This is a genomic window from uncultured Pseudomonas sp. (assembly GCF_913774235.1).
Lineage (GTDB): Bacteria > Pseudomonadota > Gammaproteobacteria > Pseudomonadales > Pseudomonadaceae > Chryseomonas.
Genome location: NZ_CAJYDW010000012.1, coordinates 284459 through 342129, shown reverse-complemented (window position 1 = coordinate 342129; position 57671 = coordinate 284459). Strand labels below are relative to the sequence as shown.

Below are 57671 nucleotides of genomic sequence, written 5' to 3'. Positions count from 1 at the left end.
GGTACGACCAGGCGTTCGCCGCCCTGGCGATAGGCGATCCGCCAGCCGGGTGCGGCGCCCTCTCCGAGCAACGACAGGCGGCCATTGCCCGGCAATTCCAGGGTTTCCTGCCCCCCGACCAGTGCCAGGGGAAGCGGCTCCATCTGCCAGGTGTCGGGCACCCACCAGATCCGGCCTGCGCCACGTCGCACGCTGCCGCCTTCCAGGCGCCAGAACGGATCGCTCGCCTCGCCGCCCTCCCGCAGTGCCTGCCAGCCGGCCCAGTGGGCGCTGTCAGGCTGACGGGTCAGGGGAGCGAGCCAGGCCCGCAGGGCGTTGCGCTGGCGCACCTCGCTCAGGCCTTGCAAGGGTGCCAGCGCCAGGCTAGGCAAAGGGATCCAGGCGAACGCCCGCTCGCCGACCTGGGCCTGCCGCAGATCGAGGCAGGCCAGTTCGCTCAGCAACTCCTCGGCCTCGGCCAGGTGCCGGGCACTGCGGGCCATGACCCGATCGACGCCGGGCCAGCGACTCCGTAGCCGCGGCAACACCTCGTGTCTGAGGTAGTTACGATCCAACTGGGTATCGGCGTTGCTGGGATCTTCGATCCAGCCCAGCCCTTCGGCCTTCGCGTAAGCCAGCAACTCGGCCCGTGGCTCGTCCAGCAAGGGACGCCAGAGGCGGCCCTCGGCCAGTCGGCGGCTCTCCGGCATGCCGGCCAGGCCCTTCACCCCGGCGCCGCGCACCAGGCGCTGAAGCAACGTTTCCAACTGGTCGTCGCGATGCTGCCCCAGCAGCAGGCAGCCGCCGGCCGGCAGGACCTCAGCGAAGGCGGCGTAGCGCGCTTCACGGGCGGCGCGTTCGAGGCTGGCAGCCTTATCGGTGCGGACGTAGCGAATATCGAGGGGGACTTCGAACGCCTGACAGACCTGGGCACAGTGCTCGACCCAGGCGTCCGCCACAGGCTGCAAACCATGGTGGACGTGCACCGCCTGCACTTCACCCGACAGACCTCGCTCGCGCAGCCGGGCGAAGAGATGCAGCAGGACGGTGGAGTCGAGTCCGCCGGAGAAGCCCACCCGCCAGTGACGGGTAGCCGGCTGCCGCTCCAGGCGGGCGTGCAACCGGTCCAGCAGGCTCATCGTGGCGGGATCAGGAGATGCCGTAGCTCATCAGGCGCTCGTAGCGACGCTCCAGCAATGCCGGCACGTCATAGCCCTTGAGTTCGTCGAGTTGTTGCAGCAGCGCGGTGCGCAGGCTGGCGGCCATGGCCTCGGGATCGCGGTGGGCACCACCCAGGGGCTCGTCGATCACCTGGTCGACGATGTTCAGGCTCTTCAGCCGCTCGGCGGTGATACCCATGGCCTCGGCGGCCTCGGGCGCCTTCTCGGCGGTCTTCCAGAGAATGGAGGCACAACCTTCCGGCGAGATCACCGAGTAGGTGGAGTGCTGCAGCATGTTGAGCTGGTCGCAGACGCCGATGGCCAGGGCGCCACCGGAACCACCCTCACCGATCACGGTGGCGATGATGGGGGTCTTCAGCCGCGCCATGACCCGCAGGTTCCAGGCGATGGCTTCGCTCTGGCCACGCTCCTCGGCATCGATGCCCGGATAGGCACCGGGGGTGTCGATGAAGGTCAGGATCGGCATCTTGAAGCGCTCGGCCATCTCCATCAGGCGGCAGGCCTTGCGATAGCCTTCCGGACGCGGCATGCCGAAGTTGCGCCGCACCTTCTCGCGCACTTCACGGCCCTTCTGGTGGCCGATGACCATCACCGGGCGACCGTCCAGGCGGGCGATGCCACCGACGATGGCCGGATCGTCGGCGAAGTGGCGATCGCCGTGCAGCTCTTCGAAATCACTGAAGAGGTAGCCGATGTAGTCGAGGGTGTAGGGACGCAGCGGATGACGCGCCAGACGAGCCACCTGCCAGCTGGACAGGTCGCTGAAGATGTTCTTGGTGAGCGCCTGGCTCTTCTCCTGCAACCGGGCGATCTCGTCACTGATGTTCAGCGCATTGTCGTTACCGACCAGTCGAAGTTCTTCGATCTTGGCCTGGAGATCGGCGATGGGCTGTTCGAAATCGAGATAGTTCGGGTTCATGGGCATCCGTTTTGCGTTCTGCAAGCTAAAGGGAGAGCCAGGGGCCGGGGCGCATACCTTAAGGGATAGCGCGCAACAGGTCGAGACTGCGGCCGTACGAGACGGCCAGCCGACTCCTGACGGAAACGGGCAAGGAGCGCGCGGGGCGCTCCGCATCAACGATAGTTGAGAAAGACGTTCTCCCTGCCGAACTGGTCACGCAGGGTTTGAATCAGGCCGTCGGCCGGGTCGATACGATAGTTCTCGCCGAACTGCAGCAACGCCCGCGCGGTGGGCCCCTGGTAGTCGATGGTGACCGGACAGGCGCCGCGATGACGACCGCACAGCTCGCCCAGCCAGCGCAGTCGATCACCGGCCAGGGCTTCGCTGCGCACCGCGATCCTCAGGCTTTCCGCCAGGGCGGTGCGGGCCTCTTCCAGCCCGAGCACTCGCTTGGCACGCAGGCGCAGGCCGCCGGAGAAGTCGTCCTGGCTGACCTCGCCCTCGACGATCACCAGGGCGTCAGTCTGTAGCAGCGCCTGGGCGGCATTGAAGGCCTCGGCGAACAGCGAGGCTTCGATGCGCCCGGAGCGGTCGTCCAGGGTGACGAAGCCCATTTTGTCGCCGCGCTTGTTCTTCATCACCCGCAGGTTGACGATCAGCCCGGCCACGGTCTGGGTCTCGCGCGACGGCTTGAGGTCGACGATGCGCTGGCGCGCCAGGCGGCGCACCTCGCCTTCGTATTCTTCGATGGGGTGCCCGGTCAGGTAGAGCCCCAGGGTCTCCTTCTCACCGCGCAGACGCTCCTTGAGGTTGAGCTCGCGGGCCCGGCGGTGATTGGCATAGACGTCGGCCTCCGGCTCGGCGAAGACACCGCCGAAAAGATCGACGTGACCGCTATCATGGCTGCGCGCGGTCTGCTCCGCGGAGGCGATGGCCTCTTCCATGGCAGCCAGCAGCACGGCGCGATTCTGGTCGATGGTAGCCTGATAGGCCTTGATCTCGTCGTGGTAGTGCGGCCCGAGCCGGTCGAGGGCACCGGAGCGGATCAGGGCTTCCAGGGTGCGCTTGTTGATGCGCTTGAGGTCGACCCGGGCGCAGAAGTCGAAGAGATCCTTGAACGGTCCCTCGGCACGCGCCTCGACGATGGCCTCCACCGGCCCCTCACCGACGCCCTTGATGGCGCCGAGGCCATAGACGATGCGCCCCCCGTCGTTCACGGTGAACTTGAACTCGGAAATGTTCACGTCCGGCGTGTCGATGCGCAGCTTCATGTGGCGGCATTCCTCGATGAGGATCACCACCTTGTCGGTGTTGTGCATGTCCGCCGACAGCACCGCTGCCATGAAGGGCGCCGGATAGTGGGTCTTCAGCCAGGCGGTCTGGTAGGACACTAGGCCATAGGCGGCGGAGTGCGACTTGTTGAAGCCGTAGCCGGCGAACTTTTCCACCAGATCGAAGATGTTCCCCGCCAGATCCGCATCGATGCCGTTGTTGGCGCAACCCTCGATGAAGCCGCCGCGCTGCTTGGCCATCTCCTCGGGCTTCTTCTTGCCCATGGCCCGGCGCAGCATGTCCGCCTGGCCCAGGGTGTAGCCGCCCATGACCTGGGCGATCTGCATCACCTGTTCCTGGTAGAGGATGATGCCATAGGTCGGCGCCAGCACCGGCTTGAGGCCTTCGTACTGGTAGTCCGGGTGCGGATAGGCCAGCTCGGCGCGACCGTGCTTGCGGTTGATGAAGTCGTCCACCATGCCCGACTGCAACGGGCCCGGACGGAACAGCGCCACCAGGGCGATGAGGTCTTCCAGGCAGTCCGGCTTGAGCTTCTTGATCAGCTCCTTCATGCCGCGGGATTCGAGCTGGAATACGGCGGTGGTCTCGGCCTTCTGCAGCAGGGCGTAGGTCGGCTTGTCGTCCAGCGGGATGAAATCGATGTTGAGCGGTTCGCGCCCTTCCGCCACTTCGGTGCGGTTGATGGTCTCCAGCGCCCACTTGATGATGGTCAGGGTGCGCAGGCCGAGGAAGTCGAACTTGACCAGGCCGGCCTGCTCGACGTCGTCCTTGTCGAACTGGGTCACCAGGCCGTTGCCGTCCTCGTCGCAGGCGATGGGCGAGAAGTCGGTCAGCTTGGTCGGCGCGATCACCACGCCCCCGGCGTGCTTGCCGGTGCCCCGGGTGATGCCCTCGAGCTTGAGCGCCATGTCCCAGATTTCCTTGGCGTCCTCGTCGGTCGCCAGGAAGTCGCGCAGTGGCTCCTCCTGCTCGAAGGCCTTCTGCAAGGTCATGCCCACTTCGAAGGGGATCATCTTCGACAGGCGATCGGCCAGGCCGTAGGACTTGCCCTGCACCCGCGCCACGTCGCGCACCACCGCCTTGGCCGCCATGGTGCCGAAGGTGATGATCTGGCTTACCGCCTCGCGGCCGTACATGTCGGCCACGTAGTCGATCACCCGGTCGCGACCGTCCATGCAGAAGTCGACGTCGAAGTCGGGCATGGAGATCCGTTCGGGATTCAAGAAGCGCTCGAACAGCAGATCGTAGGCCAGTGGATCGAGGTCGGTGATCTTCAGGACATAGGCCACCAGGGAGCCGGCACCCGAGCCCCGGCCGGGGCCGACCGGCACGCCGTTGTTCTTCGCCCACTTGATGAAGTCCATCACGATGAGGAAGTAACCGGGGAAGCCCATCTGGATGATGATGTCGAGCTCGAAGTTGAGCCGGTCGACGTACTCCTGGCGCTTCTCCTCGTAGTTCGGCGTGGTCTCCCGCGGCCAGAGCACGGCCAGGCGCTCTTCCAGGCCCTCGAAGGAGACGTGGCGCAGGTAGTCGTTGATGGTCATCCCGTTGGGAATCGGGAAGTTGGGCAGGAAGTACTTGCCCAGCTGGATCTCGATGTTGCAGCGCTTGGCGATCTCGACGGTGTTCTCCAGCGCCTCCGGCAGGTCGCTGAACAACTCGGCCATCTCGGCCGCCGACTTCAGATACTGCTGGTCGCTGTACTTGCGCTCGCGGCGGGGGTCGTCCAGCGGGCGACCTTCACCGATACAGACGCGGGTCTCGTGAGCCTCGAAATCCTCGGGCTTGAGGAAGCGCACGTCGTTGGTCGCCACCAGGGCGCCGCCACAACGGTCGGCCAAGGCCACCGCGGCATGCAGATGCTCCTCGTCACCAGCTCTTTCGGTGCGCTGCACCTCCAGATAGAAGCGATCCTGGAAGACCTGCTGCCATTCCGCGAACAGCCGATCGGCCAGGGCCAGATCGCCCTCCAGCAGCGCCAGGCCGATCTCCCCCTCCTTGGCCCCGGACAGGGCAATCAAGCCTTCGTTCGCCTCTTTCACCCAGTCACGCTGGATGATGATCTGACCTTCGCGCTGGCCTTCCTGAAAACCGCGCGACAGCAATTCGGTGAGGTTGCGATAGCCCTTGGCGTTCATCACCAGGAGGGACATGCGGGTCAGGGGCGCATCGCCGTCCAGGCCGGCGAGCCAGATGTCCGCACCGGCGATGGGCTTTATACCCGCGCCCATGGCGCTCTTGTAGAACTTGACCAGCGAACAGAGGTTGCCCTGGTCGGTCACGGCAACCGCTGGCATGCCGGCCGCTTCGGCGGCCTTGACCAATCCCTTCACCCGCACGATCCCGTCGACCAGGGAGTATTCCGTGTGCAGACGGAGATGGACGAAGGATGCGGACATGGCAGAGACCCCTTGATGCTTGAGGCGCGAGATTGTACCGGATAGTGGCAGCGGGGTCAGACCGCCACGACGGCTGCCAGCGAAAACCGTCAGTAGGTCGCGACGATCTGGGTCGAGGCCTGGGTCTCGAGCGCCAGCCAGGCGTCCCGCACAGGCGCGAAGGAACGGCGGTGGATGGGCGTCGGCCCCAGGCGCCGGAGGGCGTCCAGATGCTCGGCGGTGGGATAGCCCTTGTGGCCGGCCAGACCGTAGCCCGGATAGAGCGCATCCAGCACCTGCATTTCGCGGTCGCGGCTCACCTTGGCTAGGATCGAGGCGGCAGCGATGGCCGGCACCTGGCTGTCGCCCTTCACCACCGGCGAACTGGGCACGGCCAGCTTGGGGCAGCGATTGCCGTCGATCAGTGCCAAGCGTGGCTGAACCGCCAGGCCTTCCACGGCGCGCTGCATGGCCAGCATGGTGGCATGCAGAATATTGAGCCTATCGATCTCGGCGACCTCGGCCCGGGCGACGCACCAGGCCAGGGCCTTTTCCTGGATTTCGTCGAACAGGGCCTCACGGCGAGCCAGCGACAGCTTCTTCGAATCGTTCAGCCCAAGAATGGGCTTACCCGGATCGAGGATGACCGCGGCCGTCACCACGGCGCCGCACAGCGGGCCGCGACCCACTTCATCGACCCCGGCGACCAGCGCCTCGACCAGATTGAAGTCCAGACCCAGCTGCATCAGCCGCGCTCCCGTAAGAGATCCAGCACGGCGCTGGCGGCCTGCACCGAGGCATCGCGCCTGAGGCTGTGGTGAATGGCAGCGAAACTGTCGGTCTGTTGCTCCGGCTGCGCCAGCAATGGCAGCAGCTCGGCCACCAGTTGCTCCGGCGTCGCCTCATGCTGGATCAATTCGGGCACCAGCTTGCGCCCGGCCAGCAGGTTGGGCAGCGAGATATAGGGACTCTTCACCAGTTGCTTGAGGATCAGATAGGTCAGGGGTGCCACCCGATAGGCCACCACCATGGGTCGCTTGAATAGCAAGGCTTCCAGGGTCGCGGTGCCCGAGGCGATCAGCACGCCATCGCAGGCGGCCAGCACCTCGTGGGAGCGTCCATCGGTCAACAGCAGCGGCAACGGCGGTCGCCCCTCCAGCAGCTGCTCCACCTGCGCCCGCCGCGCGGCATTGGCACAGGGCAGCACGAAGCGCACCCCGGGTCGCGCGGTCAGCAACTGGGCGGCAGCGTCGAGGAACAGCGCACCCAGGCGCCCGACCTCGCCACCGCGACTACCAGGCAGCAGGGCGATAACCTGCCCCTCTTCCGGCAGGCCCAGGGACTGCCTGGCCGCCAGGCGGTCGCTGTCGAGGGGAATGGTGTCGGCGAGCGGATGGCCAACGAAGCGCACCGGCACCTGTTGTTCTTCGTAGAAGCGGGCTTCGAAGGGGAACAGGGTCAGCATCAGGTCGCAGCCGTCACGGATCTTCAGCACCCGCTTCTGTCGCCAAGCCCAGACCGAAGGACTGACGTAGTGCACCGCGGGTATCCCGGCACGATGCAACTGGGCCTCGATCTCCAGGACGAAATCCGGCGCATCGATGCCAATGAAAACGTCCGGTCGAGCAGCGAGCAACTGGGCGATGAGCGTCTTGCGGCGACCGAGCAGCTCTCGCAGCCGGCCAAGCACCTCGACCAGCCCCATGACCGCCAGACGCTCCATGGGAAACTCGGACGCCAAGCCCTCGGCTTCCATCCGCGGTCCGCCGACGCCCATGAATTCGATGTGCGGATGCTGCGCGCGCAGGGCCTGCATGAGACCGGCACCCAGCAGATCACCCGACGCCTCTCCTGCCACCAGCGCCACCCGCAGGGGACGCTGGGCGAACTCAGCGGGTGATGCCACGCGTGGCACTCAGGATGGAGTCGCGGAACACCGCCACTTCGGGAAATTGCTGGGCCACTGGCTCCAGCTCACGCAGCGCTTCGTCGACGGTCAGACCCTGGCGGTAGACCACCTTGTAGCAGCGCCGTAGGGCCTGGATGGCCTCGGTCGAGAAACCACGCCGCCGCATGCCTTCGAAGTTCATGCTGCGCGCTTCGGCCGGGTTGCCGAACACCGTCACGTAGGCCGGTACGTCCTTGCCGATGGCGGTACCCATGCCCGAGAAGCTGTGGGCACCGATGCGGCAGAACTGGTGCACCAGGGTATAGCCGGACAGGATCGCCCAGTCGTCCACGTGCACGTGGCCGGCAAGGGCAGTGTTGTTGACCAGGATGCAGTGGTTGCCGATCACGCTGTCGTGACCGATGTGCACATAGGCCATCAGCAGATTGTGATCGCCTATGGTGGTCTCTTCGCGATCCTGCACCGTCCCGCGATGAATGGTCACCCCTTCGCGGATGACGTTGTGATCGCCGATGCGCAGGCGCGTCGGTTCGCCCTTGTACTTGAGATCGGGCGTATCCTCGCCAATCGACGAGAACTGGAAGATGCGGTTGTGACACCCGATGACGGTCGGCCCCTTGAGAATGACGTGTGGACCTATCACGGTCCCCTCGCCTATCTCGACGTCCGGCCCGATGATCGACCAGGGGCCGACCTGGACATCGGCGGCGAGCCGTGCCTGGGGGTCGACGATAGCCCTGGAGTCGATCAACGTCATAGCTTGCGTTCCGCGCAGATGATTTCGGCCGAGCAGACGGGCTTGTCGTCCACGCTGGCCTGACATTCGAATTTCCAGATGCCACGCTTAGTGCTGAGGAAGCGGGCTTCGAGGATCAGCTGGTCGCCCGGCGTCACCGGCTGACGAAAGCGCAGCTTATCCGATCCGACGAAGTAGTACAGGGTGCCATCGGCGGGCGAGGAATTCATCATCTTGAAGCCCAGTACGCCAGCGGCCTGGGCCATCGCCTCGACGATGAGCACGCCCGGCATGATCGGGTGCTGCGGGAAATGGCCGGTGAAGAACGGCTCGTTGATGCTGACGTTCTTGTAGGCGCGAATGCGCTTGGCTTCGATATCCAGCTCCGTCACGCGATCCACTAACAAAAAGGGATAGCGGTGCGGGAGATATTCACGGATCTCGTTGATGTCCATCATGGTCGGGGAAGGCCTGTTCAAAAAGGGGAAACATCCGATGCGCAATCAAGCATCAGAAGCAGCGTCATCCCGCGAGGTCACGGTAGCAACGATTTTTTCCAGATGTTGCAGACGGCGAGCCATGTCGTCGAGGTGGCGAATGCGCGCTGCGCTCTTCTTCCACTCCCCCGCCGGCTGCATGGCCGTGCCGGAGGAATAGGCGCCTGGCTCGGTAATGGAGCGCGTCACCATGGTCATGCCGGTGACGAAGACGTTGTCGCACACCTCGATATGGCCGACCATGCCCACGCCACCGGCGATGGTGCAGTGCTTGCCGATCTTGGTGCTGCCGGAAATGCCCACGCAGGCGGCCATGGCGGTGTGCTCACCGACCTGGACGTTGTGCGCGATCATGATCTGGTTATCCAGCTTCACGCCGTCGCTGATGACGGTGTTGGCCAGGGCACCACGATCGATGGTGGTATTGGCACCGATCTCGACATCATCGCCGATCAACACGCCACCCAACTGGGCGATCTTCTGCCACTGGCCACGCTCGTTGGCGAAACCGAAGCCTTCAGCCCCGATCACGGCCCCGGACTGCACCACGGCGCGCTCGCCGATGATCACGTCGTGATAGAGGGTGACGCGCGGCGCCAGCCAGCTGTCGGCGCCGATGACGCTCCGTGCACCCACCACGCAGTGAGCGCCCAGGCTGACACCGGCAGCGATCCGCGCCTGTGCTTCGATCACCACATAGGGCCCGATGGCGGCAGTGGGATCGACGACGGCATCCACCGCGACCACGGCCGTGGGATGGATGCCCGCCGCGCTACGCGGCTTGCGATCGAACAGATGGGACAACCGCGCGTAGGCGAGATAGGGATTGGCCAGGATCAGGGCGTCGCCGGCATAGCCGTCGGCGTCCTTTTCCGACAACAACACCGCACCGGCCCGGGTATCGGTCAGGTAGCGGCGGTATTGCGGATTGGCGAGAAAACTCAACTGGTCGGGACCGGCTTCCGGCAGGGTAGCCAGGCCGGTCACGACGCGCTCGGGCGATCCGCGCAACTCCGCGGTCAACTGGCGGCTTTCCAGCCACTGCGCCAGTTCGCCCAGCGTGAAGGTCGTATGGCTCATCAACGACCTGCGTTCATCCGCTCGATCACCTGGCGGGTGATGTCGTACTGCGGCTTCACATCGACCACGGCGCCACGCTCGAGCACCAGATCGTAATCGCCCTTCTTCAGCACCTCTTCCACAGCCTTGTCCAGGCGCGGCTTGAGCAGCTTGAGCATGTCACGATCGGAGGCAGCCTTGGCGTCGTTGAGTTCCTTGGACTGGAATTGGAAGTCACGCGCCTTCTGGCGGAAGTCGTTCTCCAGGCGGGTACGCTCGGCCTCGGCCATCTTGTCGCCGCCCTTGTTCAGCCGGTCCTGGATGTCCTTGGCGGAGCTTTCCAGGGTCTTGAGCTTGTTCAGCTGCGGACCGAACTTCTTCTCGGAATCCACCGCGTATTTCTTGGCGGCGTCCGACTCCAGCAGGGCCATCTGGTAGTTGAGGACCGCGATCTTGGTGTCGGCGAACACCGGAGCAGCGACGAGAACGGCAGCGAACAGAGCGTAACGGGTGTACTTGTGCACAGTTGACTCCTGCGTGAAGCGCAAAGGTGTAGCCTGGGTCAGAACGTCTGACCCAGCGAGAACTGGAAGACCTGCGGATCGGAATTGCCCGGCTTCTTGACCGGCACGCCGAGGCTGAAGCTCAGCGGCCCCAGGGCGGTGACCCAGGTCAGACCGACGCCGACCGAGCTCGCCATGTTCGAGAAGCTGACATCGCCGCAATTCTGCGTGGTGTTCAGATAGCACTTGGTGCTGAACACGTTACCCACGTCCCAGAACAGCACGGTACGCAGCGACTTCTGATCCTTCACGAAGGGCAGCGGGAAGAGGTATTCCACGCCGCCGGTGATGAGCACGTTGCCACCGAAGGCTTCGGACTTGTCGCGATCGCGGTAGCCCTGGCCCTGGGCGCCGTACTTCGTGCCCTTGGTTGGATCATTAGGATCTACAAGGGCTGGCGGAGTCGTACGCGGCCCCAGGCTGCTGTCTTCGAAGCCCCGCACCGAGTTGAAACCACCGGCGTAGTAGTTCTCGTAGAACGGCAGGCCATCGGTGCTGCCATAGCCGTCGCCGTAGCCCAGCTCGGTGTGGAAGCGCAGCGCGGTGTTATCGGTCAGCGGCGTGAACAGCTGGCCGCGGTAGTCGAGCTTGTAGAAGCTCAGGTCGCTACCGGGGATGGTGATCTGGCCGGTCAGGCTCTGGGAGGCACCACGGGTCGGCAAGACACCACGGTTGAGCGTGGAGCTCGACCAGCCGATGCTGGCCTTGAAGTTGGTGAAGTCCTTCCCTTCTCGCTCGACGAAGTCGTAGATCTCGTCGGCACTGTAGGTACCGGGGTTGATCTCGTCGTTCTGCACGCTCAGCCCGTAGGTCAGACGCGAGGTCTCGCTGATCGGATAGCCCAGGGTCACACCGGTACCCAGGCTGTTGATCGAGTAGTAGGAGACGTCACTGTCGTACAGTTTGCTGTAGTCGGTGCTGCGATAGAAGATGTTGTAGCCCAGGCTCACGCCATCGGGCGTGAAGTAGGGATCGGTGAAGCTGAAGTTGTAGCGGCTCTGGTACTGGGAGCGGGTCAGACCGATGCTGACCTGGTTACCGGTACCCAGGAAGTTGTTCTGGCTGATGGAACCACCGAGGATCAGACCGGCGCTCTGGGCGAAACCGATGCTGGCGGTGATGGAGCCGGAAGGTTGTTCCTCGACGTTGTAGTTCACGTCGACCATGTCGTCGGTGCCAGGCACCTGAGGCGTCTCGACCTTGACTTCCTTGAAGTAGCCCAGGCGCTCGAGGCGAGTCTTGGACTGGTCGATGAGGTAGGTGGAAGCCCAACCACCTTCCATCTGGCGCATCTCGCGACGCAGCACCTCGTCCTCGGTCTTGGTGTTGCCGCGGAAGTTGATGCGATTGACGTAGGAGCGCTTGCCCGGATCGACCACGTAGGTCAGGGACACGCTGTGATCGTCGTCGTGGGGCTCGGGTAGGCCGTTGACGTTGGCGAAGGTGTAACCCTCGTTGCCCAGGCGGCGCGTGATCAGGTCCGAGGTGGTGGTCATCACCTTGCGCGAGAAGACCTGGCCCGGCTGGACCAGCATCAGCTTGCGCAGCTCTTCTTCCGGCACCTTGAGGTCACCGGACAGCTTCACGTCACGAACGGTGTACTTCTGCCCTTCGTTGACGTTGACCGTGATGTAGACGTGCTTCTTGTCGGGCGTGATGGACACCTGGGTCGAGGTGATGTCCATGTTGATGTAGCCGCGGTCGAGGTAGTAGGAGCGCAGTCGCTCCAGGTCACCCGACAGCTTCTCCCGGGAATACTTGTCGTCGTTCTTGAAGAACGACAGCCAGTTGCTCGGCTTGAGTTCGAACAACGAGGTCAGATCGTCCTCGGGGAAGACCGTGTTGCCCACCACGTTGACGTGGGAGATGGTCGCCACCTCGCCCTCGTTGATGGTGATCTTCAGCTGTACGCGGTTGCGCGGCTGGGGCACCACCTCGGTGTCGATGCTGGCGGAATAACGCCCCTGGGCCACGTACTGGCGCAGCAGCTCGTTGCGGACACCTTCGAGCGTGGCGCGCTGGAAGATCTCGCCCTCGGCGAGACCGGCCTGCTTGAGCCCCTTCATCAGGTCATCGGTGGAGATCGCCTTGTTGCCTTCCAGGGTGATGCTGGAAATGGATGGACGCTCGACGACGTTGACTACCAGGACGTTGCCGTCACGGCCCAACTGGATGTCCTGGAAGAAACCGGTGCGGAACAGCGACCGGGAGGCCTCGGCCAGCTTGTTGTCGTCGACGGCTTCGCCGACGTTCAGTGGCAGGGCCCCGAAAACGCTGCCGGACGATACACGTTGCAGTCCGTTGACGCGGATATCGGAGATGGTGAAGGACTCGGCGTGTACCTCGCCGATCATCAGCGCGGCTATTACCGCAGGTAGCAGCAGGCGTTTCATGAGTCCCTTTTATTCCAACTGGCAAATAAAGAATCTGCCGCACTGGGCGGCAGATTCGGCAATCAGCAGAGTGTCAGAGGCGACCGAGGTCATTGACCAAGGCCAGCAGCATCACACCCACGACGAGGCTAATACCGATCTGCATGCCCCAGGTCTGCACGCGCTCGGACAAGGGCCGCCCGCGAATCCACTCGACGAAGTAGAACACCAGGTGACCACCGTCGAGCACGGGGATCGGCAACAGATTCAGAACCCCCAGGCTTATGCTCAAGTACGCCAGGAAATTGAGAAAATCCCCCAGGCCCGACTGAGCGGAAGCGCCCGCCACTTTAGCAATGGTTATCGGCCCGCTCAAGTTTTTTACCGACAGCTCTCCCAAGAGCATCTTCTTCAGGGAAACCAGCGTCAGCACGCTCATCTGCCAGGTACGGGCAACGCCCTCGCCCACGGCTGCCACGGGTCCGTAGCTGATTTCGCGAACCATTTCCGCTGGCCACTTGACCGGGGCCACACCGGCGCCTAGGTAGCCTGCCTCGGCAGTCTCGACCCGCCGCGCGCCCAGCCGCAGGGAGACATCGTGCTGCTGACCCTGGCGCTCGTAGGTCAGTTTGATCTGACGATTGGGATGAGCCCTCACCCAGTCCACGGCCTGCTGCCAATCGTCGATGGCCACGCCGTCCAGAGCGATCAGGCGGTCGCCGGTCTGCAAACCGGCCGCCTGGGCAGGACCCGCCGGATCGAGCTCGGCGAAGACAGCCGGCACACGGGGCCGCCAGGGTCGCAGCCCCAGGGCCTGGATCGGGTCCGGATCCTCGGCGCCGCGCAGCCAGGACTGCAGCTCGATGACGCTACTCTGCTCCGCCGTGGTACCCGGAACGATGTAGCTCAGCCGCAGCGGCCCGCTCTCGCCCAGCCGATCGACCAGTCGCAGGTTGACCGCCGACCAGCTGTCCACCGGCTCATCGTCGACTGCGGTCAATTCGGCGCCCACCGGGATACTGGCCTGGGCCGCCGGCGTGCCGGCAACGACCGCGCCCACCACCGGGCGCGGCTGCTGGGAGCCCAGCATGGCCAGCAACCAGAAGAACAGGATCGCCAGCAGGAAGTTGGCGATCGGGCCAGCGGCGACGATGGCGATACGCTGGCGAACGGTCTTACGATTGAAGGCGGCATGCTGTTCTTCGGGTGCGACCGGCGCCTCGCGCTCGTCCAGCATCTTGACGTAACCACCCAGGGGAATGGCCGCGACCACGAATTCGGTACCGTGACGATCGTGCCAGCGCAGCAGGGGCTGGCCGAAGCCTACCGAGAAACGCAGCACCTTGACGCCGCAACGCCGCGCCGTCCAGAAATGGCCATACTCATGGATGGTCACCAGGACGCCGAGGGCGATCAGGGTTCCCAGAATCGTGTACAGGATGGACATTGGCTGCCTCCGCTACCTCAGTGTGCAGATTCTGCTGACTCGCGGACCGGGTGTCGAGGCGCCGGATCAGCGACTCGACAGCCAGGCCTGCGCCAACCGCCGAGCGGTGGCGTCGGCCGCGAAGACCGCCTCGAGATTGTCCGCCGGGCACGGGGCCGTGCCTTGGAGCACCGACTCGATCAGCCGCGGAATTTCGGTGAAGCCCAACCGCCCCGCGAGGAAGGCCTCGACGGCGACTTCGTTGGCCGCATTGAGCGTCGCCGGCAGACAACCGCCCGCCTGGGCCGCTTCCCGCGCCAGGCGCAGGCAGGGAAAACGCGTTTCATCGGGCCGCTCGAACTCGAGTCGACCGATCTCGAACAGATCGAGCGCCGCGACGCCGGAGGCTATGCGCTCCGGCCAGGCCAGGGCATGGGCGATGGGCGTGCGCATATCGGGATTGCCCAACTGGGCCAGCACCGAGCCGTCCACGTAGTCCACCAGGGAGTGGATGACACTCTGGGGATGGATGACCACTTCGACCTGCGCCGGGGTGGCATCGAACAACCAGCAGGCCTCGATCAGTTCGAGCCCCTTGTTCATCAGGGTCGCGGAATCCACCGAGATCTTGCGCCCCATGGACCACTTGGGATGGGCGCAGGCCTGGTCGGGCGTGACATCCCGCAACAGCTCGGCAGGCGTCTGGCGGAAGGGACCACCCGAGGCGGTCAACAGGATGCGACGCACTCCCTTGGCGGCTAGACCCGGAGTGGCGGGATCGGCCAGGCATTGGAAGATGGCATTGTGTTCGCTGTCGATCGGCAGCAGCGTCGCACCACTGGCGCGCACCGCCTCGATGAACAGCGCGCCACTCATGACCAGTGCTTCCTTGTTGGCGAGCAGTACCCGTTTGCCGGCCTTGACCGCCGCCAGCGTGGGCTTGAGGCCCGCCGCACCGACGATCGCCGCCATGACGGTATCGACCTGCGGATGAGCGGCGATGGTCTCCAGCCCGGACTCGCCAATGAGGATGTCGGGCGAGGCGTCGGCCGCCTGGAGCAGTGCCTGCAAGCGCTCGGCGGAAGCCTCATCCGGTACCGCGACACAACGTGGGCGGAAGCGCTGGCAGAGTTCGGCCAGTTCCTTCAAACGACGATGGCCACTGAGGGCGAAGATTTCGTACCGTCCCGGATGCTGCGCCACCACATCCAGGGTACTGGCGCCGATGGAACCGGTGGCGCCAAGGACGCACAGACGCTGGAGGCTCACTGCACACCCCAGCCAGCCCACCAGAGCAGTAGCGCGAACAGCGGCACCGCGGCCGTCAGGCTGTCGATGCGATCCAGCACCCCGCCATGTCCCGGCAGCAGCTGGCTGCTGTCCTTGAGTCCGGCCTGGCGCTTGAACATGCTTTCGGTGAGATCACCGACGACGGAAATGAGCACCACGCAGGCGGCCCCGATGAGTGCCTGCAGCAGATCGCCCAAGCCCCAACCCCTTACCAGGCCGAGCACCAGGGTCGCGATCAGCGCGGCGGCCAGACCACCGTAGAGGCCTTCCCAGCTCTTGCCGGGGCTCACGGCCGGCGCCAGCTTGCGCTTGCCAAAGGCTCGTCCGGAGAAATAGGCGAAGATGTCGGCCAGCCAGACCAGCATCATCACTTCGAGAATCAGCAGATTGCCGCCCGGTGCCGCCTTGAGCAGCATCAGGCCCTGCCAGGCCGGGACCAGTACCACCAGCCCGATGAGCAGTCGCCGCCAGGGCGCCTGCCAGGCGCGTGCGCTATCGGGATAGGTCAGCACCAGCACGGTCGCGTACAGCCACCAGGCGAGGCTGATGAACAGCAATCCGTGAGCACCCGCAGGAAGCCTCCAGCACAACAACAGCGCCAGCGCGACGATGGCGGCGTAGGCACAGCGCAGGGGCTGCGCCTCGAGACCGGCCAGGCGAGCCCATTCCCAGGCCCCCAGCACCACCACCGCACCGATGAACAGCGCGAACGGCGCCCCTTCCAGCCAGAAAAATCCAGCCAGGGCGATGGGCAACAGCACCATCGCCGTGATAACTCGCTGTTTCAGCATTAGGCGCGCAGCTCCGCTTCCACCTGTTCGCAGGTCCGGCCGAAACGCCGTTGGCGAGTGGCGAAGTCGGCCAGGGCCGCCTGCATGGCTTCGTGCTTGAAGTCCGGCCAGAAAAGGTCGGAAAAATACAGCTCGGCATAGGCGATCTGCCAGAGCAGGAAGTTGCTGACCCGCCGCTCGCCACCGGTACGGATGCACAGGTCGGGCAATGGCAGGTCTGCGGTCGCAAGACAGCCCTGGAGCAACTCCGGCGTGATGTCCGCCGGCTGCAGGCTACCCTGCTGGACCTGCGACGCCAGTTGCTGAGCGGCTTGGGTGATGTCCCACTGGCCGCCGTAGTTGGCGGCGATCTGCAACACGAAGCGGGTGTGATGGGCCGTGAGCGCCTCGACCTCCGCCATGGCGGCCTGCAGTTCCGGATGGAACAGCGAGCGGTCGCCGATGATGCGCAGGCGGATGCCGTTCTGATGCAGCTTCTTGGCTTCCCGCCGCAGGGCGGAGAGGAACAGCTCCATCAGGGCGCCGACCTCGTCGGCCGGGCGCCGCCAGTTCTCGCTGGAAAAGGCGAACAGCGTCAGTACCTCGACGCCCGCGTCGCCGCAGACCTCGATGACCGCTCGCACGGCGTCGACCCCGGCCTTGTGACCGGCGACGCCAGGCAGCAATCGACGACGCGCCCAGCGATTGTTCCCATCCATGATGATCGCCACGTGACGCGGCACCACCTTGCCTGGCTTGCTCATGCCCATGCTACGTCCCAATCGTTGTCAAACGGCCATCAGGTCGGCTTCTTTGGCCTCCAGAGCCTTGTCCACCTCGGCGACGTACTTGTCCGTCAGCTTCTGGACTTCGTCCTGCGCACGGCGATCTTCGTCCTCGCTGATTTCCTTTTCCTTGAGGAGATCCTTGAGCTGGGCCAGGGCATCGCGACGGATGTTGCGCACCGACACCCGCGCCTGCTCGGCCTCGGCACGTGCCTGCTTGGTGAAGCCCTTACGGGTTTCTTCAGTCAGCGCCGGCATCGGCACCCGAATGGTGGTGCCTGCGGTAGCCGGGTTCAGGCCCAGGTCGGAGGTCATGATGGCCTTCTCGACCGCCTGGATCATGCTCTTGTCGAACACGCTCAGCGCCAGGGTCCGCGAATCCTCGACGGTGACGTTGGCCACCTGACGCAGTGGGGTGTCGCTGCCGTAGTAGGACACCATGACGCTATCCAGAATGCTCGGATGAGCGCGCCCGGTACGGATCTTGGCAAAGGCGTGGCCCAGGGCTTCCAGGGTCTTGGTCATGCGCGCCTGCGCATCCTTCTTGATCTCGTCGATCATGCTGCTCCCTCCTCGATCAGGGTACCCTCGCCACCACCCACCACGATGTTGAGCAGGGCGCCGGGCTTGTTCATGTTGAAGACCCGCAAGGGCATGCTGTGGTCACGGCAGAGACAGATGGCCGTGAGATCCATGACGCCCAGCTTGCGGTCGAGCACCTCGTCGTAGGTGAGACGCTCGAATTTTTCGGCATTGGGATCCTTGAAGGGATCGGCCGTATATACACCATCCACCTTGGTGGCCTTGAGTACCAGGTCGGCTTCCACCTCGATCGCCCGCAGACAGGCGGCGGAATCGGTGGTGAAGAAGGGGTTGCCGGTACCCGCGGAGAAGATGACGACCTCGCCATCCTTTAACTGGCGCAGCGCCTTGCGGCGGTCGTACTGGTCGGTCACACCGACCATGGAGATCGCGGACATCACCGTCGCAGGAATGTTGGAGCGCTCCAGGGCATCACGCATGGCCAGGGCATTCATCACCGTGGCCAGCATGCCCATGTGGTCGCCGGTGACACGATCCATACCGGCTGCGGACAGGGCCGCGCCGCGGAACAGGTTGCCACCGCCAATCACCAGGCCGACCTGGACACCGATACCGACCAGTTGCCCGATCTCCAGCGACATGCGGTCCAGCACCTTCGGGTCGATCCCGAAGTCTTCACTTCCCATCAGGGCTTCGCCACTGAGCTTCAGCAGAATACGCTTGTAACGGGGTTGGCGACCACTCATCTGCTGTGCCATTCACTCTCTCCTGTGGCGATGAACATGTGCGGGGGATTTTGATCCAGCGATAGGAAAGCGCAACCGCAGTTGCGTTCACTCCAATCGGCAAAAAACTCCTTGGGAGGCGAGAAACTAGACGTGCCTTCCAATTTGACAAAGAGGCCGCGCGCTCGAAGCGGGCGGCCTCCTGGTCATCAGCGGATGCCGATCTTACTGCTTGCTGGCAGCCAGCTGGGCAGCGACTTCGGCAGCGAAGTCGACTTCGGCCTTCTCGATGCCTTCACCCACTTCGTAGCGCACGAAGGAGACGATCTCGGCACCGGCTTTCTTGGCCAGCTCGCCGACCTTGACTTCCGGGTCCTTGATGAAAGGCTGCTCGACCAGGCTGGCTTCGGCCAGGAACTTGTTGATGCGGCCCTTGACCATGTTCTCCACGATGTTTTCCGGCTTGCCGGCGATCTTGTCGGCGTTCAGCGCCAGGAAAATTTCCTTTTCCTTGGCGATGGCGTCTTCGGAAACCTGGGAGGGGTTCAGGAACTGGGGATTGCTCGCCGCGACGTGCATGGCGATTTCCTTGGCCAGTTCGGCGGTGCCGCCCTGCAGGGTGACGACCACACCGATGCGGTGACCGTGCAGGTAGGCGCCAACCACATCGCCTTCCACGCGGGTCAGGCGACGGATGTTGACGTTCTCGCCGCACTTGGCGACCAGGGCTTCACGAGCACCTTCCTGAGCGGCGATCAGCGGAGCGGCATCGCTCATCTTCTCGGCGAAGGCCTTGTCCAGGCTGGCGGCGACGAAGCCTTTGAAGTCGTCCTGCAGAGCCAGGAAATCGGTCTGGGAGTTGACTTCGATGATGACGGCAGCCTTGTGGTCATCGGCGACCTTGACCGCGATGGAGCCTTCAGCAGCCACGTTACCGGCTTTCTTGGCGGCCTTGATGGCGCCAGCGGCACGCATGTCGTCGATGGCCTTCTCGATGTCGCCACCGGCAGCGGCTAGGGCCTTCTTGCAATCCATCATGCCTTGGCCGGTACGCTCGCGCAGTTCTTTGACCAGGGCTGCAGTGATTTCTGCCATGTTTGAAATCCTCTTGAAACGGTTTCGAGGTCACTCCGCACGATGACGGAGCCAATGAAACGCTAGTAGGCAAAAAGGGGGCTAGGCCCCCTTCTCGCGCGTCGAACCACTCGACCCGGAGGGTCGTTTCGCTTAGCCCTCGACGGCTTCGGCAGCGGCTTCTTCGACGAAAGCTTCACCCGCGCCGGCATTGCTGCCGCCACGGATCACAGCGTCAGCGACGCTGCTCAGGTACAGCTGAACGGCGCGGAAGGCGTCGTCGTTACCGGGAATGACGTAGTCCACGCCTTCCGGGCTGCTGTTGGTATCGACGACGCCGATGACCGGGATGCCCAGCTTGTTGGCTTCGGTGATGGCGATGCGCTCGTGGTCGACGTCGACGACGAACAGCGCGTCCGGCAGGCCGCCCATGTCCTTGATACCACCCAGGCTGCGCTCGAGCTTCTCGAGGTCACGGGTACGCATCAGGGCTTCTTTCTTGGTCAGCTTGTCGAAAGTACCGTCCTGGGACTGGACTTCCAGATCGCGCAGACGCTTGATCGAGGCGCGGATGGTCTTGTAGTTGGTCAGCATGCCGCCCAACCAGCGATGGTCGACGAAGGGCTGACCGCAACGAGCAGCTTCTTCGCGAACGATCTTGCCGGCGGAACGCTTGGTGCCGACGAACAGGATCTTGTTCTTGCCGGAAGCCAGGCGCTCAACGAAGGTCAGAGCCTCGTTGAACATCGGCAGGGTCTTTTCGAGGTTGATGATGTGGATCTTGTTGCGCGCGCCGAAGATGTACTTGCCCATCTTCGGGTTCCAGTAACGGGTTTGGTGGCCGAAATGCACGCCGGCTTTCAGCATGTCACGCATGGAGACTTGAGACATTAGATGTTCCTCGTAGTCGGGTTGGGCCTCCACGCATCCCAATGACCAACTTCCCATCGGGAAGCACCCAGGTCATCGTGTCGATGCGTGTGTGGGGTTAGGAGCGCATGAAGGGGCTTGGCCCCGAAAAAGCGCGCGACTTTATATCATGCCTCTCGGCATACCACCAGCGGCGATTGCCGACTGCCGGGCGCAACCGATGCCGGGGCAGCCCCAGCGCGGTCGCCAGACCTGATAGAATAGCGGATCGAAAGCTAACGCCCGGCGTGATACCTAGAGATTTCCGATGACCGTCATCCTGAAGACCCCTGAAGACATCGCCAAGATGCGCGTCGCCGGCCAGCTGGCCGCCGAGGTGCTGGAAATGCTGGACGCGCATGTGCGTCCCGGCATCACCACCGAAGAACTGGATCGCCTGGCCCACGACTATATCGTCAACGTGCAGCAGGCCATCCCCGCCCCGCTGAACTACAAGGGCTATCCGAAATCCATCTGCACCTCGCTGAATCACGTGGTCTGCCACGGCATTCCAAATGACAAGCCACTCAAGAGCGGCGACATCATGAACGTGGATATCACCGTCATCAAAGACGGCTACCACGGCGACACCAGCAAGATGTACCTGGTGGGCGACGTGCCCGAGTGGGCGGATCGGCTGTGCCAGGTCACCCAGGAATGCCTCTATAAGGGTATCTCCCTGGTCCGTCCGGGCGCGCGTCTGGGCGACATCGGCGAGATCATCCAGAAGCACGCCGAGAAGAATGGTTTCTCGGTGGTACGCGAATACTGTGGCCACGGCATCGGCAAGGGCTTTCACGAGGAGCCGCAGGTGGTGCACTACGGGCGCGCCGGCACGGGGCTGGAACTGCAGGCCGGGATGATCTTCACCATCGAGCCGATGATCAACCAGGGCCGCTACGAGACCCGCCTGCTAGGCGATGGCTGGACCGCCATCACCAAGGACCGCAAGCTGTCCGCGCAGTGGGAGCACACGGTGCTGGTCACCGAAGAGGGTTACGAGATCCTGACCCTGAGAAAGGACGAAACCTTTCCCCGCGTTTCTGCGTGAGTGAGCGCCCATGCCCCAGGTCGATTCGGAGTTGTTCGACGCCGGCCAGTTTCAGGCTGAGCTTTCGCTGAAAGCCAGCCCCATCGCGGCCTTCAAGAAATTCATCCGTTCCGCGAACGCCACGCTTGACGAGCGCTTCCTGGCAGGCCGCAGCGTACGGCGACTGGTCGAGGATCGTGCCTGGTTCATCGACCAGATGCTCACTGCGGCCTGGAATCGCTTCGACTGGCCGGGCGACGGCATCGCCCTGCTCGCAGTCGGCGGTTATGGGCGAGGTGAATTGCATCCACATTCCGACATCGACCTGCTGATCCTGCTGGCCGAAGAGGAGCAGGAGCGCTTCCGCAACTCCATCGAAGGCTTCCTGACCCTGCTATGGGACGTCGGCCTGGCCGTCGGGCAGAGCGTGAGATCCTTACGCGAATGCGCGATCGAGGCCATGGCCGACCTCACGGTGATCACCAACCTGATGGAAAGCCGCACCCTGGCCGGACCCGAGCACTTGCGCCAGGCGATGCTGGCGGCCACCAGCGTTGAGCATCTCTGGCCGGGCCGCGCTTTCTACCTGGCCAAGCGCGCCGAGCAGAGCGCGCGCCATGCCAAGTACAACGACACCGAATACAACCTCGAACCCAACGTGAAGGGCTCGCCCGGCGGCCTGCGCGACATCCAGACGATACTGTGGATCGCCCGGCGGCAATTCGGCACCCTCAATCTACAGGCCCTGGTAGGCCAGGGTTTCCTGACCGAAAGCGAATGCAGCCTGCTGACCTCCGCGCAGGAATATCTGTGGAAGGTGCGCTATGCCCTGCACATGCTGGCGGGGCGGCCCGAGGATCGACTGCTGTTCGATCACCAGCGACGGATTGCCAACCTGCTCGGCTACGAGGACAACGATGCCAAGCTGGCGGTGGAGCGCTTCATGCAGAAGTACTACCGCGTGGTGATGGACGTCTCCCAGCTGAGCGACGTGGTGATGCAGCACTTCGAGGAAGTGAACCTGCGCGACGAGCAAGCACCCAACGCGGTGACCCCGCTCAATAACAGATTCCAGGTGCGTAACGGCTACCTCGAAGTGGTGCACCCGCAGGTGTTCCTGCGCACGCCGTTCGCCCTGATGGAACTGTTCGTCCTGCTGGCGCAGAACCCCGAGATCAAGGGGCCCAGCGCCGGCACCATCCGCCTGCTGCGCGACAGCCGCCACCTGATCGACGACGCCTTCCGCCAGGACATCCGCAACACCAGCCTGTTCATCGAGCTGCTCAAGAGCGAATCCGGTATCCATCGCAATCTGCGGCGGATGAATCGTTATGGACTTCTGGGACTCTACCTGCCGGAATTCGGCCAGATCGTCGGGCAGATGCAGCACGACCTCTTCCACATCTACACGGTCGATGCCCACACCCTGAATCTCATCAAGCACCTGCGCAAGATGAGTTACGACGTACTGGCGGAAAAATATCCGCTGGCCACCCGGGTGATCCACAAGCTGCCCAAGCCCGAGCTGATCTACATCGCCGGGCTCTATCACGATATCGCCAAGGGTCGTGGCGGCGATCACTCGGAACTCGGTGCCGAGGACGTGGAAGCCTTCGGTCGTCGCCATCAGTTGCCCGACTGGGACACTCGGCTGGTCAGTTGGCTGGTGCGTAACCACCTGGTGATGTCGACCACCGCCCAGCGCAAGGACCTGTCCGATCCCCAGGTGATCCACGACTTCGCGCTTACCGTTGGCGATCACACCCATCTGGACTATCTATACGTCCTGACCGTAGCCGACATCACCGCGACCAATCCCTCGCTGTGGAACTCCTGGCGTGCGACCCTGCTGCGCCAGCTCTATACCGAGACCAAACGCGCCCTGCGCCGGGGCCTGGAGAATCCGGTCAATCGCGAAGAGCAGATTCGCAGCACCCAGCAGTCGGCCCTGGACACCCTGATGCGCCGCGGCATCGATGCGGATGACGCCGAACAGCTGTGGTCGCAGTTGGGCGATGCCTATTTCCTGCGCCATACCGCCCTGGACGTCGCCTGGCACACCGAAGCCATCCTCGGCCATGGCGACGTCGCCGAGCCCCTGGTACTGATCCGCGAGACCACCCAGCGCGACTCCGAAGGCGGCACCCAGATCTTCATCTATGCCGCCGACCAGCATGACTTCTTCGCGGTGACCGTGGCGGTGATGGACCAGCTCAACCTGAACATTCAGGACGCGCGCATCATTACCTCCACCAGCCAGTTCACCCTGGACACCTACATCGTGCTGGACACCGATGGCGGTTCCATCGGCAACAATCCGGCGCGTATCGCCCAGATTCGCGCGGGCTTGATCGAGGCGCTGAAGCATCCCGAGGAATACCCGAGCATCATCAACCGGCGCGTCACGCGCCAGCTCAAGCATTTCGCCTTCGCCCCCCAGGTGAACATCTATACCGAGACCGCCCGCTCGGTCAGCCTGATCGAGCTGACGGCGCCGGACCGACCCGGCCTGCTGGCCCGGGTCGGACGCATCTTCCTGGATTTCGACCTCTCGGTGCTCAACGCCAAGATCGCCACCCTCGGCGAGCGCGTGGAGGACGTCTTCTACGTCACCGACGCGGACGGCCGACCGCTGTCGGACCCGCAGCTCTGCACCGCCCTGCAACAGGCACTGATCAAGCAGCTGGGCGAGCCGGACAGTCAGGCACCGCTTTCCCGCATCAGTATCTAGCGCCTCGAACGAAGGACCACCCGACGATGAATCCAACCCTCGACCTGCTGCACCCCTACCCGTTCGAGAAGCTGCGTGCCCTGCTCGCCGGCGTCACCCCCCCGGCCTCGATCAGACCCATCCCGCTGTCGATCGGTGAGCCCAAGCATCCGGCGCCTGCCTTCGTCGCCGAAGCGCTGACGGCAAATCTGGACCAGTTGGCGGTCTACCCCACCACCCTGGGCATCGCCGACCTGCGCGAGGCCATCGCCGCCTGGGCCAGCCAGCGTTTCGCCGTTCCGGCGGACTGGCTGGACCCGGCGCGCCATGTGCTGCCGGTGACCGGCACCCGGGAAGCGCTGTTCTCCTTTACCCAGGCGGTGGTAGATCGCAGCAAGGACGGCCTGGTCCTGAGCCCCAATCCCTTCTACCAGATCTACGAAGGGGCCGCCCTGCTGGCCGGCGCCGAGCCCTATTACCTGCCCTGCCTGGCGGACAACGGCTTCAACCCCGATTTCGACAGCGTGCCGGACGACGTCTGGCAGCGCTGCCAGCTGCTGTTCCTCTGCTCCCCTGGCAATCCCACCGGCGCCCTGCTGCCCCTGGAGACCCAGAAGAAGCTCATCGCCCTGGCCGATCGCCACGACTTCGTCATCGCCGCCGACGAGTGCTACAGCGAGCTCTATTTCGACGAAGGCAATCCGCCGCCCGGACTGCTGACCGCCTGCGCCGAACTGGGTCGTAGCGACTTCGCCCGCTGCGTGGTCTTCCACAGCCTGTCCAAGCGCTCCAACCTGCCAGGCATGAGATCCGGCTTCGTCGCGGGCGATGCCGCCATCCTCAAGCGCTTCCTGCTCTATCGCACCTATCACGGTTGTGCCATGCCGGTACAGGTGCAGAAGGCCAGCGCCGTGGCCTGGCGCGATGAAGCCCATGTACGCGAGAACCGCGAGCTCTATCGGCAGAAGTTCGCCGCCGTGCTGGATGTCCTGCAGGGCAGCCTGGAGGTGTCCCTTCCCGACGGCGGTTTCTATCTCTGGGCACGGACCCCGGGAGATGACGAAGCCTTCGCCCGCGAGCTGTTCGCTACCGAACATGTCACGGTGGTTCCGGGGTCTTACCTGTCCCGCGAGGTCGCCGGAACCAATCCCGGCGCAGGCCGGGTACGGATGGCGCTGGTCGCACCCCTGGCCGAATGCGTGGAAGCGGCAGAGCGTATCCGCCGCTTCTGCCGCCGCTAGCGGTTGCCCTGATCGCGCATCAGCGCGGTCTCCTGGATGTCCAGCTCGCGCAGGAATTCGTTGACCACCAGATCGTCGATCACCCCGGCGATACGCAGTCGATAGAGTTCGCGACGCTGGGCACGGATGGCGAGCAGACGCAGCTCGCCATCCAACGTATCCCTCAGCCGCGCCAGTGAGCGCGCATCCTCGCTGTCATCGGCCGAACTCAGCTCGTCGCGGAATTCCGCGATGATACCGGCCTTGATCTCGGCCTGCAGTGCGGCTCGCGCCGGCTCATCAGCTTCGCTGGACTCCACGCCCTCCAGCGCGGTAATGGCCGCCCGGGCGGCGTTGATCCGCACCTCGCAACGCTCCCGCTCCAGCAGGTCGTTGGACTGCTCCGGCAGATACGCCAGCAACAGCGGAATACCGATGCTCGCCACCACCAGCGATAGCAGGATCACGCCCGCAGCGATGAACACCAGCACGTCGCGCAACGGGAAGGGCGTGCCGTCCGACAGCACTAACGGCAGGGACAGCACGCCGGCCAGGGTCACCGCCCCGCGCACGCCACTGAGCGAGGCGATGGCGGCGATGAGACGGGGATCCCCAACAAGGGTCATTGGGCCCTCGCTGGGCTGGGTCAGGTGCCAATAGCCGAGGATGACCGCGAAGCGAATGGCCATGATCACCCCATAGGCGCCCAGTACATAGAGCACCAGCCAGCCCGCCGAGGGCCAGAGCGCCTGGGATGCCGGCAGCGCCGCCGCCAGGATATCGGGCAGTTGCAGGCCGAGAATGAGGAAGACCAGGCCGTTGAAGGCGAACTCCACCAGCCCCCAAACGCTGTGGTTGAGCAGGCGGGTGGCGGTCTGTCGAGGGAGCAGGTCGACCCGACTCTGCATCATGCCGGCGGCCACCGCCGAGAGGATGCCCGAGACGCCCAGGCGCTCCGCCAGGACGTAGGCGGCGAAGGGCAGCAGCAGCATGAAGACCACATGGGGCGCGGCATCGCTCCAGCCGTGCCGCACCACCATCCAGATCCGCGCCCGCCCGACCAACCAGCTGAGCACCGCGCCAACCAGAGCGCCGCCCACAGCGACGACGACGAAGTTAAGGCTGGCCTCGCCCAGGGAGAACACCCCGGTCAGGGCCGCCGCCACGGCGAACTTGAAGGTCACCAGGCCGGAGGCATCGTTAAGTAGCGCCTCGCCCTGGATGACGTGCAGTAACGAGCTGGGCAGCCGTCCGCGGACGATGCTGGACACCGCCACGGCGTCGGTGGGCGACAGCACCGCTGCCAGGGCGAAGGCCACCGCCCAGGGCAGCTTGAGCATCCAGTGCAGGAACCAGCCGGCGCCCAGGACGGTGAGGAACACCAGGCCGAAGGCGAGGATGAAGATAGGTCGCCGTAGCCGCCAGAATTCACGCTTGGGCATGCGCCAGCCATCGGAGAACAGCAGCGCCGGAATGAACAGCAGCAGGAACAGCTCGGGGTCCAGGGCGACATGCAGCCCCAGGGTAGGCCAGGCGAGCAAGGCGCCGACCACCACCTGAATCAGGGGCAGCGGAATGGGAATGAGGTGGGCGCTGAGGCGGGTGGCACCCACCATCAGCAGCAGGATCAAGGCGGTATAAAGAATCTGCACGGCTGTCTCGCGGTCAGGGCACCGGTGGCGGTACCTAATACAGGAGATGCGCCCCAGGGTCGCGGGGACACGTCGACCTCGAGTGGTTGGGACTGACGTCCGCGAATTTGGTTTTACCGAAACTTTACCCGAGTCGACCTAGGCGACTCGCCGCCGTTGCGGTCTGATAGACATACCCGGTTTCATTACCCCGGGTCGCAGGAGAATGATCATGCTACGTCGCATCACTCAAGTCGTGGTGCTTGCCAGTTGCCTCGCCATCGCCGGCCAGGCGTCCGCCCATGGCCGTGGCGCGGGCCCTGCCTTTCTCGGTGCGGTGGTGGGCGCCGTGGTAGGCGGTGCCATCGTTTCCAATTCCTATGCCCGCGAGCCGGTGTACGTGCAGGGACCGCCCCCGCCACCCCCGCCGCGCGTGGTCTACTACGAACCGGCGCCAGTATACGAGTATCGCGTGGTTGAACCGCGTCCCGTGTACTACGGCCCGCCACCGCCTCCCGGCGGCTACTACTACGGCCCGCCACCGCGCTGGTAGGCTCAATAAAAAACCCGCCTTTCGGCGGGTTTTTTATTGAGCGGTGCTTTAGATCACCTGGCGCTGACGCAGAGCATCGAGAATCTGCTGGACGCCCTCCTCCACTGACAACTGCTCGGTATCGATCACCAGATCGGCGTCTTCCGGCGCATCGTAGGCGAAGGAGATGCCCGGGATGTTGTCGCCGCCAGCGGCGTAGAGCCCTTGCGGATCCCGTTCGGCGCACGTCTTGGGCGATGCCTTGACGTGTACCGTCAACAGCCGCTCCGCCCCGATCAGCGCCTGAGCCTGGGCACGACCCTCGGCATCGGGCGCGACGAAGGCGGCCAGGGCGATCAGGCCCGCCTCGTTGAACTGTCGGGCCACCTGAGCAGCGCGCAACCAGTTCTCACGACGACCGGCACGATCCTGCGGCAGCCCCTTGTTCAGGTCATGGCGCAGATTCTGGCCGTCCAGCACGAAGACCGCGCGACCGGCATCGAACAGCCGGCGTTCCAGGGCATAGGCCAGGGTCGTCTTGCCGGCACCGGAGAGCCCGGTGAAGAGCACGGTGCTGGGCTGCTGACCGAAGCGCGCGGCCCGCTCGTTGGTGCCGACGTGCAGCTGGTGCGCACTCTGACCGTGACCACCCGTGCCCACCGGATCGGCGATGATCATGCCGGCACCGACGGTGCCATTGGTGAGGCGATCGATGACGATGAAGGCACCGGTGGTGCGGTTGACGCCATAGCCATCGAGGGCAATGGACGCATCCAGGGCCACCTTGACCCGGGCGATTTCGTTGAGCTTCAGCTCACTGGCAGCGCCGTGTTCCAAGGTATTGACGTCCACCGTATGGACGATGCTCGGCAGCGAGCCGGGCACGTAGCTGGTAGCGCGCTTGATGTCGTATTTCTTGCCCGGGCGCATGGGCTCCTCGGCCATCCACACCAGCATGGCGTCGAAGCTGTCGGTGACCTGGGGACGATTATCGGCATGCACCAGGACATCGCCGCGGGAGATGTCGATCTCGTCTTCCAGCGTCAGGGTCACCGCCTGGCCGGGGCCGGCCTGCTCCAGTTCGCCGTCGTAGGTAACGATGGACTTGACCCGGCTGCCCTTGCCCGAGGGCAGGACCACCACCGCATCGCCCTTGGTGACTACGCCCGAGGCCAGGGTGCCGGCAAAACCGCGGAAGTTGAGGTTGGGCCGATTGACGTACTGCACCGGGAAGCGCAGGTCGTCCAGGTTGCGATCCGCGGCGATTTCCACGGTCTCGAGGATTTCCATCAGCGACTTGCCGCTGTACCAGGGCGTCTGCTCGCTGCGATTCACCACGTTGTCGCCCTTGAGCGCCGACATGGGTACGAAGTGGATGTCCTTGGCGTTCAGGTCGATGCGCTGGGCGAACGCCAGGTAGTCGTCCTTGATGCGCTCAAACACGGCTTCGTCGAAGCCGAGCAGGTCCATCTTGTTGATGGCGACCACGATGTGCTTGATGCCCAGCAACGAGGCGATGTAGCTGTGGCGGCGGGTCTGGGTCTGGATGCCGTAGCGGGCATCCACCAGGATGATCGCCAGGTCGCAGGTGGACGCCCCGGTGGCCATGTTGCGGGTGTACTGCTCATGGCCGGGGGTATCGGCGATGATGAACTTGCGCTTGGCGGTGGAGAAGTAGCGGTAGGCCACGTCGATGGTGATGCCCTGCTCGCGCTCGGCCTGCAGGCCGTCCACCAGCAATGCCAGGTCGACTTCCTCGCCGGTGGTGCCCACCTTCTTGGAATCGCGGGTGATGGCTTCCAGGTGATCCTCGTAGATCATCTTGGAGTCGTGCAGCAGGCGCCCGATCAGGGTGCTCTTGCCGTCGTCGACGTTGCCGCAGGTGAGGAAGCGCAGCAGCTCCTTGCGTTCGTGCTGCGCGAGGTAGGCCAGGATGTCCTGGCCGATCAGATCGGATTGGTGCGACATCTTAGAAATACCCCTGACGTTTCTTCTCTTCCATGGACCCGGCGCCATCGTGGTCGATGACCCGGCCCTGGCGTTCGGAGGTGCGGGTGAGCAGCATCTCCTGGATGATGTCCGTCAGCGTGGTCGCCTGGGACTCCACCGCGCCGGTCAGGGGGTAGCAGCCGAGGGTACGGAAACGCACCTGGCGCTTATGGATGCGCGCCTTCTCTTCGGGCGAGAGGTGCTCGAGGATGCGGTCGTCGTCGATCATGAGCAGGGTGCCGTTCTTCTCGATCACTTCGCGCTCGGCGGCGAAGTACAGCGGCACGATCGGGATGCCTTCGAGGTAGATGTACTGCCAGATGTCCAGCTCGGTCCAGTTGGACAGCGGGAAGACCCGGATCGACTCGCCCTTGTTGGTCTTGCCGTTGTAGATGTTCCACAGCTCGGGACGCTGGTTCTTCGGATCCCAGCGGTGCTTGCTGTCGCGGAAGGAGTAGACGCGCTCCTTGGCCCGGGACTTCTCCTCGTCGCGGCGGGCGCCGCCGAAAGCGGCGTCGAAGCCGTACTTGTCCAGCGCCTGCTTGAGGCCCTGGGTCTTCATGATGTCGGTGTGCTTGGCGCTGCCATGGGTGAAGGGATTGATGCCCTGGGCGACCCCTTCCGGATTCTTGTGCACCAGCAGGTCGAGCCCCATGTCGGCGACCATGCGGTCACGGAATTCGTACATGGCCTGGAATTTCCAACCGGTGTCCACGTGGAGTACCGGGAACGGCAGCTTGCCGGGAAAGAAGGCCTTGCGGGCCAGGTGCAGCATCACGGCCGAGTCTTTGCCGATGGAGTACAGCATGACCGGATTGTCGAACTCGGCGGCCACTTCACGGATGATGTGGATGCTTTCCGCCTCAAGTTGTTTGAGGTGCGTCTGTTTGTCGAGCATGGCTACTCACGATTGCAGAAAGGTGGCCTGAAGAGGTGTCCGTTACGGCATCCAGTCGCCTGGACGCCCCGGACGGAGCGGGCCGTGGACGAATGTAAACCTTACCATAGGCTACGGTTATGGCCCGACCATCGAATTAGAACCAGAAGTTCTATGCTTATGACGCTCAGGCGGGATTATCGCAATCGATGAAGCGATGCTCGATTCCCAGCTGTGCGGCCAGGTAATCCCCCAGCGCCTGTACGCCATAGCGTTCGGTAGCGTGGTGACCGGCGGCGAAGAAGCTCACGCCGTTCTCCTGGGCGCTGTGCACCGTTTGCTCGGACACCTCCCCGGTCAGATAGGCATCCACGCCCGCGGCGATGGCCTGGTCGATGTAGCCCTGGGCACCGCCCGTGCACCAGGCAATCCGCTTGATCGATTGTCCCCCATCGACCACCAGGGGTTCGCGTTGCAGGACATTGGCGACGTGGCGGGCAAAGACCTCGGCGGACAGGGGCTGGGCTAGCTCGCCCTGCCAGATCAGGTTCTTGGCGTCGCCCGGCAGCGGCGCGATGTTCTGCAGCCCCAGACGCCGCCCCAGTTGCACGTTATTGCCTACCTCGGGATGGACGTCCAGCGGTAGATGGTAGGCCAGCAGGCTGATGTCGTGGCTGAGCAGCGTCTTGATCCGCCGATGCTTCATGCCGATCAGCCGGGCATCCTCGTTTTTCCAGAAATAGCCATGATGCACCAGGATGGCATCGGCACCGGCGGCCACGGCGGCGTCCAACAACTGCTGGGACGCGGTAACGCCGCTGACCAGCAGCCGCACCTGAGCACGACCCTGGACCTGCAGGCCATTGGGGCAGTAATCCTGGAGGCGGGCGCTCTCCAGGTAGCGATCGGCAGTCATCACCAGTTCATCAAGGGACAGGGTCACGCGCGGATACCTCCTCGTCGAGGGCGCCGCCGGGTTCCCAGGGCCGCGCCGCTCCTTATAATGCCCGCCAGCTTATCCGCCATGTCCCGGGCGGACAAATTCAAGGATGTGACCGATGTACAAGGCTTTGCGGTATCTCGGCTGGCCCGTGGTGTGCGGCGTGCTGGTGGCGGTCCTGATCATCCAGCGCTATCCGCAGTGGTTGGGCCTGCCCGCCAGCCAGCCGCGGCTCGAATCGGCCCAGACCTCCCCCAGCACGCGCCAGCAGGGGCCGGTCTCCTATGCCGATGCGGCCAGTCGCGCGGCGCCCGCCGTGGTCTCCCTGCGCTCGACCAAGGCCGTCAAACGCAGCCAATCCGACACGGCGAAGCCCGAGCATCCTGGTTCGACCAAGCCCGCCGAAGAACTCAGCCTCGGCTCGGCCGTGCTGATGAGCCACGACGGCTACCTGCTGACCAACAACCATGTAACGCTCGACGCCGAGTCCATCGTGGTGGCACTGGCCGACGGCCGCCAGACCCTGGCCAAGCTGATCGGCAACGACCCAGCCACGGACCTGGCGGTACTCAAGATCGACCTGCCCAATCTGCCGGCCATCTCGGTGGGTGACTCCACCGCCATCCGCATCGGCGACGTGGTGCTCGCCATCGGCAACCCCTTCGGCGTCGGCCAGACCGTGACCATGGGCATCATCAGCGCCACCGGGCGTAATCAGCTGGGCCTCAATACCTACGAGGATTTCATCCAGACCGACGCGGCGATCAACCTCGGCAACTCGGGCGGCGCCCTGGTGGACGCCAACGGCAACCTGATCGGCATCAACACCGCCATCCTCTCCGGTGGCTCCCAGGGCATCGGCTTCGCCATCCCGATCAAGCTGGCGCTGGAGGTCATGCAGTCGATCATCCAGCACGGCCAGGTCATCCGCGGCTGGCTGGGCGTGGCGGTGGAGGTCATCACACCCGAGCTGGTGAAGACCTATGGGCTCAAGGTCGACCAGGGCATCGTGGTGACGGACATCGATCCGGACGGACCGGCGCACAAGGCCGGCCTGCGTTCGGGTGATGTGTTATTGCGGCTGGCGGGCCAGCCGGTGAAGGATGGCCGCCTGGCGATGAACCAGATCGCCCGCAAGCAACCGGGCGACAGCATCGCCATCGAGGTACTGCGCCAGGACAAGACCCTGCAACTCAAGGCCGGTGTCGGCCTGCGCCCCCTCATGGAGAAGGCGCGCTAGCGAGAGCCTGTTCAAAGGATCGCGAGCTAGAGACAAACAAGGCGAAAATGGCTGAGGAAGCGGAGTTTACAAGTAGTAAATGAGCATTCCGAAGCCATTTTCAACGACGTTTGGCCGACGCGCAGCAGCCTTTGAATAGACTCTCAGAGAGTATCGAGGGCCGCGATCAACGCCTGGTTCTGCGCCGGGGTGCCGATGGTGATGCGCAGGAAGTCGGCGATGCGCTCCGGGCGGCTGAAGTGGCGAACGATGACGCCGTGTTCGCGCAGCCCCGCCGCCAGAGCCGCCCCACCCTTCTGCACATGGCGGGCGAAGATGAAGTTGGCAGCCGAGGGCAACACCTCGAAACCGCGCTCCAGCAGCGCGCTCACCAGTCCCTCCCGACTTTCAACCACCTGCCGGCAGGTCTCGTCGAAATAGGCGCGATCCTCGAAGGCGGCCACCGCCCCGGCCAGGGCGAGGCGATCCAGGGGGTAGGAGTTGAAGCTGTTCTTGATCCGCTCCAGGGCTTCCATCAGTGGGGCCTGCCCCATGGCCAGACCCACCCGCAGCCCGGCCAGGGAACGCGACTTGGACAGTGTCTGGGTCACTACCAGATTGGGATAGCGACTGATCAGAGCGACCGCCGATTCGGCACCGAAGTCGACATAGGCCTCGTCCACCACCACCACGGAGCTGGGATTGCCGGCGAGGATGCGTTCGATGGCGTCCAGCGCCAGGGCGCTACCGGTGGGCGCATTGGGATTGGGGAAGATGATGCCGCCATTGGGCCGCAGATAGTCTTCCGGGACGATCTGGAAATCCTCGTCCAGCGCCGGCGTCTCGAAGGCGATGTCGTAGAGGCCGCAATACACCGGATAGAAGCTGTAGCTGATATCCGGGAAGAGGATCGGCCGGCCGTGGCCGAACAGACCCAGGAAGATGTGCGCCAGGACTTCGTCCGAACCATTGCCGACGAAGACCTGGTCGCTCTGGATGCCGTAATAGCGAGCGACCGCGTCCTTGAGCGCCTGACCGTTGGGATCGGGATAGAGGCGCAGATCGTCGGTGGCCGCGGCGCGAATGGCCTCCAGCGCCCGTGGCGACGGACCGTAGGGATTCTCGTTGGTGTTGAGCTTGACCAGGTTGGTCAGCTTGGGCTGCTCGCCCGGCACATAGGGCACCAGGTTCTTGACGAAGGGACTCCAGAGTTCGCTCATGCCTACTGCTCCTCTTGAATGCGGTATTCGGCGCTACGGGCGTGAGCGGTCAGGGACTCGCCACGTGCCAGTACCGAGGCGACCCGACCCAACGCCGAGGCGCCGCTGGCCGAGCAATGGATGATCGACGAGCGCTTCTGAAAGTCGTATACGCCCAGGGGCGAAGAGAAGCGTGCGGTGCCCGAGGTCGGCAGTACGTGGTTCGGACCGGCGCAGTAGTCGCCCAGGGCCTCGGCGGTATAGCGACCCATGAAGATGGCACCGGCATGGCGGATCTTGGGCAGCCACTGCTCGGGCTCGGCGACGGACAGCTCCAGATGTTCGGGGGCGATGCGGTTGGCCACTTCTATGGCCTGGGTCATGTCGGCGACCTGGATCAGGGCACCGCGGCCTTCCAGGGAGGCGCGGATGATGTCGGCGCGCTCCATCTCCGGCAGCAGCCGGGCGATGCTGGCCGCCACGGCATCGAGGAAGGCGGCGTCCGGACTGACCAGGATGGCCTGGGCGTCTTCGTCGTGCTCGGCCTGGGAGAACAGGTCCATGGCGATCCAGTCGGGATCGGTCTGGCCATCGCAGACCACCAGGATCTCGGACGGGCCGGCGATCATGTCGATGCCGACCTTGCCGAACACATGACGCTTGGCAGTGGCGACATAGATGTTGCCGGGGCCGACGATCTTGTCCACCGGCGGCACGCTCTCGGTGCCATAGGCCAGGGCGGCCACGGCCTGGGCGCCGCCGATGGTGAAGACGCGGTCGACACCGGCCAGGGCCGCGGCGGCCAGCACCAGTTCGTTGACCTCGCCGCGGGGCGTTGGTACCACCATGACCACCTCGGGTACGCCAGCGACCTTGGCGGGAATGGCGTTCATCAGCACCGAGGAGGGATAGGAGGCCTTGCCCCCCGGCACATAGAGACCGGCACGATCCAGCGGGGTGACCTGCTGGCCGAGCACGGTACCGTCGACTTCCTGGTACTGCCAGGAATCCTGGCGCTGCTTTTCGTGATAACGCCGGACGCGCTCGGCAGCGGCTTCCAGCGCGGTGCGCTGCTCCGCTGTGATACGGGTCAGGGCTTCTTCCAGGCGCGCACGCGGCAGGATGAGGTCGCTCATGGACGTCGCCTCGACACCATCGAAGCGGCGGGTGTATTCGAGCAGCGCGGCGTCGCCCTGGTGGCGCACGTCGGCGATGATCGCCAGGACCCGCTGGTTGATGTCGGCGTCGGACACCCCTTCCCAGCTCAGCAGATGATCCAGATGCTCGGCGAAATCCGGAGCGGCGGCGGCGAGTCGGCGGATGGCGAGCGGAGCGTTCATGACGGGTCCTCTTCAGGATGAGCGAAAGGGGCGCCCGAGAGTAACAGCCGGCTCCGTGTGGGCGCCCGACAATTTGGCTATGGCACGGATAGGCGAGATTGGAGGGGTGGAATCAGCGCTGGCCGGCCTTCAGGATGCCGGCCAGACACTCAGGCGCCGCGCGCCTCGACGGCGTGGCGCAGGGTCTCGATGAGGGCCTGGATGCGACCATGCTGCATCTTCATCGACGCCTTGTTGACGATCAAGCGCGAGCTGATGTGGGCGATCAGCTCCTGGGGCTCCAGACCATTGGCCTTGAGGGTGTTACCGGTATCGACCACGTCGATGATCTTGTCGGCCAGCCCTACCAGCGGTGCCAGCTCCATGGAGCCGTACAGCTTGATGATGTCGACCTGGCGACCCTGCTCGGCATAGTAGCGCTTGGCGACGTTGACGAACTTGGTCGCCACCCGCAGCCGGCCACGTGGCACCGGAGCGCCCACGGCGCCCGCGGTCATCAGCTTGCAACGGGCGATGCGCAGGTCCAGCGGCTCATAGAGACCATCGCCGCCGTACTCCATCAGCACGTCCTTGCCGGCCACGCCCAGGTCCGCGGCGCCATGCTCCACGTAGGTGGGCACGTCGGTGGCGCGGACGATGAGCAGGCGCACATCGTCCTGGGTGGTCGGGATGATGAGCTTGCGGCTCTTGTCCGGATTCTCGGTCGGCGCTATTCCCGCCGCCGCCAGCAGCGGCAGGGTGTCGTCGAGGATACGGCCCTTGGACAGGGCGATGGTCAGCATCGGAGGTCCTTACTTGGGCGTGCGACGGATCTTGGCGCCGAGCAGCTGGAATTTCTCCTCGATGCATTCGTAGCCGCGGTCGATGTGGTAGATGCGATCGATCAGGGTATCGCCTTCGGCCACCAGGGCGGCGATGACCAGGCTCGCCGAGGCGCGCAGGTCGGTCGCCATGACCGGGGCAGCCTTGAGGCTGGGCACGCCGGTGACGATGGCGGCATTGCCTTCGATGGCGATATTGGCACCCATGCGCACCATCTCGTGAACGTGCATGAAGCGGTTCTCGAAGATGGTCTCGACCACGGTACCGGTGCCTTCGGCGACGGCGTTCATGGAGATGAACTGCGCCTGCATGTCGGTGGGGAACGCCGGGTACGGCGCCGTGCGGATGTTCACCGCGCGGGGGCGATTGCCCTTCATGTCCAGCTCGATCCAGTTGCTGCCGGTGGAGAGGTGGGCACCCGCCTCTTCCAGCTTGGCCAGCACGGCTTCGAGGATGGTCGGATCGGTATCCTTGAGCTTGACGCGACCGCGGGTGGCGGCGGCCGCAACCAGGTAGCTACCGGTCTCGATACGGTCGGGCAGCACCGAGTAGGTAGCGCCACCCAGGCGCTCGACGCCTTCCACGGTGATGGTGTCGGTACCGGCGCCCTTGATGTTGGCACCCATGGCGATCAGGCAGTTGGCCAGATCCACCACTTCGGGCTCACGGGCGGCGTTCTGGATGACGCTGCGACCCTTGGCCAGGGTGGCGGCCATCAGCACGTTCTCGGTACCGGTCACGCTAACGGTATCGAAATAGTAGTGGGCACCGCGCAGACCGCCGGCCGGAGCCTTGGCCTTGATGTAGCCACCCTCGACGGTGATCTTGGCGCCCATGGCTTCCAGACCGCGCAGGTGCAGGTCGACCGGACGCGAGCCGATGGCGCAACCGCCCGGCAGGGCGACTTCCGCTTCGCCAAAGCGAGCGACCATGGGACCCAGCACCAGGATGGAAGCGCGCATGGTCTTGACCAGCTCGTAGGGCGCGACCAGCGTCTTGATGCTGGAGGCATCGACCTCGACGTTGAGCTTCTCACCGATGATGGGCTGCACGCCCATGCGGCCGAACAGCTCGATCATGGTGGTGATGTCGTGCAGGTGCGGCAGGTTGGCGATGGTCACCGGGGTATCGGCGAGCAGGGTCGCAGCCAGGATCGGCAGGGCGGAATTCTTGGCCCCGGAAATGCGAATTTCACCGTTCAGGCTATTGCCGCCGGTAATGATCAGTTTGTCCATAGCGAGTTCTCGGCGCTGCGAATCAGGCGCGTTCGGCCCAGGCAGCGCGGGTGAAGAATTTCATGGTGACAGCGTGGATGCTGCCATCGGCGATCTGCGGCTGGAGATGGGAGTAGACCTGTTGCTGACGCTTGACCGGGCTGAGGGCCTGGAGCTCGTCGCTGATCAGGTAGAGCTGGAAGTTGCAGCCCTCGCCTTCCACTTCGACCTGGGTATCGGCCAGTTTTGCCTCCAGGAGGCTTTTGACTTCTTGGGCCTGCATGGCGGCACCTCGGCAATCTAGTACAGCCGGCGATCATACAAAAAAACCGGCTGTACGGCGACTGCGATGACCGTCAGGTGTAAGGCTGGTCTGCGAGGGGCAACAGCTCCAGCGCATCCGAGACATCGGCGATCTGCCGCAGCTCGGAAGGCAGGTTGGCGATGGAGAGCGCGCGACCCGCGGTCTGGGCATCACGTAGCCAGGCCAACAGCAGCGCCAGGCCGGCGCTATTGGAGTGCTCGACACTGGCGCAGTCCAGCACCAGCGGACCGCTGCCTTGGGCGATCAGTGCCCGCCCCTGCTCGCGCAAGGTGGGCACAGTGGCGTGGTCGAGGACACCCGACAACTGCAGTCGGGCGCCATCGCCGGTAATGGCGGCGCGGCTCACGAACCGACCTTGGCCTTCTGGGCCTCGGGAGAATCCTTGGCCTTGGCCACGGTGCCCGCCCAGTTGTCGATGGTCTTGTTCAGATCGCCGTTGTTGTCCTGCATCGCCTGGGCGAACTGGTCACGGAACAGCTTGCCGAGGTTCAGGCCGTTGATGATGACATTGCGCACCTTCCAGTCGTCACCCTGCTTGACCATGCTGTACTGCACCGGATACACGGCGCCGTTGTTGCCCTTGACTTCCATGCCGACGCTGGTGCGGTCGGGACCGTCGGCCGGACCTTCCGGCAGCACGCGGATACCCTGGTTGTTGTACTCCAGCAGGGCGTTGCCATAGAACTGCATCAGGCTGCGCTTGAAGTTCTCCTGGAAGCGCGCCATTTGCTCCGGGGTGGCGCTGCGGCTATAGCGCACGGTCATGATGCTGCGCGAAATGCCCTCGGCGTCCACCACCGGACCGAGGATGCTGTTGAGCGACTCGTAGAAGGCTTCCGGGTTGCTGCGATACTTGTCGCGATTGGCCTGGAGGTCCGACAGCAGGGTATTGGTGGTCTGCTGGATCACGTCGTGGGCCGAGGGCGCCGCCTGGGAAACCAGGGGCAGCAGGGCCAGGATCGCGATGACTCCGTGACGAATTAGCTTGAGCATGGAAAAGTCTCTCATCATTTATTGGCGGAAGAGTCTTTATTGACCGAATTGAGCAGGAATTTGCCGATCAGATCCTCGAGAACCAGCGACGATTGTGTATCGCGAATGGTCGAGCCCTCCTTGAGTACCTGCTCGTCGCCGCCCACGCTGATGCCGATGTACTTCTCGCCGAGCAGCCCGGCGGTCAGGATGGAGGCGATGGAATCGGTCGGCAGGTTGTCCACCTGCTTGTCGATCTGCATGGTGACCCGGGCCCGGTAGCTGTTGCGATCGAGATCGATGGCGGTGACCTTGCCGATGGTCACGCCCGACATCGTTACCCGCGATCTCACGGTCAGACCGGCGATATTGTCGAAGTAGGCATAGACCTTGTAGGTATCGCGATGGTCGCTCATCGTCAGACCGCTTACCCGCAGCGCCAGCAACAGCAGTGCGAGCACGCCGGCCAGCAGGAAGAGTCCGACACCGATTTCCTGGGTGCGGGTTTGCATCAGAGATCTCCAAACATCAGGGCGGTAAGAATGAAGTCGAGGCCGAGCACGGCGAGCGACGCATAGACGACGGTACGGGTGGTGGCGCGGCCGATGCCTTCGGAGGTCGGCTCGCAGTCATACCCTTGGAAAACAGCGACCCAGGTCACCACGAAGGCGAACACCAGGCTCTTGATCACGCCATTGAGCACATCGCTGAGCATCACGCTGTTCTGCATGGTGGCCCAGAAGGAGCCGTCGTAGACGCCCAGCCAGTCGATGGCGACCATGGCCGCACCCCAGATGCCCACCACACTGAACATGGCGGCCAGCAGCGGCATGGAAATGAAGCCAGCCCAGAACCGCGGCGCGACGATGTACTTGAGCGGATCCACGCCGATCATTTCCAGGCTGGACAGTTGCTCGGTGGATTTCATGTTGCCGATCTCGGCGGTCAGGGCAGAGCCCGCCCGGCCGGCGAACAGCAGCGCGGTTACCACCGGCCCGAGTTCACGCAGCAGGGTCAGGGCGACCATCTGCCCCACCGCCTGTTCCGAGCCGTACTTGACCAGGATGTTGTAGCCCTGCAGGGCGATCACCATGCCAATGAAGAAGCCCGAGACGACGATGATCGGCAGCGACAGCACGCCCACCGAATAGAGTTGCTTGCCGAGCAGTTGCAGGCCGCTGCCCACCCCGCCGCGACCGAACACGGCCAGCAGCAGCACGATCACCGAGCGACCGATGGCCGCCACGACATCCAGCCCGGCCCGGCCGAGCCGACGAATCCGCTCCACGGCGGAGACCTTACGCATCAGTGTTTCCCCAGCAAGGCATCGCGCAGTTCCGGCGCGGCGAAGTGGAAGGGTACCGGACCATCGGGGATACCCTGCATGAACTGGCGAACCCGCGGATCCGGCGACTCGCGCAATTCCTTGGGCGTGCCCTGCCCCAGCACCTTGGTATCGCCCACCACATAGAGGTAGTCGGCGATGCTGGCGGTCTCGGCGAGGTCGTGGGACACCACGATGCTGGTCAAGCCCAGGGCCTGGTTGAGCAGCCGGATCAGGCGGACCAGCACGCCCATGGCAATGGGGTCCTGGCCGACGAAGGGCTCGTCGTACATGAGGATCTGCGGGTCCAGGGCGATGGCGCGCGCCAGGGCGACCCGGCGCTTCATGCCGCCGGAGAGTTCGTCCGGCATCAAGTCGACGGCGCCACGCAGCCCCACGGCCTGCAACTTGAGCAGGACGATGTCGCGGATCATTTCCTCGGGCAGCTTGGTGTGCACGCGCAAGGGAAAGGCCACGTTCTCGAAGACGTCGAGATCAGTGAACAGGGCGCCGCTCTGGAACAGCACGCCCATCTGCCGACGCATCTCGAACAGTTCGCCGCGGGACAGCTGCGGCAGGTTGGCGCCATTGACCCAGATCTCGCCGGCGCTCGGCCGCAACTGGGCGGCGATCAACCGCAACAAGGTGGTCTTGCCACTGCCGGACGGCCCCATGATCCCGGTGACCTTGCCCCGCGGGATGCGGATATCGACCCGGTCGTAGATGAGACGCGTGCCGCGCTTGAAGGAAACGCCCTTCAACTCCACGGCGTACGGGCTATCGACGGTCATCGAAACTCCTAAGGTTCAACTCTGTGCAAGGAGACGTCGCTCCGCTGCGTCAGGGCACGCATGACCTGCTGGCGACGGCCCGTGAAAAAAGGCGGCACTATAGCATTCGTCTGTCGATACCCTCGACCTGAGACGACGTTGCTGCCGGTCGCGGCTTTGCGCATATAATTTCCGATTGTTCCGTCACCTGCCTTCTGACCCATGTCCGACTCAATAGATTTCATCGCGTCCGCCAAGCGCACCATCGAGGTAGAGCGAGCGGCGGTAGCCGCCCTTGGCGAACGCGTCGACGCGAGCTTCTCCCAGGCCTGTCGCCTGCTGCTGGAATGCCGCGGGCGCATCGTCGTGCTGGGCATGGGCAAGTCCGGTCATGTCGGCAACAAGATCGCCGCCACCCTGGCCAGCACCGGCAGCCCGGCCTTCTTCGTCCACCCGGCCGAAGCCAGCCATGGCGACATGGGCATGATTACCCGTGACGACGTCATCATCGCCATCTCCCAGTCGGGCACCTCGAGCGAGATCCTCACCCTGCTGCCGCTGATCAAACGGCTGGGCGTGCCCCTGATCAGTTTCGCCGGCAACGCCGCCTCACCGCTGGCCAAGGCCGCCGACGTCAATCTGGACACCAGCGTCGCCACCGAGGCCTGCCCGCTCAATCTGGCGCCCACCTCCTCCACCACCGTCGCCCTGGTCCTGGGCGATGCCCTGGCCATCGCCCTGCTCGAAGCCCGCGGCTTCACCGCCGAGGATTTCGCCTTCTCCCATCCGGGCGGCGCCCTGGGTCGGCGACTACTGCTCAAGGTCGAGAACGTCATGCACGCCGGCGCCGACCTGCCGCGGGTGAGCGAGGACACCCTGGTGTCCGATGCGTTGCTGGAGATGTCACGCAAGGGCTTGGGCATGACCAGCGTGATCGGCGCCGATGGCCGGCTGGCCGGCATCTTCACCGATGGCGACCTGCGTCGGGCGCTGGATCGCGGCATCGACGTGCGCACCACCCCCATCGCAACCGTCATGACCCGCGGTGGTCGAACGGCCAGGGCGCAGATGCTCGCCGCCGAAGCGCTCAAGATCATGGAAGAGCACAAGATCAACGCCCTGGTGGTGGTCGACGATGACCGCCAACCGATCGGCGCCCTCAACATGGGTGACCTGCTACGCGCCGGGGTGCTGTAGGCCGGGTTATACTGGACGACTGCTGTGCTCGAAAAACGTGTTCAACCGCCGCCACCTTGCGCGGCCCACTACAGGTAGCCTCATGTTTGGCAGTTTGCGCCGCCCCGTGCTGTTGGTCCTGATCGCCGCCGCGCTCATCGCGATCGGCTACTGGAACATCCTGCCGCAGCGCTTCGTCGACGCCCCGGCCTCGACGACCCCGCAAGACAGCGCCATCGATGGCTACGCCTTGAATACGCGGACGATTCAGTATCGCCTGGACGGCAAGGTCCAGTACGAACTCAAGGCCGAGCGCAGCGAACACGTCGCCGCCACCGACATCACCCTGGTGACCCGTCCCGATATGCTGGCCTTCCGCGGTACCGATTTTCCCTGGCACATCCGCAGTGCCCGGGCCGAAGTGGCGCCCGGCGGCAGCCAGGCAGAGCTGATCGACGACGTGCGCGTGGAGCGGACCGACGCGAGAGGCCGCCCGGTAGTGCTGACCACCACTCGTATGACGGTCTTTCCCGACAAACAATATGCGCAGACCGAGCAAGCCGTTAGAATCGACGCCGCCAATGGGGTGACCACGGCCAACGGCATGAAAGCGTATCTAGAAGACGGCAGAATGCTCCTGCTGTCCAACGTAAGAGGCCAGTATGAGGTTCGTTAAAACCCTCCCCTTTCTGTTCACCCTCGGCGCCACCCTGGGCAGTGCCGCGGCTTGGGCCCTGCCGACCGATCGCAACCAGCCGATTCGCGTGCAGGCCGACAGCGCCGAGCTCGATGACAAGCAGGGCGTGGCCGTGTATCGCGGTGACGTGGTCATCACCCAGGGCAGCATGAAGATCACCGGCAACACCGTGACCTTGACCCAGGATAACCAGGGCAACATCAAGGTCGCGACCGCGGTGGGCAAGCCGGCCTACTACGAGCAGAAACCCTCGCCGGACAAGGACATCGTCAAGGCCTATGGTCTGACGATCCAATACTTCGCTCAGGAAAACCGCATCATCCTGATCGACCAGGCCAAGGTGGTTCAGCAGGGCAATACCTTCGAAGGCGAGAAGATCGTCTACGACACCCAGCGCCAGATCGTGAATGCCGGCCGCGCCAACGGCAGCAAGGTCACCACGCCGCGGCCGCGTATCGACATGGTCATCCAGCCCAAGGACCAGCAGCCGGGGCAGGGACAATGACGGTAACGCTCAAAGCCCAGCATCTGGCCAAGAGCTACAAGGGTCGTCAGGTCGTCCGCGACGTCAGCCTCAGCATCGACAGCGGCCAGATCGTCGGCCTGCTCGGCCCCAACGGCGCCGGCAAGACCACCTGCTTCTACATGATCGTCGGCCTGGTCAAGGCCGATCAGGGCCGGGTGCTGATCGACGACCAAGACGTCACCGCCCTGCCCATGCATGGTCGGGCCCGCGCCGGTATCGGTTATCTGCCGCAGGAAGCCTCGATCTTTCGCAAGCTGACCGTGGCCGACAACATCCTCGGCATCCTGGAAACCCGCAAGGACCTGGACAAGGCCGGGCGGCTGCGCGAGCTGGAAAGCCTGCTGCAGGAATTCCATATCACCCACATCCGCGACAACCGCGGCATGAGCCTGTCCGGTGGCGAACGCCGCCGCGTCGAGATCGCCCGCGCGCTGGCCACGGCACCCAAATTCATCCTGCTGGACGAACCCTTCGCCGGTGTGGACCCCATCTCGGTGGGCGACATCAAGCAGATCATCCGCCACCTCAAGGCCAAGGGCATCGGCGTCCTCATCACCGACCACAACGTGCGGGAAACCCTGACCATCTGCGAGACGGCCTACATCGTCAACGACGGCCAGCTCATCGCCGAAGGCACCGCCGAGGAAGTCCTCGCCAACGAACTGGTGAAGGAAGTCTACCTGGGCCACGAATTCCGCCTCTAGGCAAAGACGGCAAAACAAGGCATATAATTTGCTAACGCTCGCAGGTTTCGCGAGGTTCGGTGGCGCTGTTCGCGTCGGTAGACAAGGTGTAATTCCGCAGCCATGAAACCATCGCTAGTCCTCAAGATGGGCCAGCAGCTGACGATGACGCCGCAGCTGCAACAAGCCATACGTTTGCTCCAGCTCTCCACGCTCGATCTGCAGCAGGAAATCCAGGAAGCCCTGGAATCCAATCCTATGCTCGAGCGCCAGGAGGAAGGTGAAGACTTCGACCAGAGCGAACCCCTGAGCGAAAGCGATGAGCTGGCCAACCCCGGCAGCGCCGAGATCAACTTCAAGGAGACGTCGGTCGCCACCAACGAGATGGCCGACGACCCTTCCGACTGGAGCGAGCGCATTCCCAGCGAGTTGCCGGTCGATACGGCCTGGGAAGACATCTACCAGACCAGCGCCAGCAGCCTGCCCAGCAACGACGACGACGAGTGGGACTTCACCACCCGCACCTCGGCCGGCGAGAGTCTGCAGACGCATCTGCTGTGGCAGCTCAACCTGGCGCCCATGTCCGACCTGGATCGCCTGATCGCCCTCGCCATCATCGATGGCATCGACACCGACGGCTATCTGCAGGAAAGCCTGGAAGACATCCACGCCTCCCTCGACCCGGAATTGGAGGTCGACCTCGACGAGGTCGAGGTGGTCCTGCGCCGCGTCCAGCAATTCGAGCCTGCCGGGGTTGCCGCGCGCAACCTGCGCGAATGCCTGCTGATCCAGCTGGCCCAACTGCCGGCCACCCTGCCCCTGCTGGGCGAGGCCAAGCGCCTGGTCGGCGATTACCTGGATCTGCTCGGCAGCCGTGACTACGCGCAGCTGATGCGCCGCATGAAGATCAAGGAAGAGGAACTCAAGCCGGTCATCGAGCTGATCCAGACTCTGCATCCGCGACCGGGCTCGCAGATCGAGTCCGGCGAGGCCGAATACGTGGTACCAGACGTCATCGTCCGCAAGCACAACGAGCGCTGGCTGGTGGAACTCAACCAGGAAGCGGTACCGCGTCTTCGGGTGAATCCCCAGTACGCCGGCTTCGTCAAGCGCGCCGACAGCAGCGCCGACAACACCTATATGCGCAACCAGCTGCAGGAAGCCCGTTGGTTCATCAAGAGTCTGCAGAGTCGCAACGAGACGCTGATGAAGGTGGCGACCCAGATCGTCGAGCACCAGCGCGGTTTCCTCGAATACGGCGAAGAGGCCATGAAGCCGCTCGTCCTGCACGACATCGCCGAAGCGGTGGGAATGCACGAGTCGACCATTTCGCGGGTCACCACCCAGAAATTCATGCACACCCCGCGTGGCATCTACGAACTCAAGTACTTCTTCTCCAGCCACGTCAGCACCGCCGAGGGGGGCGAATGCTCCTCCACCGCTATCCGCGCGATCATCAAGAAACTGGTGGCGGCGGAAAACGCGAAAAAGCCGTTGAGTGACAGCAAGATCGCTGGTTTACTGGAATCGCAAGGTATCCAAGTCGCTCGTCGCACGGTGGCTAAGTACCGGGAATCCTTGGGTATCGCTCCCTCCAGCGAACGCAAGCGTCTGATCTGACGTCTCCTGGTCGCGACCGTAGCCGAGCGCCCCTTGTCCTGTCGGCGAGCAGCTTCGCCGACACAGCCCGGCAATAAGGAGAAGCGGTATGCAAGTCAACATCAGTGGCCATCAGCTTGAAGTGACCGACGCCCTGCGTGACTACATCGGCGAGAAACTCGCCCGCCTCGAAAGACACTTCGACCGGATCACCAACGTTCAGGTCATTCTCGAAGTGGACAAGCTCAAACACAAAGCCGAAGCCACTCTCCACGTCGCCGGCGCCGCGGTGGTCGCCAATGCCGAGCACGACGACATGTATGCCGCCATCGATCTCCTGGCCGACAAGCTCGACCGCCAACTGATTAAACACAAGGAAAAATCGATCGAACGTCAGCAGGGTGTAGGCATCCGCTGAGGCTCGACCGCCGCTTTATGATCAGACTCGAAAACATCCTGACCCCCGGCCGCACCCAGACGGGTGCGCCGGGAGGCAGCAAAGCCGCCGTACTGGAACGCATCGCCGAACTGGCCGCGCAGGAACTGCCCGGCCACGACGCCCAGCACATCTATGATTGCCTGATGGCCCGCGAGCGCCTGGGTTCCACCGGCTTCGGCAACGGCATTGCCATCCCCCACTGCCGCCTGGCCGGCCTACAGCAACCCCTGTGCGTGCTGTTCCACCTGCAACACCCGGTGGATTTCGATTCCCTGGATGGCGCCCCCGTGGACTTGGTGTTCGTCCTGCTGGTACCCGAGGCCGCCACCGAACAACATCTCACCCTGCTGCGCCAGATCGCCGGCATCCTGGATCGCGCGGATATCCGCGACCGGCTGCGCAAGGCCAAGGACAGCCAGGCGCTCTATCAGATCGTCGTCGAGGCCCAGAGCGGACACTGACATGCACCTCATCATCGTGAGCGGACGTTCCGGATCGGGCAAGAGTACGGCGCTCAACGTGCTTGAGGACAATGGCTTCTACTGCATCGACAACCTGCCGGCGAGCCTGCTGCCCGATCTCGCCCAGCATGCCCTGACTGACATGGAGCGACCGCAACCCAAGGTCGCCCTGTCCATCGATGCCCGCAATCTCCCGAGCCAGCTGCAGCGTTTTCCCGAATTGCTCGAACAGGTGCGCAGCCGCAACATCCGCTGCGACATCCTCTATCTGGATGCCGATGACCAGACGCTGCTCAAGCGCTTCTCCGAGACGCGCCGTCGGCATCCCCTGTCCAACCAGGAAAGATCCCTGGCGGAAGCCATCCACGACGAACAGGTGCTGTTGTCGCCCATCGCCGACCTCTCCGACCTGAAGATCGACACCACCCACCTGAATCTCTATCAGCTGCGCGATATCCTCAAGCTGCGCCTGCTGAATGCGCCGGAGCCCGGCACCGCCTACCTGGTGGAGTCCTTCGGCTTCAAACGGGGCCTGCCGGTGGATGCGGACATGGTGTTCGACGTGCGCTTCCTGCCCAATCCCTACTGGAAACCGGAACTGCGCGACTTTTCCGGCCTGGACACCCAGGTGCGGGAATATCTCGAGCAACAGCCCGAGGTAGAGACCTTGTACAATGACATCCGCGATTATCTGGTGAAGTGGTTGCCGCGTTTCGCGGCCAACAACAGGTCCTATGTGACCGTCGCCATTGGCTGTACCGGTGGCCATCACCGCTCGGTCTATTTGGCCGACCGCCTGGGTCGCGAACTCAAAGACCTGCTCAAGAACGTCCAGATCCGTCACCGCGATCTCTGACGCCCGTTTTTCGCTTCGACAAGGACAGACTCAATGCCTGCCCAACAGATCACCATCATCAACAAACTGGGCCTCCATGCCCGGGCGGCCGCCAAGTTCGTCGGCGTGGCCGGACGCTTTCCCGCCAGCGTGCGGGTAGGCCGCAGCGGCGAGCCGCCGGTCGATGGCAAGAGCATCATGGCGGTCATGATGCTGGCCGCCGGCAAGGGTACGGTGCTGCAGCTGGAAACGGAGGGCGAGCAGAGCGACGAAGCCATGCGTGCCCTGGTCGAGCTGATCAACAACTACTTCGACGAGGGTGAATGACCGGTATCCGTAACCAGGTCCTGTCGCTCACTCCATGAAAAAAGCCGCCCTAGGGCGGCTTTTTCTATTGCGCGTCGACTCAGGCGTTCAGCGCCGCTTCATAGCGACGGGACACTTCCGGCCAGTTGATGACGTTGAAGAAGGCACCGATGTACTCGGGACGACGGTTCTGGTAGCGCAGGTAGTAGGCGTGCTCCCAAACGTCCAGGCCGAGGATCGGGGTGTTGCCGGTCATCAGCGGGCTGTCCTGGTTACCGGTGCTTTCCACCACCAGCTTCTTGGCGGGGGTGACGCTCAGCCAGGCCCAGCCGCTGCCGAAACGGGTCAGGGCAGCCTTGGTGAAGGCTTCCTTGAAGGCGTCGAAGCCGCCCAGCTGGGATTCGATGGCCTCGGCCAGGGCGCCCTCGGGCTTGCCACCGGCGTTGGGGGCCATCACGGTCCAGAACAGGCTGTGGTTGGCATGGCCGCCACCGTTGTTCTGCACGGCGCCGCGCTTGTCCTGGGGCAGCTTGTCCAGCTGACGAACGACATCCTCGGCCGGCAGGTTGGCGAACTCGGTGCCTTCCAGCGCAGCGTTCAGGTTGTTGATGTAGGTCTGGTGGTGCTTGGTGTGGTGGATTTCCATGGTCTGGGCATCGACGTGCGGTTCCAGCGCGTCGTAGGCGTAGGGCAGCTGAGGCAGAGTGTGCGACATACGGATTGTCTCCATGGTGGCTTTGGTATGGACCCGCCGCGGCGAGGCGACGGGAAGTACGGCTGGTGCGCAGTAGCGCCCCGACTGACCGCAGGCCCGTTCGGTCGAAGGATCCGACCGCGCGGGCTATGTCCTAGTGCATTGCTAGGATACTAACGAGTAACGGGGTGAGCTGTCTCGAATTCGACCGGATTTTCTCGCGGCAACTCCCCGGATGTCGTTTTCAGCTCCCGGCCAGGGTCATGCCTTCGATCAGTACCGAGCCGGTCCGCAGGCTGCCGCGACGCTCCACGTCGCTGCCAACGGCAACGATCTGGCGGAACATGTCCCCGAGCCGGCCGGCGATGGTGACCTCCTGGACCGGGAACTGGATCTCGCCGTTCTCGATCCAGAAGCCACCCGCACCGCGGGAATAATCGCCGGTGACCAGGTTGGTGCCCTGCCCCATCATTTCCGTGACCAGGAAGCCGGTGCCCATCTGGCGGATCAGCTCGGCCTGGTCGGCCGCGCCATGGCTGACATGCAGGTTGTGCACACCGCCAGCGTTGGCGGTGCTCTGCATGCCCAGCTTGCGCGCCGAATAGCTGCCGAGCACATAGGACACCAGCTGACCGTTCTCGACGAAAGGCTTGGCATAGGTGGCCAGACCCTCGCCATCGAAGGCGGCACTGCCCAGGGCACGCGGCAGGTGGGGTCTTTCGTCCAGAGTCAGCCAGTCGGGAAACAGCTGTTGCCCCAGGGCGCCTTCGAGGAAGGACGACTTGCGATAGAGGTTGCCACCGGAAATGGCGGCAAGGAAGGTACCGAACAGCCCGGCAGCCATTTCCGGGGAAAACAGCACCGGCACCTTGGCGGTGGGCACCGGCCGTGCACCCAGGCGGCTCACGGCGCGTTCGGCGGCGCGACGACCGATCTCTTCCGCACTCATCAGCTCGCGACCGACGCGATTGACGTCATAGTAGTAGTCGCGCTGCATGGCCTCGCCACTGCCGGCGATCATCACGCAGCTCAGGCTGTGGCGGGTGCTGGCATAGCCGCCGACGAAGCCGTGGCTGTTGCCGTACACCCGGCAGCCCTGGTGGGTGTTGAGGGTGGTGCCGTCGGCGTTGCCGATGCGGCTGTCGGCAGCATAGGCCGCGGCTTCGCAGGCCAGCGCCTGTTCGATGGCCTGCTCCGGGGTAATGTCCCAGGGATGGTAGAGGTCGAGATCGGGCAGTTCGCCGCGCGCCATCAGCTCGGCGTCGGCCAGGCCCGCGCAAGGATCCTCGGAGGTGTGCTTGGCGATGGCCAGGGCTGCCGCCACCGTCTCGCGGATCGCCTCCGGACCGGTGGCGGAGGTGCTGGCCGAGCCCTTGCGCTGGCCGACATAGAGGGTGATGCCGAAGCCCTGGTCGCGATTGAATTCGACCGTTTCCACCTCACCCTTGCGTACGGAAGTGGATAGGCCCTGGTCGACCGAGACGGCCACTTCGCCGGCGCTGGCGCCCTGGCGGCGGGCTTCGGCGAGGATGGCCTCGACCTGGTCGCGCAATTCGGGAAGCGCGGCGGGACCCACGGCAGCGTTGCGATTCATGACGTTCTCCTTACGGACGGCGCCGGCCAGGCCGGACAACCGTGCGGCAACTCGTTATGATGGCGCCCATTCTTAGCTGGACCCCATAGTTCATGGTTGATTCTTACGACGACGACGCGCCGCTGGGCGAAAAGAGCAAGACGCAGGTCAAGCGCGAGCTGCATGCGCTGCAGGACCTCGGCGAACGCCTGGCCGGCCTGCCGGCCGAGCAGCTGGACCGCCTGCCGCTGACCGATCCACTGCGCAAGGCCCTGGCCGAAGCGCCCAAGCACAAGACGCACATCGCGCGCAAAAGGCATGTCCAGTACCTGGGCAAGCTGATGCGCGACCAGGACCTGGAAGCCATCCTGGTGCTGGTCGACCAGATGGACAGCTCTACCCGGCAGTACAACGAGCGTTTCCACGCCCTGGAACGCTGGCGCGACCGGCTGATCGCCGAGGGTGACGCGGCGCTGGAGGCCTTCGTGGCGCTGTACCCGGAGACCGACCGCCAGCACCTGCGCGGCCTGGTACGCCATGCCCAGCACGAGGCCGCGCACAACAAGCCGCCCGCGGCGGCACGCAAGGTCTTCAAGTACATCCGCACCCTCGACGAAACCCAGCGCGGTCTGCGCTAGGTTTTCGTTGGCCCTGGCCACGGCCGGCATCGGCATCAGGCGCCGGTGCCGCCCACGGTGATGGCGTCGATCTTCAGCGTCGGCTGACCCACGCCCACCGGCAACGACTGGCCGTCCTTGCCGCAGGTCCCTACTCCCGCATCCAACGCCAGGTCGTTGCCGACCATGGATACCCGGTTCATGACCTCGGGACCATTGCCGATCAGGGTGGCGCCCTTCACCGGGCGACCCAGCTTGCCGTTCTCGATCAGGTAGGCCTCGTTGGTGGTGAAGACGAACTTGCCACTGGTGATGTCCACCTGGCCGCCACCCAGACTGGCGCAATAGATGCCCTTTTCCACCGAGGCGATGATCTCGGCCGGATCGCTCTGGCCGGCGAGCATGTAGGTGTTGGTCATGCGCGGCATGGGCAGGTGGGCGTAGGATTCGCGCCGGCCATTGCCGGTGGGCGCCACACCCATCAGCCGGGCGTTTAGCTTGTCCTGCATGTAACCCTTGAGGATGCCGTTCTCGATCAGCACGTTGTAGCCGCTGGGGGTGCCCTCGTCGTCGATGGACAGCGAACCTCGGCGATCCGGCAGAGTGCCGTCGTCGACGATGGTGCACAGCGACGAGGCCACCTGGCGCCCGAGCTGGCCGCTGTAGTTGGAGCTGCCCTTGCGGTTGAAGTCGCCTTCCAGGCCGTGGCCGACGGCCTCGTGCAGCAGTACGCCGGACCAGCCGGCGCCCAGCACCACCGGCAAGGTACCCGCCGGCGCCGCGGTGGCTTCCAGATTGACCAGTGCCTGGCGCACGGCTTCGCGGGCATAGCCGAGGGCGCGGTCGTCGGCCTGGAAATAGCGGTAGTCGCTGCGGCCACCACCGCCGCTGTTGCCGCGCTCGCGGCGGCCGTTCTGCTCGACGATGACGCTCACCCCCAGGCGTACAAGGGGGCGCACGTCGGCGGCCAGGGTGCCGTCGACGGCGGCCACCAGGGTCCGCTCCCAGACGCCGGCCAGGCTGATGGTGACCTGCTGGATGCGCGGATCGAGGGCACGGGTAGCTTCGTCCAGCTGCTGCAGGAAGGCCACCTTGGCGGCGCGATCCAGCACATCGAGCGGGTTGTCCTGACCATAGAGACGCTGCGCCGGCTCCACGGCACGGAACGCCTGGACGCGCCCTTCGGCGCCACTGCGAGAGATGGAGCGCGCCGCCTGGGCCGCCAGATCCAGAGCTTCGCCGGTGATGGCGTTGCTGTAGGCGAAGCCGGTCTTCTCGCCGGACAGCGCCCGCACCCCCACACCTTGGTCGAGGTGGAAGCCACCTTCCTTGACGATGCCGTCTTCCAGCAGCCAGGACTCGGAGACGATGCTCTGGAAGTAGAGATCGGCGGCATCGATGCCGGGACCGGCTAGGCGCTGCAGTACCGGTTGCAGATCGTCGATGGCCAGGCCGCCGGGGCTCAGCAGGGCCGAGCCGACGCTCGTCAGGTAATCACTCATGGAAACTCCAGACGACGCCAGAAGGCGTCGGAACGATGAAAGGGGTGCGCCTGGCTACTAGCCTACGCGCGACGAGTCCGGGTCTCTGATGCAAATGACCAATGGCCGTCATTGGCGTTCGGCCGCTCAGGCGCCGGCCAGGCGCGCGGGCGCGAAGCGGCGGTGCTGGGTGATCGGCATGCGCTGGCGCAGTTCCGCCTGGCGCTCGGCGTCGCGTTCGATGAGCAGAACCGCCTCGCCACTGGCCTGGACCGCGAGCACCTCGCCCCAGGGATCCACCGCCATGGCATGGCCCCAGGTGGTCCGGCCATTGGCATGGACGCCGCCCTGGGCCGCGCCCAGCAGGTAGCTCTGGGTCTCCACCGCGCGGGCGCGCAATAACAATTCCCAGTGCGCCTGGCCGGTGGGCACGGTGAAGGCCGAGGGCGCGCTGATCAGCTCCGCCCCGGCGGCGCGCAGGGCGCCGTAGAGTTCGGGAAAGCGCAGGTCGTAGCAGACGCTCAGGCCCAGCCGGCCGACCGGGGTATCGACCACGGTGAGGGTCTCACCGGCCGCGTAGTGATCGGATTCGCGATAGCTGCCCTGGGCGTCGCTGACGTCGGCATCGAACAGATGCAGTTTGTCGTAGCGGGCGACGCGGCGGCCCTGGTCGTCATACAGCAGCGAACAGGCGCAGGGCTTGCCCTCGGTGGCGCCATCGGGCAGCAACGGCAGGGTACCGGCCAGCAGCCACAATCCGCGCTCGCGAGCCTGCTGGGCGAGCCAGGGCAGAATCTCGCCCTGGCCAAGGGCCTCCGCCCGGGCCAGATCGGCGGGCGCCGGATGACCGATGGCAACGAAGTTCTCCGGCAGTACCGCCAGTTGGGCACCGGCGTTGGCGGCGCGCTCGAGCAAGCGCTCGGCCGCGCGCAGATTGGCCGCCACCGCGGGACCGCTGACCATCTGCAGGATGGCTATGGACATGCGCACTCTCCGGACAGGAGCGTCCATCCTAGGCGGCGACACAGTGGCAGGGCAATGCTCAATCGCGCTTGCCCGCGGTCATGGTCGGATTCTGCCAGGGTCCCTCGATGTGGTAGTTGATACTGGCCATGCGGGTGATGCGATCACCGATCAGCCGGTCGACGATGAACAAGGCCCCACCGATGGCTGGCGCACCGGCGATCAGGGCAGCCAGCGGCAGCGAGTTGCTCACCGGCAGTCCCACCTTGAGATTGGCATCGACGCGATTGCTGGCCATGTCGAGCAGGCCCTGCAGGCTCATCTCGGCGCCCGGACCACTGAGGGTGATGGGCTTGCGGGTACGGAAGGCACCCTGCTGGGCATCGAGCACCCCGGTGATGCTGTCGTAGCTCAGCCCCTTGCCGAAGAGATCGGAGAAGTCCAGACGCAGCCGGCGGCGGATGGATTCGAAGTTGAGCAGGCCGAAGATGCGCAGCGCCGAGGCGGTGCCCTCCACCTGCTGCAGCTGGCCGTTGTTGAAGCGAGCGTCGAGGCTGCCGTTGAGGCGGGCCAGGGCGACGTAGGCCGGTGAGCCGGGCCAGTCGACCCGGGCATCCAGGCGGAAATCGCGGCTGGTCACGCTGGAGGCGAAGTTCCAGCCCAGCAGGATGTCGGCGATGTTGCCGCCCGAGAGACGCCCCTGGTAGTAGCTGTGGGTCGCCCCCGGTGCGCCCTCCCAGCGCAGGGCGCCCTGTACCTTGAGGCCACGCAGGTCGAGATCCAGGTTGTTGAAGTTGGCGCCCGAGGGCGAGGGGCGTAGCTGCAGGCGCTGGGCGCCGACCGGGCGGCCGCCCAGTTCGAAACGGTCAATGGTCAGGTTCAGGGCCGGCAACTTGCGCGGATCGACGTCGGCCAGCGGATCGGGCCGGGGCGCCTCGCTGGCCACGGAGGGATCAGCCGGGGTCTGGGGGATGCGCAGTTGCTGCAGGTTGACGTCGATCGGCTGCCCGGTCTGTCGCGGGATGCGCACCTGGCCGGCGACCGCCTGGCTGGCCAGGCCGAGTTGCCAGGCGCTGTCCTGGGGTTCGTAGGTGAGGCGCAGGTCGTCGATCTCCTGGCCGAAGGCGAGGAAGCGGTCGAAGGTGAGATCGCCGCGTCCCAGGCTGGAGACATCGGGCCGGTTGCCAGCGCCCTGCCCGGCGCCACCGCCGTCACCGGCCGGTGTCGCGAGATAGCGCTGATAGAGGCCCTGCCAGGCGCTCAGGTCGAATTCCGCGAGACGTCCACGCAGGTCGTAGCCGGCGTTGCTGGGAAGATTGGCGGTACCGCCGCCCAGGACGATCTCGCCGCGGCCCTTGGCGATGGCAGCGGGATCGAGCATCAGCACGGCATCGGCGATGCCCTTGTAGGTCGCCTCGACCCGGCGCTCGCCGTCGTTGAGGGCCAGGCTGAAGAAACCGTCGCGTGCCTCGTCGGCGCCCTTGCCGAAGGGGGCCGGCAGATCGATGCTCACCCCGCGCAGATCGGAGGTGACGGCCAGCTCGCTGTGGTCGGCCAGGGTCAGCCCCAGGCGATAGCCCAGCAGCCCCCGCGCCGGCAGGGGCCGACCGCCACTGCCCAACCAGCGCGCCAGCTGGTCCACGTCGACCCGACCGTCCAGCACCAGCCGGGTACGGGGAGCATCGGGCTTGCCCTCGGCCAGGGCCTGCCCGCGGATCGGCTGATCGAAGGCGCGCGCCTGGATGTCCGGCGCACTGAGGCCGCTGCGGGTGTCGTAGCGGAAGGCACCACGGATGTCGCTGAGGGTCAGCTTGGGGTCCGCCAGTTCCAGGCGCGCCTTGTCCGCGTTCAGGTCGACCACCACCACCGGCGGCTGGGCCTTGGCCAGGGGAATGTCCAGACTCAGGCCGCTGTTGGCGAGCGCCCCCTCCCCCTTCCAGCCGGCGAATACCTTGGCAGTCGGCAGGGGCGCTTCCTGGAGGATCTTCAGGCCATCGCGCACGCTGCTGTCGAGGCGTGCGGTCAGCCGCAGGTGGGGGGCGCTGCCGTCATGCAACAGCGGGATGAGTGCCTCGACATCTCTTACCCGGGTATCGAGGATGCGCCCTTCCGGAACCTGCACCTTGACCCCGTCGTTTTCGATGAAGACGTCACCCCGGGCCTGACGCAGGGCCGGCCAACCCGGTTGGTAGGCCAGTTGGGCATCGTGCACGCGGAAGAACAGGCTCATGGTGCGCGAGTGCGCCGGCGAGCCGTGGCGCAGGGAGCCCTGGTACTGGTAGATGGCCTCGTCGATACGCCCGCCGACGATGGCGGTGCTCAGCCACTGGGCGAGTTCCGGGCTGAAATCCGTCGCCGGCAGCTTGGTCGGCAGGTACTTGCGGGTGTAGCTGGCATCGCCGTCCTTGAGACCGACGCGCAGATCCATGTAGCTGTCCACGTCCGGATGCAGGCCGAGCTGGATGTGCATGTCGCCACTGGCCGTGCCTTCCGGACCGGTGACCTGCATCAGGGCGCTACCCAGGGTGAAGCGCTGGTCGTCGAGACTCCAGGTCAGGCGCGCCTTGGCGGTGCGGTAGCGCCAGGGCTCGGGGAAGAGATCGGCCAGGTGCAGCATGAAGTCAGAGGTATCCAGGCGCAATTCGCCGCCACCCAGGCTGCCGCTCAGGCTGCCGGTGATGTTGTCCGCGGCGGGTGCACCACGGTAGGCGGCGAAGCCCAGCCGCTCGACGTTGGTGGCGTAGGTAAGACGTTCCGCCAGGGGTTTCTGCGGATAGAGATCGGCATTGAGATTGCGCAGCCGGCCATGGGGAGCCAGTGCCTGCACGGCCTGGGCAACGGGGGCGGGCAAGGGCGCGAGATCCCTGGCCAGGCGCGCGGCCTGGGCGAGATCGAGCTGGTCACCGCGCACCTGCAGGTGCTGGGCGGCGCTGTCGTAGACCAGACCGAAGCGCCCTTCCAGGGGCTGGCCATCGAGTCGCGCCTTGAGTGCCAGGGCCGCCTGTTGATTGGCCGCAGTGCCGTCCTGGGCCACGTCCAGCTGCAGCCCCTCCAACCGCACCGGGGCGCGCTCGGCGTAGGCCAGGACCAAGTCGGCAGCGCGCAGTTGCAAGCGGGAGCGCTGCAGGCGCCCCTCGGCCCAGTCGAACCAGAGTTCGCCTTCCGCCTGCGCCCGGCGGAGCTGCCACTGCTGCAGCAATTCCGCCGGGACCCAGTGCGACCAGTCGCTGGCCGGCAGGCTGACATAGCCCTGCAGGGCACTGGACCGCCAGTCTTGGGGCCGTGGCGTGGCGTCGAGGTGGGCGGCCACGGTGCCGCCATCGGGCAGTCGGAAGCGCGTCACCAGCGCCAGGGAGCCATTCAGTTGCCGACTCAGACTGGCCTCGACATACCTCAGGGTGACCGGCGATCCCTGCCGTGGAATCAGGCTGAGCTGGCTATCCAGCAGACTGGCATGGTCCAGACGGGCCAGGGTGTCGAGCACCGGCGCGGGATCGAAGGGCTTGGCGTCCGGTTGCCGCGGGGGCAGGCCACGCAATTGCCAGTGGCCCTGGGCATCCTCCTGCAGGACCAGGTGGACGCCGTCGATCTGCACGGACTTCAGACGCAGTTGCCGATGCCAGAGGCTGGCGAAGACATCCGGGACCACCTTCAGGTGATCGAGCTGCACGGCGCTGTCGCCCCGGCCGAGGGTGAGGTCGCGCAGCACCAGCACCGGGTTCCACACCGCCCAGCGCCCCTCAAGGCGACCCAGGCGTACCGGCTCGCCAAGAGCGGTCGCGGCCCGTGCCTCGACCTCGTTGCGATACTCGCCGACCCAGGGCATGAGCAGGCGACCCAGCCCGACGTAGAGCGTCAACAGGGCGAGCAGCGTCAACGCCAGGATCAGCGTGCCGCGCTTGAGCAGGGACATCACCGGACAGCCCTAGAGCAGCACGACATCGTACTGCTCCTGGGAGTACATGGTCTCCACCTGGAATTTGACGGTACGGCCGATGAAGGCCTCGAGATCGGCAACGTTGCCCGACTCCTCGTCCAGCAGCCGATCCACCACCTTCTGGTTGGCCAGCACCAGATAGGAATTGGCCTGGTAGGCCCGCGCCTCGCGCAGGATCTCGCGGAAGATCTCGTAGCAGATGGTCTCGGCGGTACGCAGGATGCCGCGCCCCTGGCAGTTGGCGCAGGGCTCGCAGAGCACCTGGGACAGGCTCTCGCGGGTGCGCTTGCGGGTCATCTGCAGCAGGCCCAGCTCGGTGATGCCGATGATGTTGGTCTTGGCGTGGTCGCGTTCGAGCTGCTTTTCCAGGGTGCGGATCACCTGGCGCTGGTGCTCTTCGTCTTCCATGTCGATGAAGTCGATGATGATGATGCCGCCCAGGTTGCGCAGCCTCAGCTGGCGGGCGATGGCGGTGGCCGCTTCCAGGTTGGTCTTGAAGATGGTCTCTTCCAGATTGCGATGGCCGACGAAGGCGCCCGTGTTGACGTCGATGGTGGTCATCGCCTCGGTAGGATCTATCACCAGGTAGCCGCCGGACTTGAGCAGTACCTTGCGCTCCAGGGCCTTCTGGATCTCGTCTTCCACCCCGTAGAGATCGAAGATCGGCCGTTCGCCCGGATAGTGCTCCAGGCGCGCGGCCACCTCCGGCATCAGCTCCTCGACGAACTGGCCGATGCGCTGGAAATTCTCCCGGCTGTCGACGCGGATCTTCTCGGTCCGCGGCCCCACCAGGTCACGCAGGGCGCGCAGGGCCAGGGTCAGGTCCTCGTAGATGGGCACCGGCGTCGGCCCCTGGAGGTTGCCGGAGATCTGCTGCCACAGCCGGCGCAGGTAGCGAATGTCGGCGAGGATGTCTTCTTCGCGCGCCGCCTCGGCGGCGGTACGCAGGATGAAGCCGCCTTCCTGCTCGATCCCCTCGCTCTCCACGCAGCGCGCCATGATCGCCTTGAGCCGCTCGCGCTCGGCCTCGTCCTCGATCTTCAGCGAGATCCCGACATGGGAGGTCCGCGGCATGTAGACCAGGTAGCGCGAGGGGATCGACAGATGGGTGGTGAGTCGGGCGCCCTTGGTGCCTATGGGGTCCTTGGTGACCTGCACCACCAGCGTCTGCCCCTCA

53 protein-coding genes (2 of these 53 running past the window's edge) are annotated in these 57671 nt (G+C 64.8%); 15 read left to right on the top strand and 38 right to left on the bottom strand.

Translation table 11 applies throughout. The features are described from left to right. The 18 genes from tilS to rpsB form a co-directional block, all read right to left on the bottom strand. On the bottom strand, window positions 1–1118 hold the 5' portion of the coding sequence (gene tilS / locus QZ471_RS11075; protein ID WP_295463612.1) for a tRNA lysidine(34) synthetase TilS. The gene continues 199 nt to the left of window position 1, outside the view; the window shows 1118 of its 1317 coding nt (coding positions 1–1118); its start codon is at window positions 1116–1118; its stop codon lies beyond the left edge, outside the window. Between the two features lie 10 nt (window positions 1119–1128). Next, complete coding sequence (locus QZ471_RS11070; RefSeq protein ID WP_295463610.1) at window positions 1129–2079, bottom strand: acetyl-CoA carboxylase carboxyltransferase subunit alpha; 951 nt, start codon at window positions 2077–2079, stop codon at window positions 1129–1131. A 155-nt stretch (window positions 2080–2234) separates the two neighbouring features. After that, window positions 2235–5756, bottom strand: coding sequence for a DNA polymerase III subunit alpha (dnaE, locus tag QZ471_RS11065; protein WP_295463608.1), 3522 nt, complete (start codon window positions 5754–5756; stop codon window positions 2235–2237). Between the two features lie 89 nt (window positions 5757–5845). Further along, on the bottom strand, window positions 5846–6481 hold the full coding sequence (rnhB, locus tag QZ471_RS11060; RefSeq protein ID WP_295463606.1) for a ribonuclease HII: 636 nt from the start codon (window positions 6479–6481) through the stop codon (window positions 5846–5848). Then, the gene (lpxB, locus tag QZ471_RS11055) at window positions 6481–7608 is read right to left on the bottom strand and encodes a lipid-A-disaccharide synthase (RefSeq protein WP_295464689.1); all 1128 of its coding nucleotides are present in this window, start codon (window positions 7606–7608) and stop codon (window positions 6481–6483) included. The genes rnhB and lpxB overlap by 1 nt, the downstream gene beginning before the upstream one ends. 16 nt (window positions 7609–7624) lie before the next feature. After that, complete coding sequence (lpxA, locus tag QZ471_RS11050; protein ID WP_295463604.1) at window positions 7625–8401, bottom strand: acyl-ACP--UDP-N-acetylglucosamine O-acyltransferase; 777 nt, start codon at window positions 8399–8401, stop codon at window positions 7625–7627. Then, window positions 8398–8838, bottom strand: a complete 441-nt coding sequence (gene fabZ / locus QZ471_RS11045) for a 3-hydroxyacyl-ACP dehydratase FabZ (RefSeq protein ID WP_140217599.1) — start codon at window positions 8836–8838, stop codon at window positions 8398–8400. Before fabZ ends, lpxA begins: the two co-directional genes overlap by 4 nt. Window positions 8839–8883: 45 nt before the next feature. Further along, window positions 8884–9960, bottom strand: coding sequence for a UDP-3-O-(3-hydroxymyristoyl)glucosamine N-acyltransferase (gene lpxD / locus QZ471_RS11040; RefSeq protein WP_295463600.1), 1077 nt, complete (start codon window positions 9958–9960; stop codon window positions 8884–8886). Then, on the bottom strand, window positions 9957–10460 hold the full coding sequence (locus QZ471_RS11035) for an OmpH family outer membrane protein (protein WP_059226513.1): 504 nt from the start codon (window positions 10458–10460) through the stop codon (window positions 9957–9959). The genes lpxD and QZ471_RS11035 overlap by 4 nt, the downstream gene beginning before the upstream one ends. Window positions 10461–10498: 38 nt before the next feature. After that, window positions 10499–12892, bottom strand: coding sequence for an outer membrane protein assembly factor BamA (bamA, locus tag QZ471_RS11030; protein ID WP_295463597.1), 2394 nt, complete (start codon window positions 12890–12892; stop codon window positions 10499–10501). A gap of 73 nt (window positions 12893–12965) precedes the next feature. Then, window positions 12966–14318, bottom strand: a complete 1353-nt coding sequence (rseP, locus tag QZ471_RS11025) for a sigma E protease regulator RseP (protein WP_295463595.1) — start codon at window positions 14316–14318, stop codon at window positions 12966–12968. Window positions 14319–14384: 66 nt separating this feature from the next. Continuing rightward, complete coding sequence (gene ispC / locus QZ471_RS11020) at window positions 14385–15566, bottom strand: 1-deoxy-D-xylulose-5-phosphate reductoisomerase (RefSeq protein WP_295463593.1); 1182 nt, start codon at window positions 15564–15566, stop codon at window positions 14385–14387. After that, complete coding sequence (locus tag QZ471_RS11015) at window positions 15563–16378, bottom strand: phosphatidate cytidylyltransferase (RefSeq protein WP_295463591.1); 816 nt, start codon at window positions 16376–16378, stop codon at window positions 15563–15565. The genes ispC and QZ471_RS11015 overlap by 4 nt, the downstream gene beginning before the upstream one ends. After that, a complete protein-coding gene (uppS, locus tag QZ471_RS11010; protein ID WP_177339185.1) occupies window positions 16378–17127 on the bottom strand; it encodes a polyprenyl diphosphate synthase in 750 nt (249 codons plus the stop codon). The genes QZ471_RS11015 and uppS overlap by 1 nt, the downstream gene beginning before the upstream one ends. An 18-nt stretch (window positions 17128–17145) precedes the next feature. Beyond that, a complete protein-coding gene (frr, locus tag QZ471_RS11005; RefSeq protein WP_295463587.1) occupies window positions 17146–17703 on the bottom strand; it encodes a ribosome recycling factor in 558 nt (185 codons plus the stop codon). After that, window positions 17700–18443, bottom strand: a complete 744-nt coding sequence (pyrH, locus tag QZ471_RS11000) for a UMP kinase (protein WP_007159492.1) — start codon at window positions 18441–18443, stop codon at window positions 17700–17702. The genes frr and pyrH overlap by 4 nt, the downstream gene beginning before the upstream one ends. 192 nt (window positions 18444–18635) lie before the next feature. Beyond that, on the bottom strand, window positions 18636–19505 hold the full coding sequence (tsf, locus tag QZ471_RS10995; RefSeq protein WP_295463584.1) for a translation elongation factor Ts: 870 nt from the start codon (window positions 19503–19505) through the stop codon (window positions 18636–18638). Between the two features lie 132 nt (window positions 19506–19637). Beyond that, entirely contained in the window at window positions 19638–20375 is a 738-nt protein-coding gene (gene rpsB / locus QZ471_RS10990; RefSeq protein WP_295463582.1) for a 30S ribosomal protein S2, read from the bottom strand. Window positions 20376–20661: 286 nt separating this feature from the next. Between rpsB and map the strand changes: the two genes are divergently transcribed. Genes map through dapC form a run of 3 tightly spaced genes read left to right on the top strand, consistent with a single transcriptional unit; the run spans window position 20662 to window position 25374 of the window. Continuing rightward, window positions 20662–21444: a type I methionyl aminopeptidase gene (gene map, locus QZ471_RS10985; RefSeq protein WP_059226506.1), complete on the top strand. Its 783-nt coding sequence runs from the start codon at window positions 20662–20664 to the stop codon at window positions 21442–21444. 10 nt (window positions 21445–21454) lie between these two features. Then, on the top strand, window positions 21455–24154 hold the full coding sequence (locus QZ471_RS10980; protein ID WP_295463581.1) for a [protein-PII] uridylyltransferase: 2700 nt from the start codon (window positions 21455–21457) through the stop codon (window positions 24152–24154). 26 nt (window positions 24155–24180) lie between these two features. Further along, window positions 24181–25374, top strand: a complete 1194-nt coding sequence (dapC, locus tag QZ471_RS10975) for a succinyldiaminopimelate transaminase (RefSeq protein ID WP_295463580.1) — start codon at window positions 24181–24183, stop codon at window positions 25372–25374. On the opposite strand, the gene QZ471_RS10970 is transcribed toward dapC, so the two are convergent. Beyond that, window positions 25371–27005, bottom strand: coding sequence for a Na+/H+ antiporter (locus tag QZ471_RS10970; protein WP_295463578.1), 1635 nt, complete (start codon window positions 27003–27005; stop codon window positions 25371–25373). The two genes, dapC and QZ471_RS10970, sit on opposite strands and share 4 nt — an antisense overlap. Window positions 27006–27216: 211 nt before the next feature. Between QZ471_RS10970 and QZ471_RS10965 the strand changes: the two genes are divergently transcribed. After that, window positions 27217–27537 (top strand): hypothetical protein, encoded by a 321-nt coding sequence (locus tag QZ471_RS10965; RefSeq protein ID WP_295463576.1) that lies wholly within the window; start codon window positions 27217–27219, stop codon window positions 27535–27537. Window positions 27538–27585: 48 nt separating this feature from the next. On the opposite strand, the gene cysN is transcribed toward QZ471_RS10965, so the two are convergent. The 3 genes from cysN to QZ471_RS10950 all read right to left on the bottom strand — a co-directional run bounded on the left by cysN (window position 27586) and on the right by QZ471_RS10950 (window position 31325). After that, the gene (cysN, locus tag QZ471_RS10960; RefSeq protein ID WP_295463574.1) at window positions 27586–29484 is read right to left on the bottom strand and encodes a sulfate adenylyltransferase subunit CysN; all 1899 of its coding nucleotides are present in this window, start codon (window positions 29482–29484) and stop codon (window positions 27586–27588) included. A 1-nt stretch (window position 29485) separates the two neighbouring features. Then, entirely contained in the window at window positions 29486–30403 is a 918-nt protein-coding gene (cysD, locus tag QZ471_RS10955) for a sulfate adenylyltransferase subunit CysD (RefSeq protein WP_007159501.1), read from the bottom strand. 166 nt (window positions 30404–30569) lie between these two features. After that, on the bottom strand, window positions 30570–31325 hold the full coding sequence (locus QZ471_RS10950) for a Nif3-like dinuclear metal center hexameric protein (protein WP_295463571.1): 756 nt from the start codon (window positions 31323–31325) through the stop codon (window positions 30570–30572). A 115-nt stretch (window positions 31326–31440) separates the two neighbouring features. On the opposite strand from QZ471_RS10950, the gene QZ471_RS10945 reads away from it, so the two are divergent. Next, entirely contained in the window at window positions 31441–32562 is a 1122-nt protein-coding gene (locus QZ471_RS10945; protein WP_295463569.1) for a trypsin-like peptidase domain-containing protein, read from the top strand. Between the two features lie 143 nt (window positions 32563–32705). Here QZ471_RS10945 and hisC read toward each other — a convergent pair whose 3' ends face one another. From hisC to QZ471_RS10895, 10 genes are all read right to left on the bottom strand, one after another. Then, window positions 32706–33761, bottom strand: a complete 1056-nt coding sequence (gene hisC / locus QZ471_RS10940) for a histidinol-phosphate transaminase (protein WP_295463567.1) — start codon at window positions 33759–33761, stop codon at window positions 32706–32708. A 2-nt stretch (window positions 33762–33763) separates the two neighbouring features. Further along, window positions 33764–35080 carry a histidinol dehydrogenase gene (hisD, locus tag QZ471_RS10935; protein WP_295463565.1) on the bottom strand — a complete coding sequence of 439 codons (1317 nt, stop codon included), beginning with the start codon at window positions 35078–35080 and terminating at the stop codon, window positions 33764–33766. Between the two features lie 149 nt (window positions 35081–35229). Continuing rightward, entirely contained in the window at window positions 35230–35862 is a 633-nt protein-coding gene (hisG, locus tag QZ471_RS10930) for an ATP phosphoribosyltransferase (RefSeq protein WP_077171860.1), read from the bottom strand. 9 nt (window positions 35863–35871) lie between these two features. Then, window positions 35872–37137 carry a UDP-N-acetylglucosamine 1-carboxyvinyltransferase gene (gene murA / locus QZ471_RS10925; protein WP_058761967.1) on the bottom strand — a complete coding sequence of 422 codons (1266 nt, stop codon included), beginning with the start codon at window positions 37135–37137 and terminating at the stop codon, window positions 35872–35874. Between the two features lie 22 nt (window positions 37138–37159). Further along, a complete protein-coding gene (locus QZ471_RS10920; protein WP_007159508.1) occupies window positions 37160–37399 on the bottom strand; it encodes a BolA family protein in 240 nt (79 codons plus the stop codon). A gap of 73 nt (window positions 37400–37472) precedes the next feature. Next, a complete protein-coding gene (locus QZ471_RS10915; protein WP_295463557.1) occupies window positions 37473–37787 on the bottom strand; it encodes an STAS domain-containing protein in 315 nt (104 codons plus the stop codon). Continuing rightward, window positions 37784–38434 carry an ABC transporter substrate-binding protein gene (locus QZ471_RS10910; protein WP_295463555.1) on the bottom strand — a complete coding sequence of 217 codons (651 nt, stop codon included), beginning with the start codon at window positions 38432–38434 and terminating at the stop codon, window positions 37784–37786. Before QZ471_RS10910 ends, QZ471_RS10915 begins: the two co-directional genes overlap by 4 nt. Before the next feature lie 14 nt (window positions 38435–38448). Beyond that, window positions 38449–38925: an outer membrane lipid asymmetry maintenance protein MlaD gene (gene mlaD, locus QZ471_RS10905; RefSeq protein WP_058761964.1), complete on the bottom strand. Its 477-nt coding sequence runs from the start codon at window positions 38923–38925 to the stop codon at window positions 38449–38451. Next, the gene (gene mlaE / locus QZ471_RS10900) at window positions 38925–39719 is read right to left on the bottom strand and encodes a lipid asymmetry maintenance ABC transporter permease subunit MlaE (RefSeq protein WP_295463552.1); all 795 of its coding nucleotides are present in this window, start codon (window positions 39717–39719) and stop codon (window positions 38925–38927) included. The genes mlaD and mlaE overlap by 1 nt, the downstream gene beginning before the upstream one ends. After that, complete coding sequence (locus tag QZ471_RS10895) at window positions 39719–40528, bottom strand: ATP-binding cassette domain-containing protein (RefSeq protein ID WP_295463550.1); 810 nt, start codon at window positions 40526–40528, stop codon at window positions 39719–39721. The genes mlaE and QZ471_RS10895 overlap by 1 nt, the downstream gene beginning before the upstream one ends. A gap of 201 nt (window positions 40529–40729) precedes the next feature. Here QZ471_RS10895 and QZ471_RS10890 point away from each other — a divergent pair, with 201 nt between their 5' ends. From QZ471_RS10890 to QZ471_RS10850, 9 genes are all read left to right on the top strand, one after another. Then, window positions 40730–41704 (top strand): KpsF/GutQ family sugar-phosphate isomerase, encoded by a 975-nt coding sequence (locus tag QZ471_RS10890; protein ID WP_295463548.1) that lies wholly within the window; start codon window positions 40730–40732, stop codon window positions 41702–41704. A gap of 82 nt (window positions 41705–41786) precedes the next feature. Beyond that, entirely contained in the window at window positions 41787–42359 is a 573-nt protein-coding gene (lptC, locus tag QZ471_RS10885) for an LPS export ABC transporter periplasmic protein LptC (protein WP_295463547.1), read from the top strand. Then, on the top strand, window positions 42346–42885 hold the full coding sequence (gene lptA / locus QZ471_RS10880; protein ID WP_295463546.1) for a lipopolysaccharide transport periplasmic protein LptA: 540 nt from the start codon (window positions 42346–42348) through the stop codon (window positions 42883–42885). The genes lptC and lptA overlap by 14 nt, the downstream gene beginning before the upstream one ends. Next, a complete protein-coding gene (gene lptB / locus QZ471_RS10875) occupies window positions 42882–43610 on the top strand; it encodes an LPS export ABC transporter ATP-binding protein (RefSeq protein ID WP_295463545.1) in 729 nt (242 codons plus the stop codon). Before lptA ends, lptB begins: the two co-directional genes overlap by 4 nt. A gap of 102 nt (window positions 43611–43712) precedes the next feature. Then, the gene (locus tag QZ471_RS10870; RefSeq protein ID WP_295463543.1) at window positions 43713–45209 is read left to right on the top strand and encodes an RNA polymerase factor sigma-54; all 1497 of its coding nucleotides are present in this window, start codon (window positions 43713–43715) and stop codon (window positions 45207–45209) included. Window positions 45210–45297: 88 nt separating this feature from the next. Beyond that, window positions 45298–45606, top strand: coding sequence for a ribosome-associated translation inhibitor RaiA (gene raiA, locus QZ471_RS10865; protein WP_295463541.1), 309 nt, complete (start codon window positions 45298–45300; stop codon window positions 45604–45606). A 17-nt stretch (window positions 45607–45623) separates the two neighbouring features. Then, a complete protein-coding gene (gene ptsN, locus QZ471_RS10860) occupies window positions 45624–46088 on the top strand; it encodes a PTS IIA-like nitrogen regulatory protein PtsN (protein WP_295463539.1) in 465 nt (154 codons plus the stop codon). Window position 46089: 1 nt separating this feature from the next. Further along, window positions 46090–46944, top strand: coding sequence for an RNase adapter RapZ (rapZ, locus tag QZ471_RS10855; protein ID WP_295463537.1), 855 nt, complete (start codon window positions 46090–46092; stop codon window positions 46942–46944). A 33-nt stretch (window positions 46945–46977) separates the two neighbouring features. After that, a complete protein-coding gene (locus QZ471_RS10850; protein ID WP_295463536.1) occupies window positions 46978–47250 on the top strand; it encodes an HPr family phosphocarrier protein in 273 nt (90 codons plus the stop codon). Between the two features lie 79 nt (window positions 47251–47329). Here QZ471_RS10850 and QZ471_RS10845 read toward each other — a convergent pair whose 3' ends face one another. Both QZ471_RS10845 and pmbA read right to left on the bottom strand, forming a co-directional pair. Next, complete coding sequence (locus QZ471_RS10845; protein WP_295463534.1) at window positions 47330–47944, bottom strand: superoxide dismutase; 615 nt, start codon at window positions 47942–47944, stop codon at window positions 47330–47332. A 223-nt stretch (window positions 47945–48167) separates the two neighbouring features. Beyond that, window positions 48168–49517, bottom strand: coding sequence for a metalloprotease PmbA (gene pmbA, locus QZ471_RS10840; RefSeq protein WP_295463532.1), 1350 nt, complete (start codon window positions 49515–49517; stop codon window positions 48168–48170). Window positions 49518–49609: 92 nt separating this feature from the next. Between pmbA and yjgA the strand changes: the two genes are divergently transcribed. Next, on the top strand, window positions 49610–50134 hold the full coding sequence (yjgA, locus tag QZ471_RS10835; protein WP_295463530.1) for a ribosome biogenesis factor YjgA: 525 nt from the start codon (window positions 49610–49612) through the stop codon (window positions 50132–50134). A 35-nt stretch (window positions 50135–50169) separates the two neighbouring features. On the opposite strand, the gene tldD is transcribed toward yjgA, so the two are convergent. From tldD to rng, 4 genes are all read right to left on the bottom strand, one after another. Continuing rightward, window positions 50170–51615 carry a metalloprotease TldD gene (gene tldD, locus QZ471_RS10830; RefSeq protein ID WP_295463528.1) on the bottom strand — a complete coding sequence of 482 codons (1446 nt, stop codon included), beginning with the start codon at window positions 51613–51615 and terminating at the stop codon, window positions 50170–50172. A 126-nt stretch (window positions 51616–51741) separates the two neighbouring features. Next, entirely contained in the window at window positions 51742–52578 is an 837-nt protein-coding gene (locus tag QZ471_RS10825) for a carbon-nitrogen hydrolase family protein (protein WP_295463526.1), read from the bottom strand. 58 nt (window positions 52579–52636) lie between these two features. Further along, window positions 52637–56470 (bottom strand): YhdP family protein, encoded by a 3834-nt coding sequence (locus QZ471_RS10820; protein WP_295463524.1) that lies wholly within the window; start codon window positions 56468–56470, stop codon window positions 52637–52639. Between the two features lie 12 nt (window positions 56471–56482). After that, window positions 56483–57671: the 3' portion of a ribonuclease G gene (gene rng / locus QZ471_RS10815; RefSeq protein WP_295463522.1), read on the bottom strand. It continues 266 nt past the right edge of the window; 1189 of the gene's 1455 nt are visible here — the last part of the coding sequence; the start codon falls outside the window, past its right edge — the gene reads right to left on this strand; the stop codon is at window positions 56483–56485.

Coding starts and splice junctions, on each gene's coding strand:
- QZ471_RS11070 (WP_295463610.1), bottom strand. CDS start 2,079: ATGAACCCGAACTATCTCGATTTCGAACAGCCCATCGCCGATCTCCAG.
- dnaE (WP_295463608.1), bottom strand. CDS start 5,756: ATGTCCGCATCCTTCGTCCATCTCCGTCTGCACACGGAATACTCCCTG.
- rnhB (WP_295463606.1), bottom strand. CDS start 6,481: ATGCAGCTGGGTCTGGACTTCAATCTGGTCGAGGCGCTGGTCGCCGGG.
- lpxA (WP_295463604.1), bottom strand. CDS start 8,401: ATGACGTTGATCGACTCCAGGGCTATCGTCGACCCCCAGGCACGGCTC.
- fabZ (WP_140217599.1), bottom strand. CDS start 8,838: ATGATGGACATCAACGAGATCCGTGAATATCTCCCGCACCGCTATCCC.
- bamA (WP_295463597.1), bottom strand. CDS start 12,892: ATGAAACGCCTGCTGCTACCTGCGGTAATAGCCGCGCTGATGATCGGC.
- rseP (WP_295463595.1), bottom strand. CDS start 14,318: ATGTCCATCCTGTACACGATTCTGGGAACCCTGATCGCCCTCGGCGTC.
- QZ471_RS11015 (WP_295463591.1), bottom strand. CDS start 16,378: ATGCTGAAACAGCGAGTTATCACGGCGATGGTGCTGTTGCCCATCGCC.
- uppS (WP_177339185.1), bottom strand. CDS start 17,127: ATGGGCATGAGCAAGCCAGGCAAGGTGGTGCCGCGTCACGTGGCGATC.
- frr (WP_295463587.1), bottom strand. CDS start 17,703: ATGATCGACGAGATCAAGAAGGATGCGCAGGCGCGCATGACCAAGACC.
- pyrH (WP_007159492.1), bottom strand. CDS start 18,443: ATGGCACAGCAGATGAGTGGTCGCCAACCCCGTTACAAGCGTATTCTG.
- tsf (WP_295463584.1), bottom strand. CDS start 19,505: ATGGCAGAAATCACTGCAGCCCTGGTCAAAGAACTGCGCGAGCGTACC.
- rpsB (WP_295463582.1), bottom strand. CDS start 20,375: ATGTCTCAAGTCTCCATGCGTGACATGCTGAAAGCCGGCGTGCATTTC.
- map (WP_059226506.1), top strand. CDS start 20,662: ATGACCGTCATCCTGAAGACCCCTGAAGACATCGCCAAGATGCGCGTC.
- QZ471_RS10980 (WP_295463581.1), top strand. CDS start 21,455: ATGCCCCAGGTCGATTCGGAGTTGTTCGACGCCGGCCAGTTTCAGGCT.
- dapC (WP_295463580.1), top strand. CDS start 24,181: ATGAATCCAACCCTCGACCTGCTGCACCCCTACCCGTTCGAGAAGCTG.
- QZ471_RS10965 (WP_295463576.1), top strand. CDS start 27,217: ATGCTACGTCGCATCACTCAAGTCGTGGTGCTTGCCAGTTGCCTCGCC.
- cysN (WP_295463574.1), bottom strand. CDS start 29,484: ATGTCGCACCAATCCGATCTGATCGGCCAGGACATCCTGGCCTACCTC.
- cysD (WP_007159501.1), bottom strand. CDS start 30,403: ATGCTCGACAAACAGACGCACCTCAAACAACTTGAGGCGGAAAGCATC.
- QZ471_RS10945 (WP_295463569.1), top strand. CDS start 31,441: ATGTACAAGGCTTTGCGGTATCTCGGCTGGCCCGTGGTGTGCGGCGTG.
- hisC (WP_295463567.1), bottom strand. CDS start 33,761: ATGAGCGAACTCTGGAGTCCCTTCGTCAAGAACCTGGTGCCCTATGTG.
- hisD (WP_295463565.1), bottom strand. CDS start 35,080: ATGAACGCTCCGCTCGCCATCCGCCGACTCGCCGCCGCCGCTCCGGAT.
- hisG (WP_077171860.1), bottom strand. CDS start 35,862: ATGCTGACCATCGCCCTGTCCAAGGGCCGTATCCTCGACGACACCCTG.
- murA (WP_058761967.1), bottom strand. CDS start 37,137: ATGGACAAACTGATCATTACCGGCGGCAATAGCCTGAACGGTGAAATT.
- QZ471_RS10920 (WP_007159508.1), bottom strand. CDS start 37,399: ATGCAGGCCCAAGAAGTCAAAAGCCTCCTGGAGGCAAAACTGGCCGAT.
- QZ471_RS10910 (WP_295463555.1), bottom strand. CDS start 38,434: ATGCTCAAGCTAATTCGTCACGGAGTCATCGCGATCCTGGCCCTGCTG.
- mlaD (WP_058761964.1), bottom strand. CDS start 38,925: ATGCAAACCCGCACCCAGGAAATCGGTGTCGGACTCTTCCTGCTGGCC.
- mlaE (WP_295463552.1), bottom strand. CDS start 39,719: ATGCGTAAGGTCTCCGCCGTGGAGCGGATTCGTCGGCTCGGCCGGGCC.
- QZ471_RS10895 (WP_295463550.1), bottom strand. CDS start 40,528: ATGACCGTCGATAGCCCGTACGCCGTGGAGTTGAAGGGCGTTTCCTTC.
- QZ471_RS10890 (WP_295463548.1), top strand. CDS start 40,730: ATGTCCGACTCAATAGATTTCATCGCGTCCGCCAAGCGCACCATCGAG.
- lptC (WP_295463547.1), top strand. CDS start 41,787: ATGTTTGGCAGTTTGCGCCGCCCCGTGCTGTTGGTCCTGATCGCCGCC.
- lptA (WP_295463546.1), top strand. CDS start 42,346: ATGAGGTTCGTTAAAACCCTCCCCTTTCTGTTCACCCTCGGCGCCACC.
- lptB (WP_295463545.1), top strand. CDS start 42,882: ATGACGGTAACGCTCAAAGCCCAGCATCTGGCCAAGAGCTACAAGGGT.
- QZ471_RS10870 (WP_295463543.1), top strand. CDS start 43,713: ATGAAACCATCGCTAGTCCTCAAGATGGGCCAGCAGCTGACGATGACG.
- raiA (WP_295463541.1), top strand. CDS start 45,298: ATGCAAGTCAACATCAGTGGCCATCAGCTTGAAGTGACCGACGCCCTG.
- ptsN (WP_295463539.1), top strand. CDS start 45,624: ATGATCAGACTCGAAAACATCCTGACCCCCGGCCGCACCCAGACGGGT.
- rapZ (WP_295463537.1), top strand. CDS start 46,090: ATGCACCTCATCATCGTGAGCGGACGTTCCGGATCGGGCAAGAGTACG.
- QZ471_RS10850 (WP_295463536.1), top strand. CDS start 46,978: ATGCCTGCCCAACAGATCACCATCATCAACAAACTGGGCCTCCATGCC.
- QZ471_RS10845 (WP_295463534.1), bottom strand. CDS start 47,944: ATGTCGCACACTCTGCCTCAGCTGCCCTACGCCTACGACGCGCTGGAA.
- pmbA (WP_295463532.1), bottom strand. CDS start 49,517: ATGAATCGCAACGCTGCCGTGGGTCCCGCCGCGCTTCCCGAATTGCGC.
- yjgA (WP_295463530.1), top strand. CDS start 49,610: ATGGTTGATTCTTACGACGACGACGCGCCGCTGGGCGAAAAGAGCAAG.
- tldD (WP_295463528.1), bottom strand. CDS start 51,615: ATGAGTGATTACCTGACGAGCGTCGGCTCGGCCCTGCTGAGCCCCGGC.
- QZ471_RS10825 (WP_295463526.1), bottom strand. CDS start 52,578: ATGTCCATAGCCATCCTGCAGATGGTCAGCGGTCCCGCGGTGGCGGCC.
- QZ471_RS10820 (WP_295463524.1), bottom strand. CDS start 56,470: ATGTCCCTGCTCAAGCGCGGCACGCTGATCCTGGCGTTGACGCTGCTC.